Annotated in this window: 55 protein-coding genes (1 of these 55 running past the window's edge); 10 read left to right on the top strand and 45 right to left on the bottom strand. The window is 41.5% G+C overall.

Annotated features, from left to right (window positions below; all coding sequences use genetic code 11):
• The 3 genes from EP1_RS06495 to EP1_RS06485 all read right to left on the bottom strand — a co-directional run.
• Positions 1-1,238: the 5' portion of a glycyl radical protein gene (locus EP1_RS06495; protein ID WP_067625333.1), read on the bottom strand. Its footprint begins 1,204 nt before the window's first position; 1,238 of the gene's 2,442 nt are visible here — the first part of the coding sequence; its start codon is at positions 1,236-1,238; its stop codon lies beyond the left edge, outside the window.
• Between the two features lie 163 nt (positions 1,239-1,401).
• Entirely contained in the window at positions 1,402-1,725 is a 324-nt protein-coding gene (locus EP1_RS06490) for a hypothetical protein (protein WP_067625330.1), read from the bottom strand.
• Positions 1,726-1,862: 137 nt separating this feature from the next.
• On the bottom strand, positions 1,863-2,606 hold the full coding sequence (locus tag EP1_RS06485) for a DeoR/GlpR family DNA-binding transcription regulator (RefSeq protein WP_067625327.1): 744 nt from the start codon (positions 2,604-2,606) through the stop codon (positions 1,863-1,865).
• A gap of 172 nt (positions 2,607-2,778) precedes the next feature.
• On the opposite strand from EP1_RS06485, the gene EP1_RS06480 reads away from it, so the two are divergent.
• The gene (locus EP1_RS06480; protein WP_067625324.1) at positions 2,779-3,555 is read left to right on the top strand and encodes a glycyl-radical enzyme activating protein; all 777 of its coding nucleotides are present in this window, start codon (positions 2,779-2,781) and stop codon (positions 3,553-3,555) included.
• A 58-nt stretch (positions 3,556-3,613) separates the two neighbouring features.
• Here EP1_RS06480 and EP1_RS06475 read toward each other — a convergent pair whose 3' ends face one another.
• From EP1_RS06475 to EP1_RS06460, 4 genes are all read right to left on the bottom strand, one after another.
• Positions 3,614-4,402, bottom strand: coding sequence for a MurR/RpiR family transcriptional regulator (locus EP1_RS06475; RefSeq protein WP_067625319.1), 789 nt, complete (start codon positions 4,400-4,402; stop codon positions 3,614-3,616).
• Positions 4,403-4,516: 114 nt separating this feature from the next.
• Positions 4,517-5,854, bottom strand: a complete 1,338-nt coding sequence (locus EP1_RS06470; protein WP_083507506.1) for a 6-phospho-alpha-glucosidase — start codon at positions 5,852-5,854, stop codon at positions 4,517-4,519.
• A gap of 28 nt (positions 5,855-5,882) precedes the next feature.
• Positions 5,883-7,427: a PTS transporter subunit EIIC gene (locus tag EP1_RS06465; protein ID WP_067625315.1), complete on the bottom strand. Its 1,545-nt coding sequence runs from the start codon at positions 7,425-7,427 to the stop codon at positions 5,883-5,885.
• Between the two features lie 154 nt (positions 7,428-7,581).
• A complete protein-coding gene (locus EP1_RS06460) occupies positions 7,582-8,052 on the bottom strand; it encodes a PTS sugar transporter subunit IIA (protein WP_067625312.1) in 471 nt (156 codons plus the stop codon).
• A 526-nt stretch (positions 8,053-8,578) separates the two neighbouring features.
• Between EP1_RS06460 and thrS the strand changes: the two genes are divergently transcribed.
• A complete protein-coding gene (gene thrS, locus EP1_RS06455; RefSeq protein WP_067625309.1) occupies positions 8,579-10,486 on the top strand; it encodes a threonine--tRNA ligase in 1,908 nt (635 codons plus the stop codon).
• A gap of 146 nt (positions 10,487-10,632) precedes the next feature.
• On the opposite strand, the gene EP1_RS06450 is transcribed toward thrS, so the two are convergent.
• The 4 genes from EP1_RS06450 to metE form a co-directional block, all read right to left on the bottom strand.
• On the bottom strand, positions 10,633-10,995 hold the full coding sequence (locus EP1_RS06450; protein ID WP_067625452.1) for a MoaF-related domain-containing protein: 363 nt from the start codon (positions 10,993-10,995) through the stop codon (positions 10,633-10,635).
• 333 nt (positions 10,996-11,328) lie between these two features.
• The gene (locus EP1_RS06445) at positions 11,329-13,692 is read right to left on the bottom strand and encodes a phosphoketolase family protein (protein WP_067625306.1); all 2,364 of its coding nucleotides are present in this window, start codon (positions 13,690-13,692) and stop codon (positions 11,329-11,331) included.
• Between the two features lie 248 nt (positions 13,693-13,940).
• Entirely contained in the window at positions 13,941-14,798 is an 858-nt protein-coding gene (metF, locus tag EP1_RS06440; RefSeq protein ID WP_067625302.1) for a methylenetetrahydrofolate reductase [NAD(P)H], read from the bottom strand.
• A 3-nt stretch (positions 14,799-14,801) separates the two neighbouring features.
• Positions 14,802-17,045: a 5-methyltetrahydropteroyltriglutamate--homocysteine S-methyltransferase gene (metE, locus tag EP1_RS06435; protein ID WP_067625299.1), complete on the bottom strand. Its 2,244-nt coding sequence runs from the start codon at positions 17,043-17,045 to the stop codon at positions 14,802-14,804.
• Between the two features lie 135 nt (positions 17,046-17,180).
• Between metE and EP1_RS06430 the strand changes: the two genes are divergently transcribed.
• The gene (locus EP1_RS06430) at positions 17,181-18,107 is read left to right on the top strand and encodes a LysR family transcriptional regulator (RefSeq protein WP_067625296.1); all 927 of its coding nucleotides are present in this window, start codon (positions 17,181-17,183) and stop codon (positions 18,105-18,107) included.
• A gap of 100 nt (positions 18,108-18,207) precedes the next feature.
• Here the strand turns inward: EP1_RS06430 and EP1_RS06425 are convergent, their stop codons facing one another.
• The 22 genes from EP1_RS06425 to EP1_RS06320 form a co-directional block, all read right to left on the bottom strand.
• Positions 18,208-19,743, bottom strand: coding sequence for an MFS transporter (locus EP1_RS06425; RefSeq protein ID WP_067625292.1), 1,536 nt, complete (start codon positions 19,741-19,743; stop codon positions 18,208-18,210).
• A gap of 21 nt (positions 19,744-19,764) precedes the next feature.
• Positions 19,765-20,319, bottom strand: coding sequence for a PadR family transcriptional regulator (locus EP1_RS06420; protein ID WP_067625288.1), 555 nt, complete (start codon positions 20,317-20,319; stop codon positions 19,765-19,767).
• A 241-nt stretch (positions 20,320-20,560) separates the two neighbouring features.
• Positions 20,561-21,304 carry a nicotinamide riboside transporter PnuC gene (pnuC, locus tag EP1_RS06415; RefSeq protein ID WP_067625284.1) on the bottom strand — a complete coding sequence of 248 codons (744 nt, stop codon included), beginning with the start codon at positions 21,302-21,304 and terminating at the stop codon, positions 20,561-20,563.
• 55 nt (positions 21,305-21,359) lie between these two features.
• Positions 21,360-22,055 carry a deoxynucleoside kinase gene (locus EP1_RS06410; protein WP_067625281.1) on the bottom strand — a complete coding sequence of 232 codons (696 nt, stop codon included), beginning with the start codon at positions 22,053-22,055 and terminating at the stop codon, positions 21,360-21,362.
• Between the two features lie 334 nt (positions 22,056-22,389).
• Positions 22,390-23,505 carry an MFS transporter gene (locus tag EP1_RS06405; RefSeq protein WP_245630586.1) on the bottom strand — a complete coding sequence of 372 codons (1,116 nt, stop codon included), beginning with the start codon at positions 23,503-23,505 and terminating at the stop codon, positions 22,390-22,392.
• 94 nt (positions 23,506-23,599) lie between these two features.
• The gene (locus EP1_RS06400) at positions 23,600-24,772 is read right to left on the bottom strand and encodes a M20 metallopeptidase family protein (RefSeq protein WP_157065579.1); all 1,173 of its coding nucleotides are present in this window, start codon (positions 24,770-24,772) and stop codon (positions 23,600-23,602) included.
• 150 nt (positions 24,773-24,922) lie between these two features.
• A complete protein-coding gene (dhaM, locus tag EP1_RS06395; protein ID WP_067625266.1) occupies positions 24,923-25,291 on the bottom strand; it encodes a dihydroxyacetone kinase phosphoryl donor subunit DhaM in 369 nt (122 codons plus the stop codon).
• Complete coding sequence (gene dhaL / locus EP1_RS06390) at positions 25,284-25,862, bottom strand: dihydroxyacetone kinase subunit DhaL (protein ID WP_067625261.1); 579 nt, start codon at positions 25,860-25,862, stop codon at positions 25,284-25,286. Before dhaL ends, dhaM begins: the two co-directional genes overlap by 8 nt.
• 76 nt (positions 25,863-25,938) lie before the next feature.
• Positions 25,939-26,922, bottom strand: a complete 984-nt coding sequence (gene dhaK / locus EP1_RS06385; protein WP_067625257.1) for a dihydroxyacetone kinase subunit DhaK — start codon at positions 26,920-26,922, stop codon at positions 25,939-25,941.
• A gap of 107 nt (positions 26,923-27,029) precedes the next feature.
• Complete coding sequence (locus EP1_RS06380) at positions 27,030-27,752, bottom strand: MIP/aquaporin family protein (RefSeq protein ID WP_067625253.1); 723 nt, start codon at positions 27,750-27,752, stop codon at positions 27,030-27,032.
• A 118-nt stretch (positions 27,753-27,870) separates the two neighbouring features.
• Positions 27,871-29,376 (bottom strand): glycerol kinase GlpK, encoded by a 1,506-nt coding sequence (glpK, locus tag EP1_RS06375; protein WP_067625250.1) that lies wholly within the window; start codon positions 29,374-29,376, stop codon positions 27,871-27,873.
• A 26-nt stretch (positions 29,377-29,402) separates the two neighbouring features.
• Positions 29,403-31,205 (bottom strand): type 1 glycerol-3-phosphate oxidase, encoded by a 1,803-nt coding sequence (gene glpO / locus EP1_RS06370; RefSeq protein ID WP_083507505.1) that lies wholly within the window; start codon positions 31,203-31,205, stop codon positions 29,403-29,405.
• Positions 31,206-31,563: 358 nt separating this feature from the next.
• Positions 31,564-33,357 (bottom strand): heavy metal translocating P-type ATPase, encoded by a 1,794-nt coding sequence (locus EP1_RS06365; protein ID WP_067625246.1) that lies wholly within the window; start codon positions 33,355-33,357, stop codon positions 31,564-31,566.
• A gap of 318 nt (positions 33,358-33,675) precedes the next feature.
• Positions 33,676-34,077 carry a VOC family protein gene (locus EP1_RS06360; RefSeq protein WP_067625243.1) on the bottom strand — a complete coding sequence of 134 codons (402 nt, stop codon included), beginning with the start codon at positions 34,075-34,077 and terminating at the stop codon, positions 33,676-33,678.
• Positions 34,078-34,167: 90 nt separating this feature from the next.
• Positions 34,168-35,592, bottom strand: coding sequence for a glycoside hydrolase family 1 protein (locus tag EP1_RS06355; RefSeq protein ID WP_067625240.1), 1,425 nt, complete (start codon positions 35,590-35,592; stop codon positions 34,168-34,170).
• Between the two features lie 189 nt (positions 35,593-35,781).
• Entirely contained in the window at positions 35,782-36,534 is a 753-nt protein-coding gene (locus tag EP1_RS06350) for a MerR family transcriptional regulator (protein WP_083507504.1), read from the bottom strand.
• 11 nt (positions 36,535-36,545) lie between these two features.
• Positions 36,546-38,516, bottom strand: coding sequence for a HelD family protein (locus EP1_RS06345; protein ID WP_067625233.1), 1,971 nt, complete (start codon positions 38,514-38,516; stop codon positions 36,546-36,548).
• 190 nt (positions 38,517-38,706) lie between these two features.
• The gene (lacD, locus tag EP1_RS06340; RefSeq protein WP_067625229.1) at positions 38,707-39,681 is read right to left on the bottom strand and encodes a tagatose-bisphosphate aldolase; all 975 of its coding nucleotides are present in this window, start codon (positions 39,679-39,681) and stop codon (positions 38,707-38,709) included.
• A gap of 14 nt (positions 39,682-39,695) precedes the next feature.
• Positions 39,696-40,622: a tagatose-6-phosphate kinase gene (locus EP1_RS06335; RefSeq protein WP_067625225.1), complete on the bottom strand. Its 927-nt coding sequence runs from the start codon at positions 40,620-40,622 to the stop codon at positions 39,696-39,698.
• A gap of 12 nt (positions 40,623-40,634) precedes the next feature.
• A complete protein-coding gene (gene lacB, locus EP1_RS06330; protein WP_067625222.1) occupies positions 40,635-41,150 on the bottom strand; it encodes a galactose-6-phosphate isomerase subunit LacB in 516 nt (171 codons plus the stop codon).
• Positions 41,151-41,168: 18 nt separating this feature from the next.
• Positions 41,169-41,597 (bottom strand): galactose-6-phosphate isomerase subunit LacA, encoded by a 429-nt coding sequence (lacA, locus tag EP1_RS06325; protein WP_067625218.1) that lies wholly within the window; start codon positions 41,595-41,597, stop codon positions 41,169-41,171.
• A gap of 141 nt (positions 41,598-41,738) precedes the next feature.
• Entirely contained in the window at positions 41,739-42,512 is a 774-nt protein-coding gene (locus EP1_RS06320; RefSeq protein WP_067625215.1) for a DeoR/GlpR family DNA-binding transcription regulator, read from the bottom strand.
• A gap of 165 nt (positions 42,513-42,677) precedes the next feature.
• Here EP1_RS06320 and EP1_RS06315 point away from each other — a divergent pair, with 165 nt between their 5' ends.
• The 3 genes from EP1_RS06315 (at position 42,678) to EP1_RS06305 (ending at position 45,087) form a co-directional block, all read left to right on the top strand.
• Complete coding sequence (locus EP1_RS06315; RefSeq protein WP_067625212.1) at positions 42,678-43,169, top strand: PTS sugar transporter subunit IIA; 492 nt, start codon at positions 42,678-42,680, stop codon at positions 43,167-43,169.
• A gap of 40 nt (positions 43,170-43,209) precedes the next feature.
• Positions 43,210-43,512, top strand: coding sequence for a PTS sugar transporter subunit IIB (locus tag EP1_RS06310; RefSeq protein WP_067625209.1), 303 nt, complete (start codon positions 43,210-43,212; stop codon positions 43,510-43,512).
• Between the two features lie 117 nt (positions 43,513-43,629).
• A complete protein-coding gene (locus EP1_RS06305; protein WP_067625205.1) occupies positions 43,630-45,087 on the top strand; it encodes a PTS galactitol transporter subunit IIC in 1,458 nt (485 codons plus the stop codon).
• Between the two features lie 138 nt (positions 45,088-45,225).
• Here the strand turns inward: EP1_RS06305 and EP1_RS06300 are convergent, their stop codons facing one another.
• The 7 genes from EP1_RS06300 to EP1_RS06270 form a co-directional block, all read right to left on the bottom strand.
• Positions 45,226-45,978 (bottom strand): DeoR/GlpR family DNA-binding transcription regulator, encoded by a 753-nt coding sequence (locus tag EP1_RS06300; protein WP_067625201.1) that lies wholly within the window; start codon positions 45,976-45,978, stop codon positions 45,226-45,228.
• Between the two features lie 146 nt (positions 45,979-46,124).
• Entirely contained in the window at positions 46,125-46,835 is a 711-nt protein-coding gene (locus tag EP1_RS06295) for a GntR family transcriptional regulator (protein WP_067625198.1), read from the bottom strand.
• A 17-nt stretch (positions 46,836-46,852) separates the two neighbouring features.
• Positions 46,853-47,758, bottom strand: coding sequence for a class I mannose-6-phosphate isomerase (locus EP1_RS06290; protein WP_067625195.1), 906 nt, complete (start codon positions 47,756-47,758; stop codon positions 46,853-46,855).
• Positions 47,759-47,825: 67 nt separating this feature from the next.
• Positions 47,826-48,635, bottom strand: coding sequence for a PTS system mannose/fructose/sorbose family transporter subunit IID (locus EP1_RS06285; protein WP_067625192.1), 810 nt, complete (start codon positions 48,633-48,635; stop codon positions 47,826-47,828).
• A gap of 13 nt (positions 48,636-48,648) precedes the next feature.
• Positions 48,649-49,485, bottom strand: coding sequence for a PTS mannose/fructose/sorbose/N-acetylgalactosamine transporter subunit IIC (locus tag EP1_RS06280; RefSeq protein ID WP_067625189.1), 837 nt, complete (start codon positions 49,483-49,485; stop codon positions 48,649-48,651).
• Between the two features lie 54 nt (positions 49,486-49,539).
• Positions 49,540-50,037 carry a PTS sugar transporter subunit IIB gene (locus EP1_RS06275; protein WP_067625185.1) on the bottom strand — a complete coding sequence of 166 codons (498 nt, stop codon included), beginning with the start codon at positions 50,035-50,037 and terminating at the stop codon, positions 49,540-49,542.
• Between the two features lie 31 nt (positions 50,038-50,068).
• Positions 50,069-50,476 (bottom strand): PTS sugar transporter subunit IIA, encoded by a 408-nt coding sequence (locus EP1_RS06270; RefSeq protein ID WP_245630588.1) that lies wholly within the window; start codon positions 50,474-50,476, stop codon positions 50,069-50,071.
• Between the two features lie 169 nt (positions 50,477-50,645).
• Here EP1_RS06270 and deoC point away from each other — a divergent pair, with 169 nt between their 5' ends.
• Both deoC and EP1_RS06260 read left to right on the top strand, forming a co-directional pair.
• Entirely contained in the window at positions 50,646-51,347 is a 702-nt protein-coding gene (gene deoC, locus EP1_RS06265; protein ID WP_067625179.1) for a deoxyribose-phosphate aldolase, read from the top strand.
• An 8-nt stretch (positions 51,348-51,355) separates the two neighbouring features.
• Entirely contained in the window at positions 51,356-52,228 is an 873-nt protein-coding gene (locus tag EP1_RS06260; RefSeq protein ID WP_067625175.1) for an SDR family oxidoreductase, read from the top strand.
• Positions 52,229-52,333: 105 nt separating this feature from the next.
• Here the strand turns inward: EP1_RS06260 and EP1_RS06255 are convergent, their stop codons facing one another.
• Genes EP1_RS06255 through EP1_RS06235 form a run of 5 tightly spaced genes read right to left on the bottom strand, consistent with a single transcriptional unit; the run spans position 52,334 to position 55,633 of the window.
• Positions 52,334-53,086 carry a class II aldolase/adducin family protein gene (locus EP1_RS06255; protein ID WP_067625172.1) on the bottom strand — a complete coding sequence of 251 codons (753 nt, stop codon included), beginning with the start codon at positions 53,084-53,086 and terminating at the stop codon, positions 52,334-52,336.
• Positions 53,087-53,103: 17 nt separating this feature from the next.
• On the bottom strand, positions 53,104-53,370 hold the full coding sequence (locus EP1_RS06250) for a hypothetical protein (protein WP_067625169.1): 267 nt from the start codon (positions 53,368-53,370) through the stop codon (positions 53,104-53,106).
• 30 nt (positions 53,371-53,400) lie between these two features.
• Positions 53,401-54,792 (bottom strand): PTS galactitol transporter subunit IIC, encoded by a 1,392-nt coding sequence (locus EP1_RS06245; RefSeq protein ID WP_174519741.1) that lies wholly within the window; start codon positions 54,790-54,792, stop codon positions 53,401-53,403.
• Positions 54,793-54,830: 38 nt separating this feature from the next.
• Positions 54,831-55,130, bottom strand: coding sequence for a PTS sugar transporter subunit IIB (locus tag EP1_RS06240; protein ID WP_067625161.1), 300 nt, complete (start codon positions 55,128-55,130; stop codon positions 54,831-54,833).
• Positions 55,131-55,174: 44 nt separating this feature from the next.
• Positions 55,175-55,633, bottom strand: a complete 459-nt coding sequence (locus EP1_RS06235) for a PTS sugar transporter subunit IIA (RefSeq protein ID WP_067625157.1) — start codon at positions 55,631-55,633, stop codon at positions 55,175-55,177.
• A gap of 288 nt (positions 55,634-55,921) precedes the next feature.
• Here EP1_RS06235 and EP1_RS06230 point away from each other — a divergent pair, with 288 nt between their 5' ends.
• Together EP1_RS06230 and EP1_RS06225 are read left to right on the top strand one after the other, a co-directional pair.
• On the top strand, positions 55,922-56,683 hold the full coding sequence (locus EP1_RS06230; RefSeq protein ID WP_067625155.1) for a DeoR/GlpR family DNA-binding transcription regulator: 762 nt from the start codon (positions 55,922-55,924) through the stop codon (positions 56,681-56,683).
• The gene (locus tag EP1_RS06225) at positions 56,680-57,651 is read left to right on the top strand and encodes a 1-phosphofructokinase family hexose kinase (protein ID WP_067625153.1); all 972 of its coding nucleotides are present in this window, start codon (positions 56,680-56,682) and stop codon (positions 57,649-57,651) included. The genes EP1_RS06230 and EP1_RS06225 overlap by 4 nt, the downstream gene beginning before the upstream one ends.
• Positions 57,652-57,671: the final 20 nt, after the last annotated feature.

The raw sequence follows: 57,671 nt of genomic DNA, 5'->3' as shown, positions 1-57,671 counted from the left end.
AAACCGATCTTCATTACTTCAATACATTCGTTCATAAATTGACTATCTAGGCCTGAATGGTATCGAACCGTTAAATTCGGTTGCGGCAATTTCGTTTGGGCCACACTGCGTAAAACCAGATAAGAAAGTGGATTGACCGCATCTTTTTTATCTCGTGTCTGACCACCAATCGTTACATTTTGGTACAAGGGTGAACCCGCACTACTGAAAGTATGGGCTTGGCTGCGAACTTTGTTGATGGTCAATGTTTTGATCCAAAGATTCGTCAACAGCTCAACGGCTTGATCTTCCGTAATCGTACCTTTCGCTAGATCATTTTTTAAATAAGGATACATATATTGATCAAAACGACCATAAGACAATGAATGACCGTTTGACTCGATTTGCAAGATTAATTGAATGAACCAAACCGATTGAATCGCTTCTAAAAACGTTTCGGCGGGTTGATTCGGTACTTTCTCACAAACGCGACTAATTTCTAATAACTCTGCTTTTCTGGCTGGGGTTGCTGTTTCAGCCATTTCGCGAGCCAATTGAGCATAGCGTTCCGCAAAGGTTTGCACTGCATCCAAAACGATCAAAATCGCATTGTAGAAATGATATTTATCAATACTTTCCGGAAGCGTTAAATCCAAATTCGCTTTTTCTTTTAACGTCCGTTGGCGATAGCCGGCCAAGCCGACTTCTAGGACTTGACGATAATCCACCGCTAAATGCGCATCGCCGGAATTCATCTTGCCTTCCATTCCGAAAAAGCCTGTTTCCATAAAGACGGAAACTTCCTCCGGTAACAAGGCCCCGGCTTTTGCTCGTAAATTGTTATTCTCCCAAAATGGTGCAATCGAACGTAAATCTTCTTTGGTTTTTTCTGTAATATAGAAAACATCGCCATCGCGTTTTTCGAAGAGATCCAATTCATTCAACACAAATTCCATCGTATATTCTGGAAAAATCGGTGCATCTTTATTGGAAGCTGCTTGATTGCCGACGATCATCGTTTCCTCTTCAATATAGATCGACATTTTTGCTAAAATATTTTTTAACATTAATGCTCGTTTCATAACACTTGGTTGATTTTGATACTCCCGATAGGCTTCTGTCGCTAATAACGCCCGCTCCGCACAAATATAAGGTTTTTTGTTCAAGACTGATTCACGGTATTCGTTCATGCGATTAGTTAAATGACCAAAATAGGGTTGGTTGCCAGCATTTTCTCTTTCTTTGATTTGAATACTCATTATTATTCCTCCGATTTCGTTCGAAACTATTTACGTCTTCTTTCGAATTAATCGTAGCATGTTTAAGCAATTCCCGTCAATATAATTTCGAACTTTTATAAACTAAAAAAAAAGCGCACATTTGTGCACTTTCCATTCATTTATATCCTAATTTTTCGGTAGTTCAAAAAAAAGCTTTGATCATCTGTACAATTTTTTCTTCATTTCCTAAGAACAAATCACGATAAGAAATCGCTAGTCCATTTTTCTTAACGGCTTCACTAAGATAGATTGCATCTCGATCGTTAAAAATAATTAAATCAGCCGCGGGAACAGCCTTGCTGGTTATATCATAACTAATAAATTGCAACGAAATCGCCGGTCCCAATTCCCCTTGCAGCTTGGCCTGCCTTTCTTTAGTCAGTATTCCCACAGTGTTAACCGCATAACCAATCGGTCCGCCACCATCGGCAACATTTAGCGAGTAAATCCAAAGAACTTTCTTCATGAGGGCCTCCTTCAGCTGTTTACACCTAATCATTTATCATACGCTCAGTATAACACTTCCCTGTTTGAAACCCTCGCTAAAAATTCATTGATTTAGCCCTTGATTTTTATCCGTTTCATGTTCCTCATGCCAGTTTTTTAGATAGTCGTTACATTAATTTTTTGTTCAGTTAAAAAGTTCAATACTTCCTCAGAAATCCCTGCATCGGTGTAGACTTTACTAATCTCATCAAAAGCAAACTCCGAAACCACGCCATTTTGGCTAAATTTGCTAGAATCGGTCAAGACGATCGTTTGCTGGGCCGCGGTGGCTAGCGTACGAGTCGTATCACAACGGGTAATGTCACTGCCGGTAAAGCCCCGTCGTTGATCGAAACCATCGATCCCAACAAAAAGCTTATCGACATAAAACTCGCTAATCACTTGTTTGACTAGCGGCCCCACGTTGACTTGTGATTCCTTTTGATATTCGCCACCAATCAAGATCACCTTGACTGAATCGGCTTTTCTAACATACGATGCAATGAAACAAGAATTCGTAATAATCGTAATGTCGTTACGATTGAAAGCTAGTTCTTCCGCCAACAAAGCACACGTGGAACCCGATTCAATCATAATTACCTCACCATCAGTAACTAGTTTGCTGGCTTCTAATGCGATTTTTCGCTTCAAATCATAATTCTGTGCCAAGCGATAGTTGATATCATCCATATTATTTAACAAAGCAAAACCATGCTGACGATGCAGCAACCCTCTTGCTTCAAGCCGATCTAAATCTTTCCGAATCGTTACTTTTGAAACATTTAATAATTTCGAAAGTTCATTGACTTCGATTTTCTTCTTTTGACTCACGATTGAAATAATCTCTTCTTCTCTAGACATCCCGATCCACTCCTTGTTAAAGATAGATTACCATACAATGACGAAGGCAACAATCAATCACTAATTAAATTTACGTTCGTAACTAATTATATTTACGAAAGGTCTGTTTTTTGTTAAAATGAACCTGTAGAACGTGACGAAGCAAAAAAGGAAATCACTAAGGAGAATGATCATGAACAAGGAAGCTTGTATTTTTAATATTCAAAAATTTAGTCTTCATGATGGACCTGGTATTCGAACCGTTGTCTTTTTTAAAGGCTGTCCATTGAAATGCTTTTGGTGTTCAAATCCTGAATCTCAAGCGGGCAAACCGGAGCAAATGTGGGACAAGCAAAAAAAGGCCCACACCACTGTTGGCGAATACAAAACAATCGATGAAATCATTCGCGAAGTCATGAAAGATCAAGCCTTTTATGAAGAATCCGGCGGCGGCGTGACTTTATCCGGCGGCGAGGTCCTTTACCAAGCGGAATTTGCGACTGAACTGTTGCGTCAATTAAAGGACAAGGGGATTCATACGGCTAGTGAAACGACCGGCTTTGCTCGCAATGATGTCTTTCGCAAATTTATTGAGCAAGTTGATCTCTTGTATTTTGACGTCAAGCATCATGCTGAAACGGAACATAAGGCTGGAACCGGTGTTTCTTTGCAACCGATTCTAAACAATTTGAAAACAGCCTTGGAACTGCAACAACACTTGGTGGTACGGATCCCTGTCATCCCGAACTTTAATGATGGTCGTGAAAATGCCAAAGAATTCGCAAAATTATTTAACGAACTAGGCATTACAAATGTTGAATTGCTTCCTTTCCATCAATTTGGTGAGCAAAAATATACTTTTTTGGATCGGGAATATGAAATGAAAGATATTCCGCAACTACACACCGAAGAGTTGGATTACTTTAAAACGATTTTAGAAGAACAGCAAATTGCGTGTCATGTACATTAGAAAAAAGCTAAGTATGGGGTGGTCCCGTATACTTAGCTTTTTTTCTAATAGCAACTTGTTAATCTACTTCGGGCGCTCTTTCTTCTTTTTTACGACAATAATCGACATAACCAAAGGCAAAGGCTTCAATCAGTAGAAAAAACGACGACGCCGTTTGTAGCCACCAGTCAGCCGGATTAGGACTACGGCTACTTGATGCATAAAGGGCGTAATCTGCTCGTCCTGATAATAAATTATTTTGCATATTAGTAATCGATACGATGGTTGAGTGATGCGTAGCCAAAACATTCAACACATTAAAAAGATGTTGATTTTCTCCAGACAAGGATAAGACAAAAATCAGATCCTCTTCAGTGATATTTTCCATAATTCGCTTAAATTCATTCGACTGAGAGCTGGCTGGGATCATCTGAGCGGGTTTACCGATCAATAACAATAGACGCTGTAGCTCTGCCGCTTGATTTTGCTGAGTGACTCCCGTACTTAATAAATAGACATTCCTACTGTGATCCAAAGCTTGATAAACCGTTTCCCAGTGATTGTCTTTGAGATAGTTGATCGTTTGATCAGCATCGGAAAAAATCCGATTTTTAAACGCGGTTGCTTGACTGCTGTCTTGCGGATTGTTTTGCCATTTCAAAAAATTCCGTAACTCGCTAAACCCTGTAAAACCTAATTTTTGAGTAAAACGAATCACTGATGATTTTGAAGAATGACAGGCTTTCGCAAAGTCGTTTGCGCTCATCGAGGTCATTTCTTTTAGATGAGCATTGATATATTTGACCATTTCAATGTCGACTTCACTTAGTTCTTCATAGTGTTGATTGACAATATCAGAAAAAAACATCTGCCCCTCTCCTTCCTATTATTATTTTAACCTAACACGATTTTGTATCCAATCACAAAAAAAGTATGAATGATCGGCTTCAATCATCCATACTCTTTTGTGCTTAGCAGCAAATTAGTTTAACTCAGGCCACCAAGAGCCATTTGCTTCAATCATTTCATCTAAGATCTGCTTAGCCACTGCGGCAGAAGGAACTGTTTTAGATAACGTCATCGCCTGCCATAATTTTTGATAAGATTTTTCCTCAAAGGCATCGACAACTAATTTTTCGACCGCGACTTGCTGTTCGATCATCCCTTTTTGGAAATGCGGAATCTTACCCATACATAGCGGTTCATACCCCCGTTTGCTTACGATACAAGGGACTTCAACCATGGCATCGTCGTCTAAATTAGCGATTGCTCCTTCATTTTTGACAATCAATAGCATCCGTTCATACGTATTGTAAGCTAAGGCTCCCGCTAATTGAACGATGAATTCTGCGTGTTCTCCCGCTTCAATCGTAGTATCCTCGGCTGTTTGAGCCGCTGCGATTCTTTCACATTCAGCGAATACTTTCTTTTCACGATTTTCCATCACTTCATTTGCTCGGGTATGGTTTGGATCAGCATGAGCGACGACATAATCTGGATATAAATAATATTTTAAATAGGTATTTGGAACTGTTGTCGGATCAACGGCATAAACATCTTTAGCTTTTTGGAAAGTATCCATCCAACTGTTTTCTTCCAATAACGGATTGCCTTCACTTGCAGCCGCCGCATAGCCGTATTTAGCCACATGTTCTTTTAACTTAGGCATCAAGTCATTGCCTTGTTTGTCCGTTAATTCGGTCCACCAACCAAAATGGTTCAAACCGTAATAACGATCGACAATTTCACTCTCATTTTTCAATCCAACGATATCAGCAATCGATTTTTTGATGGCAACTGGCATATCACAAATGTTGATGATCTTCGCATTCGGACGCATCCGTCTAGTTGCTTCTGCTACAATTGCTGCCGGATTTGAATAGTTCAACATCCACGCATCAGGAGAATATTGCTCCATGTAATCAATTAACTCCACTACCCCTGGAATCGAACGCATCCCATACGCCATCCCACCAGGTCCGCAAGTTTCTTGGCCAACTACACCGTATTTCAACGGAATTTTTTCATCTTTTTCCCGCATGGACAATCCACCCACCCGGATGTGTGCCATTACGAAATCAATATCGCTAAACGCTTCCGCCGGATCGGTCGTTGCTGAGAATTCGATTTCTGGCGCCCGTTCTCTAACAATCACCTCACAAGCCTTCGCAACAACTGCTTGACGCTCGGCATCATTATCGTAAAATTTTAATTTTCGTAATGGGAATTTGTCCTGATTTTCAATGAGCATCATCACGATCCCTGCAGTATAAGTACTTCCTCCACCGGCAATGACTACAGACTGTTTTTTCAATTCCATCAATATCTTCCTTTCGTTTTTAAACTTACTATTCGATAATTCCTAATTTTTCACAAATATCTTCTTTGAATCCTTGAACACCCATGCCGATAATTACTTGGACATTGGTCCCGTTTAAAACAACCCCTTTTTGTTGGGATATTTTCTCTAACTGGGAAGCATCCACCAGACTTTCATCTTTAACCGTCACCCGCAACCGCGTAAAGCAGTTAGAAATACTTTCAATATTTTCTTTCCCACCTAAGCCTGCGACTACCAAATCAAAATCATTCTCCATCAATGAAGCTTCACCATTCACCGGTGCCAAAGCGATTTCTTCTGTCAGCTCGTCTTCACGCCCAGGTGTTTTAAGATTCAACTTCTTGATCAATAGGACAAAAACGAAATACCAGATAACAGACATCACGATTCCCACAATGATCACTAAATAAAAACGGGTGACTGATGGACTAAAGACTGAGTTAGATACCACGGTGTCAATCAATCCATAAAGCATATAGGTTCTAGCACCCACACCCCAAAGGATCGTTTCTGAGACTGCGGTTAATAAACTATGAACCAGCCATAACAACGGAGAGGCAAATAAGAAAGAAAAGTCAAGCGGTTCGGTGATCCCAGCAACGCTGGCAACAAACATCGATGGCAGGATCATCCCCTTCACTTCTTCTTTTCGCTCTTTCTTTGCACAATGGATCAATGCTAAAGAGACAGCAATTGAACCAAATATTTTTACAAAGCCAAAGGTTGCAAAGCGCAAGGATGGATCTAAACTAGTTATCGTTCCTGCATTCGCCATTTCAGCGTAAAAAATATTTGCAGCACCGTTATAGACTTGACCACCGATGGTTGCGGTTCCTCCCAGTGCAGTAAAGCAAAACGGCATCCATAATAGATGGTGTAAGCCAGTCGGAATCAAGAAACGATTACCAAACGAATAAATGAATACACCCAATAGGCCCGTTGTCAAAATGAAGCCTGATAGGGAAGAAATCCACCCATTCACCACCGGCCAAATGTAACTCATTCCAATCGCCGTAATTAAAATCACCGGGATTAAAATCATAAAGGAAAGACGCGAACCTCCATAAATACTGAGAAAATCGACAAATTCCTTATCAGAAAAACGATTGTGAATAAAGGCAACGAGACAACCGACTAACATTCCTAGAAAAACATTCATATCAACGACTTGAAATCCTAAGACAACCGCCTGTCCTGTTCCAAAAAGTCCCATTTCACCTGCTTTCGCCAATTGATCGGTTAAGGTTAACCAAGCATTGTTCGCAGCTAAGAAAAATAGAAAGGCAATCAAGGAGATGAGTGCAGCCTCTACCTTTTTCTTTTTCGCAAGCGATGCTGAGATTCCCACACAAAAGATCAAGGCTAAGTTGTTCAACATACTGTCCATCATTGTCTTAATCAAGCCACCGAAGGTTTGCAGTGCAGCAGGCATAAATTCTAATTGTAAAATAACAGAAAAAGCTAAAAACAAACCCATTACAGCCATGAATTTGACCGGCACAATCACCGCTCTAGAAAAGTCCTGCATCGTCTGTGAAAATTTACTTTTCATTTTCTATCTCCATTTCTTTTATTGAGTATACGTATCTCTTGAGTTCAGATTAACAATATTCGGAATCGGTTACAATACTTTCTAATTCCTTTGGACCTAGGTCCAACTGTAGGTTCTAAAAAAAATAATGAATTTCTTTACAATAACAAACTTTTTATTTAAGGAGCGATACAGCTGTCTTTCCGCCCGTCAATTCCTGTAAGTTTGGGAGCCATTCGATGGGCTGATCTTTAGCTTCGGTTACGATCATCATCACCGTTTGCTTCAGACCGTTTTGCTTAATTAGTTGCGGATCAAATTTTAGTAACGGCGTTCCCCGTTTTACTTTCGCCCCTTCCTCAACTAAAGGAACAAATCCCTGATTCTTCAGTAAAACAGTATCGATCCCTACATGAATCAATAACTCGCAGCCATTGCTTAGGCGCAACCCCAATGCATGCTTCATCGTGTCACTAGCGCTAATAACCTTCACATCTGCCGGTGCAACGATCGTATCAGCGGTTGGTTCAATCGCCATTCCTTGCCCCATCATTCCGCTAGAAAATACTTCATCCGCAACATCTTGCAACGCAACAAATACTCCATCAACTGGTGCATAAAGTTTTCTTTTCTTTTGCCAAAACATCTTTCGTCCTCCTTTTTTTCTCAATATAAAGGGCTTTCAAAGCCTTCGCAATGCCATTACTTATTTATGGACCTAAGTCCAGACGAAGGAACAAAATTTCTAAAAACTAGTCGCCACTTTCCGTTGACTCGCCTGGAATGATTTTTACTGACCGGTACCAACCTTGCGGATAATTCACAAAATTTTTTTACATCTTTTCTTGACTTTTTATTTTTATGGGAGTATTCTTGCCCCAATAAGTAAACAAGCAAAACGCAAAGCGAAGGACACGATCCTGCTAATCAACGACTTTCAGAGAATGAAGCCATCGGCTGTAAGCTTCTAGTCAAAGATGCAGGCATTACTCCCTTCAAGCAATCAGTCAAAAACTGATCGAATGATGCTCGTTAAGGCATCACAATGAGCCAAGAAATTAGTTGCACTTTCTTTCTTGGGAACATGGGTGGTAACACGTTAATCAAACACGTCCCTTCTTTAGGGGCGTGTTTTTTTATATATCAAATTAAATGAATGGAGTTGAATAAGTATGGCAAACAATCAAATCGAAATCATCCTTGCAGATGGCAGTAAACAAATGGTGGTGGCAGGAACCACCTTGTATGAATTGGCGAAAGAACATGAAAAAGATGCTGTTATTGGCGCAATTGACGGACAGTTGGTCGACTTATCAACTCCGATTAAGCAAGCCAGCCAGATTATTTTTTACAACCAAGCCTCTAACGAAGGACTCGCCGCTTTACGTAGAAGTTCAGGCTTGCTATTTATCCAAGCAATCAAACAACGTTACCCTGAGGTCTTACCGGCGGAAATCCAGTTGGATGACCAAGGCTTCTATGTGGATATGCGTTTAGCTCAATCTTTAAGTGTCCTAGAATTAAAGGATCTGGAGCAAGATATGCAAAAACTGCAAAAACAAGGTGGGCTAATTCAACCGCAACGGGTAAGTGTAGCTAAAGCAAAAGCGATTTTTAACGAAAATCCTTTTAAATTAGACCGCTTAGCCCAGTTCGCTGATGAAGAAGACATCTGTATTTACCGACTTGGTGAGGTCGCTGACTTTTCAAAAGCGCCGTTTGTGTTGGATATCCATCTGATCAAAGATTTCAAATTGTTAAAAGTCTCAGGGGCGTATTGGCAAGGAAATGCCAAAAATGAGATGCTGCAACGCGTCAATGGTGCGGTCTTTGCTTCTCAAGCGGAACTAGCGGATTATTTAGACTTTTTAGCGGAATCCGAAAAACGCAGTCATCAAAAATTAGGTAAAGAATTGAAACTCTTCATGTTTTCTGAAGAAGCTCCCGGAATGCCGTTCTATCTAGCAAATGGCCAAATTGTCCGCAACGAACTAGAAAAATTCTTGCGGGAGTTGCAGGCAAAATATGATTACACTGAAGTCAAAACGCCTTTAATCATGAACGAGCGGTTATGGAAACAATCCGGACATTGGGATCATTACAAAGAAAATATGTATTTCACAAAAGTGGATGATCAAGACTATGCGCTGAAACCGATGAACTGTCCGGGACATTGCTTGATTTTTAAAGACGAGGTCCGCTCTTACCGTGACCTACCGATCCGAATGGCGGAATTCGGTCAAGTCCATCGCCATGAATTCAGCGGTGCTTTGAATGGTCTGTTGCGGGTACGGACTTTCTGTCAAGACGATGCCCATATCTTTGTCCGTCCCGATCAAATTAAACAGGAAATTTCATTGGCTCTAAAAATTATCGATGAAGTTTATAAAGTCTTTGGCTTCGAGTATGCGGTCGAACTTTCTACTCGTCCAGCCGATTTTATGGGAGAAATCGCTATGTGGGACAAGGCTGAGGATTCATTAAAAGAAGTCTTAGCAGAATTGGATTATCCTTATACGATCAATGAAGGTGACGGAGCCTTTTATGGACCAAAAATCGATATTCACATCAAGGATGCCTTGAATCGCAGTCACCAATGCGCAACCGTGCAATTAGACTTCCAAATGCCGGAAAAATTCGACTTAAGTTTCATCGACAGCAACAACGAAAAAGTTCGTCCGGTGATGATCCATCGCGCTGTCTTTGGTTCACTGGATCGTTTCTTAGGTATCTTGATCGAACATTACGCAGGTGCTTTCCCTGTTTGGCTCGCACCAAAACAAGTCGAATTACTCTCGGTTTCGCAAAATAATGAAGCCTACGTCGAAGAGCTTTATCATGAATTCCAAGAAAATGGCATCCGCGTTGCCAAAGATCTTCGGAATGAAAAATTAGGTAAAAAGATTCGTGAAGCCGAATTAAGAAAAGCTCCCTATGTTTTAGTCATCGGGGATCAAGAAATGAATGGCTCACCATTTTCAATCAGAAAACACGGCTCACAAGAAATCACTAAAATGGACAAAGAAGCTTTCTTGGAACTGATTAAGCAACAAGCCACTGAGAAAGCCCGAATTTACTAAGCGTTTTTCTGATTCCTAATAAACTCCTAAAGTTGTTAAACAGGCTATGCCTTTTGACAACTTTAGGAGTTTTTGTTGTCTTCTCCCTTTGAACTATAAAGAAACACCTGTGGCAATCACAGGTGTCCAATAGAGCTATTAAAAAATTACACCGGCGTTGGATCAGGCTCGCCATTTTCTAAAATAAAATGAAACGGTCCTTCGTGAGTAAACGGTCGACGGCCCCCACGAAAATTCTCATCGGTAAAGGTCATAAAGCTTTTTACATATTGATTGGCAGTATCGATCGTATAAGAGACACACAGACCCGACTCCTCTACCCAGTCGACCGAATAAATTCCTCCTGGATAATCAGCCACATAAATCGTCTCCACGTCACTAGCACCAGCATCTTCTTCCCGTGTCGAAGTCCAGCGCAATTGATTATTTGTTAAAAAATCAATTCGAAATTCCAAACCAGAGTCAAACTTTATTGTCGCTATTTTTCCTTCTAATGGATTACTTTTCATCTTTGCACCTACTTTTTTAGATTTCTCTTCCATTTCTAGAATAACGCTTTCAAAAACAAATTGCACGCACTATTTGTGAAATAAAATGACAAATATTTTAATTGCGATTGGTTACTTTACTCGCTTATTCAGCAATTCCGCTTCAAAAAAGGGAGGCTGCATTTTTAGGTAAAAAGAACACACGATAGCCCTAGTAAAAAATGGTAGCTTCAGTCACTACTAGCTTGGAACTAAACAATCTGAAGAGCTACGAGGTATTTCTTTCAGATGAGGCATAAAAAAGCCTAGATCAGTGATCTAGGCTTTTGAAGTTACGGTATTTATTTCAAAGACTTATTTCAAAACTTCCCATTTCCAGTCTTCAACTTCTGGAATATCGGTTCCGTTTGAGCGGATGTAATCATGGTGATATTGCAGTGTTTCATCCATTTTTTGCGTGAAGTCCGCAGCTTTTTCAGCATAAACAGCCTTCGCAGCATCTTGCGCTAAGTGGAAGCGATCCAATTCACTGAAGACACGCATATCAAATGGTGTCGTGATATCGCCGTTTTCACGATAGCCATGAATCAAGACATTGTGGTTGTGACGATCAAAGAAGATGTCACGGACCATTCCTTCATAACCATGGAAGGCGAAAAGAATTGGTTTGTCAGTTGTAAAGATTGCATCAAATTCATCATCAGATAATCCACGCGGATCAACATCAGGGTGACGTAATTTCAAGATATCTACAACATTGACAAAGCGGATCTTCAACTCTGGGAATTGTTTGTTCAAGATCGATACCGCTGCTAAAGCTTCCAAGTTTGGTTCAGTTCCGGCTGCAGCTACCACAAGATCCGGTTCTTCCCCTTTATCCGTGCTGGCCCAATCAATCACTTTCAAGCCTTTTTCCACTAATTCTTCTGCTTCATCTGCTGAGTAGAATTGCGGACGTGGATGTTTACTTGAAACGATCAAGTTAATCACTTGTTTGTCTTGCATTGCTTTATCCATCACAGCCATCAAACTATTAGCATCTGCTGGCAAGTATTCCCGAATAAATTCTGGTTTTTTCTCAGCTAAATGTGTCAACACACCTGGATCTTGGTGGGTATAGCCATTATGGTCTTGTTGGAACACTGTTGAAGTTGCGATCAAATTCAATGCTGGGTATTTTTTGTGCCAAGCATGAGCACTTGCTTTACGCATCCATTTGAAATGTTGCGTCAACATAGAGTCAACCACCCGTAAGAATGATTCATAGCTGGCAAAGAAACCATGACGACCGGTTAAAACATAGCCTTCTAAGAAACCTTCTGCTTGGTGTTCAGATAATTGACCATCAATCACACGACCCGCTGAAGATTGCCATTCGTCCGTGCTATTTTTTGGTTCCATCCATTGACGATTCGTCACATCGAAGACTTTGTTCAAACGGTTGGATTTGGTTTCATCTGGACCAAAGATCCGGAAATTCGTTGGATTTTCAGTGATCATATCACGAGCTTGTTGACCGAAAATAATCATGTCTTGCGCCATCACCGCACCTGGTGTAGTGGTGTCAATCGCATATTGTTTCCAATCAGGCATCTTCATTGGTTGAGGATCGATCCCACCATTGGTGATTGGATTGGTTGACATCCGTTTGTCGCCTTTAGGTGAAATTTCTTTTAGCTCTTCAACAATTTTTCCATTTTCATCAAATAATTCTTCTGGACGGTATGATTTCAACCAATCCACCAGTTTATCTGCATGTTCCATATCTTCTGAACCTACTGGGATTGGCACTTGGTGCGCCCGGAAAGTTCCCGCTAATTGTTCGCCGTCCCATGTTTCTGGACCGGTCCAACCTTTTGGAGTCCGGAACAAGATGACTGGCCAGTGTGGCATTTCAGCATCTTCGGCTTTGCCTTGACGGGCTTTCGCTTGGATATCTTTGATTTCAGTAACCACTTTGTCCAATGTTTCAGCCATGATTGGGTGAACTTTTTCAGGATCAGTACCTTCAACAAAGTATGGTTTCCAACCTAAGCCTTCAAAATATTTTTGCAAATCTTCATCGCTCTTACGCGAAAGGATTGTTGGATTTGAAATTTTTCCGCCATTTAAATACACAATCGGTAAAACGGCTCCGTCGTTGACTGGATTAATGAAAACATTTGAGAACCACCCAGCAGATAAAGGACCCGTTTCAGCTTCCCCATCTCCTACGACTGTTGCAGCAATCACATCTGGATTGTCTAAAATAGCCCCAGTTGCATGAGACAAAGCATAACCTAATTCGCCACCTTCATGAATTGAACCCGGTGTTTCTGGTGCCGCATGAGATGCGATTCCGCCAGGGAATGAGAACATCTTGCATAATTTTTTCAACCCAGCTTCATTTTCGGTGATTTCTGGATAAATTTCGCTGTAGCTGCCATCAATATAAGAATTTGAGACCATCACTTGACCACCGTGACCCGGTCCTTCGATATAGAACATATTTAGATCATACTTATTGATAACCCGATTTAAGTGGGCATATAAAAAGTTTTGACCGGCAATCGTTCCCCAGTGACCGATAGGATGGGTTTTAACATCATCTTTTTCCAATGGTTTTCTCAATAAAGGATTATCTCTTAAATACATTTGTGCGACAGAGATATAGTTCGCCGCACGCCACCAAGCATCGACTTTTCCTAGGTATTCTTTAGAATCAAAATTGGTTGTCATTGATAAAACTCCTTTTAGTCGTTTTTACTTTTATTATTTGAGTACAATATACCTTTAATTTCGAAAAATGTAAAGCCTTTTCTTGAAATTAATAGTAGTTTTTACTTTTATCGATTTAACCTCTCCTTGTGAAAAGGATATCTTTGCTCTGCAGCAGGAACCTTCTCTCATCGGAAATAGCCAAAAACAGCAAAAAAATCGTAAACCAATAGGTCGAATTCCTAGCGGTTTACGATTCTAAGTGACATTTAGCCTACCTTAACTTGTCCATTTAAAACATTTTTCGTATGATGCCAAATATGCTTCGCTACTTCAGCGTTGTTCATCGTATAAAGATGGATGCCAGCAACATCTTGCGTTGCTAGATCAATGATTTGATCAATCGCATAAGCCAAGCCTGCTTCTTTTAAGGCGATTGGATCGTGCTCATATTTTTCCAAAATTGCGAGAAATTTCCGCGGGAGTTTGGTGTTAGTCGTCTTGACCAGCCGCAAAGCCTGCTTTCGATTGACCACCGGCATGATCCCCGCGAGAATCGGCACTTTAATGTCCGCTAAATAGCACGATTCTTGAAATTGATAAAACAAATCGTTATCAAAAAATAATTGAGTGATCAGCTGTTCACAACCTACAGTAACCTTTTGTTGCAAATGTTTGATATCTGTGACGCGATTCGCTGATTCTGGATGTATCTCGGGATAGCAGGCGCCACTGACATGAAACTGGGGCGCTATGTCTTTAATATAAGCAATCAAATCACTCGCATAAACAAAATCTTCCTTCGGCGTTTGTTCTGGTAAAATATCTCCCCGCAAAGCGAGAATCTGATGAATCCCGCTTTGATCTAGTTGCTGTAATAAGGCCGCCACCTGTTCCTTCTGCAAATAGGCCGCTGGCAAATGGGCGATCGTTGGGACTTGCAGCTGGTTATGAATATAGTCCGCCACTTTTAAGGTCGTCTCTTCGATCGTTTGCCGGTTGTTGCTACAGGTCACGCTGATAAAATCTGGCTTTAACTGTTGCAGCTCTTTCAGTGTCTTGAACAATTTACTGGTTCCAATTTGCGTATTTGGGGGAAAGACTTCAAAAGATAGAGTACTAGTCATCAGCTATAACTCCTTCCTGACTTGTTTCACCGCCTCGGTCATATGGCTCAAACTCTTGGTAGTTTCAGGAATTCCACGGGTTTTCAAGCCACAGTCAGGATTGATCCACACTTTTTCTAACGGTACTTTCGCCAAAATTTTCTCAATCGTTTGTTTGATTTCAGCGACTGCTGGAATTCGTGGTGAGTGAATATCATAAACACCTGGACCCACGGCGGTTTTAAAGTGCTGCCGTTTTAGTTCATCTAAAATTGCGAGATTCGAACGTGAGGCTTCAAAAGAAATCACATCTGCATCCATTTGATCGATCGCTGGGATAATATCGGTGAATTCGCTATAACACATATGAGTATGAATTTGGGTGGTCGGTTGGACCTTGCTGTGGACTAAACGAAAGGCCGGAATTGCCCAATCTAAATATTCAGTATACCAATCACTTTTTCTCAATGGTAATTTTTCCCGTAAAGCCGCTTCATCGATTTGAATTACGCGAATTCCATTTTTCTCCAAATCCAAAACTTCTTCTTGGATCGCCAAAGCAATCTGCAAAGTGGAGGCTTTGAGGCTGATATCTTCTCGTGGAAATGACCAGTTCAAAATCGTGACAGGACCTGTTAGCATCCCTTTAACAATTTTTTTGGTTTGCTGTTGAGCATAAGTAGACCATTTAACTGTGATCGCCTGTTCCCGAGCGATATCCCCCCATATGATCGGTGGTTTCACACAGCGCGTGCCATACGACTGAACCCAACCATTTTTACTAAAAAGATAGCCCGACAAATTTTGACCAAAGTATTCCACCATGTCATTTCGCTCAAATTCTCCATGGACCAAAACATCTAAACCGATCTCCGTCTGCCATTTCAACCAATCATCGATCTGCTGCGCAATAAAAGCATCGTACTGCGCTTCACTGATTTCGTGACGTTTGTATTTTGCTCGCGTCTGCTTGACTTCTCGCGTTTGCGGGAAAGAACCGATCGTGGTAGTTGGCAGTAACGGAAATTGGAAGGCGGCTCTTTGTAGACTTTCGCGCTCTTCAAAGACTGGCTCCCGCAAATAGTCTTTTGCCGTCAAAGCAGCGACTTTTGCTTGAATCGCTTGATTCTCATTAAAACGGGGTTGCGCAAACAGGGCTTGATTGGCCGCTAATTGTGCCTCGTCTCCTGCTAATATATTAGCCAAATCGACCAATTCTGCTAATTTTTCTTTAGCAAAAGCAAAATGTTGATTGATCTCTGGCGCAAAAATTTCATTTGCCGTAGTAAATGGAACATGTAACAATGAACAAGAAGTCGTCAGAACAAGTTTGGCGGGATTGATTTCCTGTAATAAATCGATCGTTGCTTGATAATGATTGCGCCAAATATTTTTACCGTTGACTACCCCCGCAAACAATTCTTTTTCTGCCGGAAAGCCCTGCTTCACTAATTCCAAAGTTTTACGACCCTCAACAAAGTCCAAACCAATTCCAGCAAAAGGCAGATCGATGACCGTCTCATAAGCATCACGAATATCACCGAAATACGTCTGCAGCAAGACTTTGATTTCTTTATTTGCTAATAATGCCTGATAAATCGTCTTGAATTCAGCTAATTCTTCTGGGGTTAAATCCTTCACTAATCCAGGTTCATCCAATTGAACCCATTTTACGCCTAAACTCTCGAAACGCTGTAAAATTTCTTGGTAAGCATTCGTTAGATCGGAGATGATTGTCCCTCGATCCGTTCCGGTTTCGAACTCGCTGAGCTGGATTAACGTAAATGGGCCTAAAATCACTGGACGTGTTTCGATTCCTAAAGCCTTTGCTTCATAATATTCATCGAAAATCTTCGTACCGGTGACAGAAATTTTCGTCGTTTGCTCAAATTTTGGCACGATATAATGGTAATTGGTATTGAACCACTTTTTCATTGGCCGCGCCTTGATGTCTCCTTTTTCTCCTTGGTAACCGCGGGCTAAAGCGAAATACTTCTCCCTTTCAGTCAAATTCAATTCGGCAACTTCTTGCGGTATGATATTCAGTAAACACGCCGTATCCAGTGTCGTATCATAAAAAGAGAAATCATTGCTGGGAATCTCCTCCACCCCGCTGGCTTTCACTAATTGCCAATGTTTTTTCCGCAGCTCCTTGGCAAAGTCTTCCAATTCTGTCGCTGTCCATTCGTTGCGGAAATATTTCTCAGTAGCAAACTTTAACTCTCGCTGTTCACCAATTCTAGGAAATCCAATAATCGTTGTTTTCATCTTTCTTCCCCCTTCAGTTATATTACGGTATACATTACCACGGAGATTTTTCCTTGAATAACTGAAAAAAGTAATAACCTGTTATAGCTTAAAACTATAACCTCGATTATACTTATTGAAAAAAGGGGGGATTAGATGCGTTTACAGCAATTAATTTATTTTGAAAAAATTATTGAAAAAGGCTCAATCAATGAAGCGGCAAAAGCGTTGTATTTAACTCAGCCGAGTTTATCTAACGCATTAAAAGAACTGGAAAGCGAAATGCACGTCCAATTAGTGATCCGCAACAAACAAGGGATTCTACCGACTGCGGAAGGACGAGAATTCTTGATCTATTGCCGGCAGATTTTAGATCAAGTCAATCTCTTAGAAGAAAAATTCAAAAATGAACCCCTCCGAAAACAAAATTTTTCCGTTTCGGCCCAACATTACGCCTTTGTCGTTCATGCCTTTGTGGAACTATTGCGAACAGTAAGTGCGGAGGAATATAATTTTACGTTGCGAGAGACTGAAACGGAGAATATCCTGGATGATCTCACTAGCTTCAAAAGTGAATTGGGCGTGCTTTATTTGAATTCCTTCAACCAGCAAGTTTTAAGAAAGCTTTTCAAAGAAAAAAATCTAGTTTTTACGCCCTTGTTTGAAGCCAAACCCCATGTTTTTGTCAGCCGTAGCAATCCCTTAGTCGCCAACAAATCCTTAACTCTGGCTGATCTGGAAGGCTACCCTTACTTATCTTACGAACAAGGGGAAAATAATTCGTTCTATTTCTCAGAAGAAATTCTCAGCACTTGGGAACGTAAAAAAAATATCAAAGTTAGCGATCGTGCCACGATCTTTAATCTAATGGTCGGATTGAACGGCTATACCATCAGCTCTGGGATAATCAGTAGCGAATTAAACGATGACAAAATCGTCGCGATTCCTTTAGAACACGATGATGTGATCACATTAGGCTGGATCAAACAACAACAGCTTGAGCTGAGTCCGCTAGCTCAGAACTATTTAGAATTACTGAAAGAACATATTCGGGGGTATGGATTTGAAATTATTCCTTCATAACAAAGTCAATCCGCACCTCTAATAACGATTGATCCCGACGTTCGCTAAAGCATAAAAAAACAGTACTTGTTGGAAAACAAGTACTGTTTCGCTATTATTTTTATTCAACGACTTCTTTGGTTTCACGCATAAAGAATGCCGCTCCGACTGCACCGACCAAGACAATCGTGCCGGCTACATAACAAATTTGGATCAATCCTTGATCAAAAGCGTTCACCACCATTTTTTGCAACTCATGGGCAAAGGGAGCTTTGCTTAAAGCCTCCGAAAAAGCAATTTGATGACCGGAAAAAGGCCCCGCATTGATTAAACCATTGGTTAATTTCGCCGGTAAATGGAGACTAGCTGCCTGTTGATTGACCACATCCGCATAGCGATTGGACTCAACCATCCCTAAGATCACGACCCCAAAGCTCGTTCCGAATTGCCGAAAGACATTCAAGAGACCAGAAGCCATTCCCATTTCATGAGGCGCTACGCCTTCTAACCCAGCCGAATTCAAGACCGGATTAACGATCCCATTCGCGATACCGATCATGACTAACGTTGGCCATAGCTGAGCATAACCCATTGTGGGCGATAATTGGCCGATCAAGAAGATGAAACCGACACCGCTGACTAATAAGCCGGCAACGATCATCCATTTTTTTGAGAATTTATTGCCTAAGATTCCTACAACGGGTCCTAAAATCAATGACCAAACGGATAACGCCAATTGACGAATCCCCGTATCAAAGGCCGACCAACCGATATAATTTTGCATCAAGACCGTCAAATACGTATTGAAGGCGTAAATCCCAGAGCCTAAAGCAAAGGCGACTAAAACTGAACCGATGAAGTTGATATTTTTGAACATTTTTAAATTCATCATCGGATTTTTGACTTTGGTTTCGACGAAAATAAATAACACCAATAAAATAATTGCTAAAAGCAGCCAGCCACCGACTGCCGGTTTTGTCCAAGCCCAGTTGACATGGGTCTCTTTTTGGATCAAGCCATAAATAGCACTGAATAAAGCCGCAGCTGATAACAGCATTCCCATAAAATCAATTTTTTGATCTTTTCCATAACTCGGCGTTTCATTTACAAAACGTATCGTCATTAACACTGCGATGATTCCAATCGGTAAATTGATAAAGAAAATCGATTCCCAACCAAATGCATCTACCAATAAACCACCGACTAACGGACCCGAAGCTGACGACAAGCCAATCACTGAACCTAAAATACCTAGTGCCAAGCCCCGCTGTTTCCCGTCGAAGTTGGAAGCGACTAAGGCCATCGATAGCGACATCATGCCGGCTCCCCCGATCGCTTGAACGCCACGACCAAGATCCAAAACTAATAAGGAAGGGGCAAAACCGTTCACGACTGAAGCGATCACGAACAAAATCAAACTGGCTAAAAAGACTTTTTTACGACCGTACATATCCCCCATCTTGGAAACAATCAATAACGTCACCGCAAATACTAGCGTATACGCATTTAGAACCCATTGCAATTGAGTAAAGGGGGCATCAAAGGCCTTTTGCATCGTTGGTAGTGCGACATTGACGACCGTCACATCTAAGAGTCCCATAAAAACGCCTAAAGACATGGCGACTAATGAGAACCATTTTTTTGAAGATTTTTCCATAATTTGTTATCACTCTCTCTATCAATCTTGTTGATCCTTCGCTGGTTTGCGATCAGCGATTTGTTTATTGATCCATGTTCGTTTGGTTTGGGCCATTTGGATATCCAGCTCGTAAGCTTCTGCCAATATTCGAAAGCGTTCCGCATTTTCCGGAAAACGTTCTTGGTGGGCGGCCATATCTTCCTGTGCCTGCTGATAAAAAGCTAGATCTTTTTCAATGAACAGCTTGAATTCATTCAAAATAGCCAATTGATCCGCCAATGTGACACTATCCAACGAACGAAGTTTAAAATGAATCATATCATTGCGCTTTGCGTCAGAGGGGATTTTTTCTTTCATCAATTCGATAAAACGAGCTACACCTTCTGAAGTGATGTGCCATAATTTTATTTTTCGTCCTTCTTCATAAAGCCTAGAAGTGACCAATCCATCTTTTTCCAGTCTTTCTAATGAAGGATACAGAACTCCACTCGAAACCTTACGCATCGGCTGCAAAGCGGATCCGACAATTTTTTGCAATTTATAGCCGGTTTTGTCCCCGGTAATCAAGGAACCTAACAGTAATAAATCGTACATTTTATCCTCCTTTCGACGAATTAGAATAAGTCTTTTAGACCTATCGACTTGCTTATTATAAGTCTTTTAGACACATTGTCAATTAAAAAATTTTTAGTTCTCATCCTGTTATTAATGAAGGACTTTTCTCTTTAATCCTAAAAAAGACCTTGCGCAGGTTCATTCTCACCCGACTTTCACCAGCGAGAACCAACTAACACAAAGTCTCAAAAATTTTAATAACTTAAGCCGAGCTGATGGATCAATGACTCAAATGATAATATTCTTCTTCCACTTGCTGCATTCTCGCCCGTGTTTTTTGATTGTACCAAGGAGAGACGGTGAAGGCGATGACATCGTTGATCAAATAGACCGAGCTGTTGACAAACATCGCCAAGCTGGCGGATCCATGGATGAAAGAGACATACCACAAAACCATTTGCGCCAACCCTGAAGCCAGCCACCAGAAATATTGATTGTTGTACCGTAAAAAACTAATGATCCCGGCGCTTAAACTGATTGAAAAAGCGATCGCATCGATCCACGGACGCGGATCATCGGTAAAGCGTTGCATCAAATAACCCGAAACAAAATAAACCAAGACAGTGCTGACAATCGCCACGATCCAGGTTTTCCCTTTAAACTGACGGATTTTTGAGGCCATGTTATGATTCCATTCTTTACTCAACAATACGGGAATATCCAAGGTAAGCATATATGCGATTTGCTCACCGATACTTAAATAATTTTTGGCTGAAAAGCCGACATAAATAAAGCAGATGGCCGAAATAATACCTAAAATCCCATTGACCGATTTCGCAGCGTTGATGGATAAAATGCACAGGACACCTAAAGTCGTTCCGCTAAAGGTGATCACTGTCAATAACGTGAGGGGCTGATTGACCAACGTCATAAGCTGACAGCCGAGACTAAAGAAAAATAAATAATAATTTTGTTGCGGCCAACCTTTTAATTGGTGCAATAAAAACTTGAAATAATTTAACATAATTGGCTCCTTCTATAAAACAGTCGTTCTTTTTTTATCTTGAAAAAAGGAAAGATTAAAAAATTCCTTTTTCAATCTTTCCAGCTGAATAGTAGTTCGCCGGTTTTAATGCCAACTGATTCAATTTAGCCGTCTCCAGCTTGATTTGCTGGATCACCGCCGCTGAGGCTTGGGGATCGGCCACAAAATCATATTGGTCGCCATCAATTTGGATCTTCGGACAAATATCAAAATTTTCATACCATTGTTGATAGCGCTGATTGACTTGGCGATAGTACTCATACAATTCTGGATTCGTGGCAATTTGTTCATACTCCCGGCCGCGTTTTTCGATCCGTTCCAACATTACGTCAAAGGAAACTTTGATATACACCAATAGATCTGGGCGCTTCTGGGGTACGACCTGCTCTAATTCCTTCAACATCGTGTTCAATAAATTATCATATTGCAGTACCTCAGCCTGACTGACGCGACCTAAATCTGCATTTAAATGAAACAGCAGACTATCCTCGTAAATCGTCCGGTCTAAGACATTGTCGGCTTGCTTCAATGCATCCTTCATGGCTAAAAAACGTTTATTTAAAAAGAATACTTGCAGCAAAAACGTATATTTTTCTGGATTCGAGTAAAACAACGGCAGCACTTCATTGTCATCTACATTTTCATAAAATGGTTTTGAGTTCATTTCTTGTGATAACATATCCGTCAAACTGCTCTTCCCTGCACCGATCGTGCCAGCGATTAATAACATCGTTTCATCCGTCCCTTCTTACAAAACTAAATTTTTTCTTTCAAATCCTTGATCATACTACTCCTAATTTTTTTTGAAGTAAAGTCTAGATTTTGTATCATTTTAGTGATATGCAGAATTAGACCACTATATATAGTGGTTGATGAAAAAGCGGTTTCCAAAATTTTAGAATTTGACCCATGCAAAAGGCCACATTCTGAAGTAAACTGTACAAAGTACCTTGATAAACGCATCCATGATTGTTCGCCCCAAAAAAACCGACCATCAAAATGAATGGTCGGCTTTCTTTGTATCCGAAATTTTTTAATGATCGATTCTTGCCAATACCTAACTTTTATTGTTCCAGTTCTCCGAGCTCTTGTTGTTCGTTTGTCTGAATAATCAGGGAAAAAGTTCCCGCCAAAACAAAGACTAGGGCAATAAAAGTAAAGGCGCCGTTATAAGTCCCACTCTTATTGACCAACCAGCCAATGATCATCGGGGCACCGAACCCGCCGGATACACCGACTGCATTGATAATGGCATACTTGGTAGAAACTTCTCGTTCATCAAACAATTTCACCGGTAAACTCATCAACGTCGCAAAAGCGATTCCCGCAGCCGCAACGGCTAGACCGAAAAAGAGCATACTCAAAACCAATGAATGACTCCGGGCCAATAGCAAAGCTCCCGCCCCGCCGAATATCGCAGCCACAAAAATCACCTGCTTTTCATGCTTTTTGAAATAATGTTCGATCATTGATCCGGCAAATATTGCACTGATCATCATCACGAAACCGATCAAGGCACTTAAAAGTGCCATCTTATTCATCGTCAAATGAAACTCATCCACCAAGTAAGAAGCCAGCCAACCGGTCATCCCATAAGCTGCCGCATTGATGAAAAAAGCCGCCAGCACCATGATCCAGACATTTCGATCTTTGAGCACTTCCGCAAAAGAAATATTGGCCTGATTCGCGCTAACGAGCGGTTGCCCGGCCGTTTTAGGAATGCCTCTAAGCATCAGCAAGCCAATAACCACAACGATTAGCCCATAAAAGAAATACGTCAGCTGCCAACCGACTAAAGTTAGTAGGGGCACGACTAATAAGGGACCCACGATGCCGGCAAAGCCGGAAGAAGCAATCATTGCAGACTGAACGGAAGCCCTTTTAGCAGGTGCGACTTCTTGCGTCACAAAGGCGCTAACTGCTGAGGGATAACCCGCATGGCCAAACGAGCCGGCCGCAAACCGGATCACCAATAAATACAGCAGTGAAAAACCAAAACCCAAGCAAATCATCAAGACACCGATCAATAAAACCGCAAAAGTCATGATCTTTCGACTGCCTAAACGATTTCCTAAGAAGCCGAAAGGAATTTGAAAAAGTGTATACCCTAGAAAAAAGGCACTCAAGATCAATCCTTTTTGGCCCGCATTGATGCCTAAATCCTGTGCGATGGGGATCACCGATAAACTAATGACATTCTTGTCAAGATAGACACACGTATATCCTAAAAATATTAGGAGCAACGAAGAATTAAGCTTGCCCTTCCCCATTTTCCTAAACACTTTCTAAATAAGCCAGTGCCGCTTCCACATAGACCGTTGCACCAAAAGCTAGAATAGACTCATCAAAAACAATTTTTGGATTGTGTAGCATCAATTCCGTTTCGGCAGCAGTGATAAACATCGTTGTCGTAGAGATTCGATGGCTGATCTCGCCAAAGTCTTCACTATTCATGATTGGCGCGACTAACGGTGATTGCTGCAAAAGATTGTCAGGAAAAACGGTTTCCAATCCGGTTTTAACTGCTTCCGTCACCGCTGGATCAACCACATTGCTACGGCAACCATTCGTAAAATCAACGGTTACTTTCGCACCAAAGGCTTGACCGATGGCTGCTGAAATCTCGACCATCCGTTTTTTGATTTGCTGACGAACCTCTTCTTTCACGGTCCGCAAAGTTCCTTTCATGTAAGCCGAATTCGGGATCGTATTGGATGAGCCAGGTGTCCCACCCACAAACTCACCGATCGTTAAAACAAAGCGTTCCGCTGAACTAATCTCGCGGGCAGACAGCGTTTGTAACGCTTCGTAAATCTTGGTGGCGACATTGATTGGGTCAATCGCAACTTCCGGCATCGAACCATGACTTCCGACCCCTTCAATCTTAATCTCAAACCAATCGGCACTAGCCATAAACGTACCACTCGGCGCTACAATAATTTTTTTCAGCGGCAAATCCTCAAATGGAAAAACGTGGAGCATTGCCCCAGCATCAACTTTAGGATCTTCTAAGATGCCGCCTGCTAAACAATCCTTTGCCCCTTGCAAGATTTCTTCCCCCGGTTGGAAAAGCAATTTTACGACACCGGTTAACTCTGCTTCGCGTTCTTTCAAAAGCTTCGCGGCCCCTAATAGCATGGTCGTGTGCATATCGTGACCGCAAGCATGTACGGCGCCATTTTCTGAACGAAACGGTAAGTCATTATCCTCCGTTAATGGCAAAGCATCCATATCACCTCGTAATAAAAAGACGCGTGGCCCTTGACCAACCGTACAGCTGATCCCCATGCTGCCGCATTCTCTTGGCTCGTAACCGTACTCGATTAATTTTTCCCAAACGAATTCTTTCGTTGCCGGCAAATCCATTCCGACTTCTGGGTATTGGTGCAAGTGACGACGAATCGCCACTAGTTCTGCTTGTAAAGTTTCTTCTTTAATCATTTCCATCTTCATTCCCCCTAAAAAAATCATACCATATTGGGAAAATAGAATGTGTTTTTCTTTTAATTGAAAAAAAACAAAAAAATAATTTCTAAATAATCGGATTATTTAAAAAAAGAGGTATCTGCGTTAACAGACCCTCTTTCCTAGAAATAGTTACTTGATTTTTAATTCTGCTAATTGTTTTTCGATTTCACTTTCTTCCGCGCCCGCTGCTAATAACGCACACGCAGTATAGGCACTCTCTACAAAGGCCGTGTCGAAAAGTTTGACCTTTTTCTCAGTCATTTCGATCGCCATTTCCAAATTCATTTTGGCACTGCCCAAATCATAAAAAGCCAACAACTCCGTCGCAGGATTTTCTTCAATCGCTTGTGAAATCCGTTCCATCGATGTTCCGATTCCACCATCTTCCAACCCACCAGCCGTCGTTACCGGTATATCTTTGGCGACTTCACCGATCAAACGTTTCAAGCCTGCTGGAATTTCTTGCGTATGGGAAACTAAAACTACTCCTCTACTCATTAAAAACACCTGCCTCAAGCATGGATTCGAAGAGATACGCCGATGACATTGCGCCAGGATCGATATGACCGATGGAGCGTTCACCAACATAGGATGCCCGACCTTTTGTCGCTTTGATGTCTTTGGTTTTTTCGACAAATTCTGTTAATTTTGCTGAATCCAACGTACCGTTATTTAAACTATCTACGGCAGGTACCCACAAATCCAGCATAGTTTTTTCGCCAACCTCCGAATTTCCCCGCTTTTTGATTCCGGCAATCGCTGCCGTCAGCAAGATTTTAGGATCGGCACTTTCTTTACTGGCCTTCATCATCTCCATCATCGCCGTTCCATAAAGGGGCCCCGAAGCCCCGCCCACTTTGCTGATCAAAGCCATCGCCGTTGCTTTGAAAATAGCAGGCAAGTCACCGGAAAGATCGGCGGCCATGACCGCATCCATTCCCCGAGCCATATTATTTCCATGGTCGCCATCTCCAATTGGCGTATCCAGTTCACTTAAATAGTCTTTTTTACTTTGGATCTTTTCATTGAATAATTCTAAGGTCTTCCGTAAATTCTCTGGTGTAAACATCCGCTTCGCCTCTTTCATCAAAAAATCACCCGTACTTTGTTACGTTGATTGATTTTGCTATTTTTTTACTAAAAAATTACCAAGCAATCGTGTGGACTGGTTCATTTAGCAAACGTTTGCGTTCGGCATCCAATTTGATCATCGTGATCGATGCCCCCGCCATTTCTAAGGAAGTCATATAATTACCGACTTTAGTGAACGCCAACTCAATCTGGTCTTCAGCTAGAATCTGCTTGGCATCATTGAACAGAATGAATAATTCCATCAATGGTGTACCGCCCATCCCGTTGACGAACAGACCATATTGATCACCCGCTTGCCAGTCGAACTCCGCTTTCAGTTTCCCGATAATCTCTTGAGCGATTTCATGGGAAGGTTTGATTTTTTCCCGACGATAGCCGGGCTCGCCGTGAATTCCGACACCAAACTCCATTTCATCTTCTGCTAAAACAAACCCTGGCTTTCCAACTTCGGGAACTGTTGCGCCAGATAAGGCAATCCCCACAGTCTTGATGTCTTGGACTAATTCTTTCCCATAACTAGCCAACTCAGAAACGCTTTTGCCTTCACGAGCCATGGCACCTAAAATTTTATGCACGAGAATCGTCCCGGCAACCCCGCGACGGCCTTGCGTATACGTGCTGTCTTCGACCGCGATATCATCATCAACTAACACCGAAGCGACTTCAATCTCATCCATTTCAGCCAGCTCTTTTGCCATATCAAAATTCATGACATCGCCGGAATAATTTTTAACGATCAGCAATGTGCCTTTCCCTTTATCGGTCGCCTTAATTGCTTCATGAATTTGGTCGGGGGTAGGTGAAGTAAAGACTTGTCCGCAAACCGCTGCACTCAGCATCCCATCGCCGACAAAACCAGCATGAGCAGGTTCGTGACCACTGCCACCGCCGCTGACTAAGGCAACTTGTTCATAATCATCCGTGCGGGCCACGACTAACGTTTCTGCAACTTGTTTCACATAATCGGGATAGGCTGCAACTAAGCCGCTGACCATTTCTTCCACGACATTTTTAGGTTCATTAATAATTTTTTTCAACTAGACTTCCTCCTTTTATTACGCTAATTTGAATCGAAGGTAATTTTTAACTAATCGGCAGAAAAACAGACGAGGGCAATAGAACATTCTATTCCCCCGCAACCAGTTTAAATTGGTAGAATCATAAACAATAGAGTCGCCAAAATCCCGCCAATAATAGGGCCTACAACCGGTACCCAAGCATATCCCCAGTCAGAATCACCCTTGTTAGGAATTGGTAAAAAGGCATGCGCGATCCGCGGACCAAGGTCTCGCGCAGGATTGATGGCGTAGCCAGTGGTCCCGCCAAGTGACAGTCCGATCACTAAAATCAAAAGTCCGACTGCGATTGGATTCAAGCCTTGACCGAATTTATTCATTCCGAAAGTCAACAAGGCAAATACCAACATAAAGGTCCCGATAATTTCACTGACTAAGTTGGCACCTAGACTGCGAATCGCTGGGCCAGTGGCGAAGACGCCTAAAATTGTCGCGGAATCTTTTGTTTCTTTCCAATGAGGATAATATTGAATATAAACCAAGATCGCTCCGATGATCGCTCCGATCATTTGACCAAGGATATAGGGAACTACTAAATCCCAACCAATATTTCCCGCCAGCGCCATACTGATGGTGACTGCCGGATTCAGATGGGCAAAAGACATATAACCGGATGCATAAGCTCCGATGGTAACAGCCGCTCCCCAGCCCATCGTGATAGCGATCCAACCAGCGCCTTCCGCCTTACTTTTCCGTAAGCTAACACCTGCAACAACTCCATCACCTAATAAAACCAAAATCATCGTACCAATAATTTCTCCAATAACTTGTGTCGCCGTACTTGTGTCCATTGATATTTCCCCCCTATTTTTTTAGCTCTGATAAAATGCTGTTTATCTTTACTTGTGGGGACACTCCACGGGACTTGCGGAACCTCCCCACAACAAGTAGTTAGTGAAACGTAAAGCTTTATTCCTTCGGTTGATGTTTGTATTGCATTGTCGCTTGAACGGCTTCTTGCCAACCGGCATAAAGATCATCCGTTACTGCTTGTTTCATCTCCGGTTCGAAACGTTGACCATCGGCAGCGAATTTTTTGATTTCATCAATATCTTTCCAATAGCCCACCGCTAAACCGGCTAGATAAGCGACACCTAAAGCCGTTGTTTCCAAATAAGGCGCCCGCTCAACCGGCGTTTGTAAAATATCGGCTTGGAATTGCATCAATAAATCATTTTTCGAAGCACCACCATCTACCCGCAGCATCTTGATCTCGGTGCCAGCATCTTTACTCATCGTCTTTACGACATCCGCCGTTTGATAGGCTAAAGATTCCAGCGTTGCTCGGATAAAATGTTCTTTCGTTGTTCCGCGAGTCAGACCAAAAATCGCTCCCCGTGCCTGTTGATCCCAATATGGCGCTCCGAGTCCAGTGAAGGCTGGAACGACATAGACATTTTCGCTACTATCCACGCGTTTTGCATAGTCTTCAGATTCTGGAGCCGTGTTTACCATGCGCAAACCATCCCGCAGCCATTGAATCGCAGAGCCGGCCACAAAGATACTTCCTTCTAAAGCATAGGTAACTTTCCCGTCAATCCCATAACCAATCGTCGTCAATAAACCGGTTTCAGAAAGGATCGGTTTTTCGCCAGTGTTCATCACGATGAAGGCTCCGGTACCATAGGTATTTTTGACCATACCTTTATCAAAAGCCAACTGACCGACAAGTGCAGCCTGCTGGTCTCCGGCCATTCCACCGATTGGTACTTGATTGCCATAAAAATGGTAATCTTCCGTATAACCGTAAACTTCTGAATTTGATTTGACTTCTGGCAACATTTCTTTTGGAATATCCAAGAGATCTAAAATTTCTTGGTCCCACTCCAAATCGTAAATATTGTACATCATCGTCCGGCTGGCATTCGTGTAGTCAGACACATGGACCTTGCCACCTGTCAATTTCCAAACAAGCCAAGTATCGATCGTCCCAAATAATAATTCCCCATTTTTAGCGCGTTCGCGAGAACCTTCTACCTGATCTAAGATCCATTTCACTTTAGTCGCTGAAAAATAAGAATCAATCAATAAGCCAGTCTTTTTCTGAATCATCTCAGAATGACCTTGTTCTTTTAATTCATCGGCAATCTCGCTAGTTTGTTTTGATTGCCAGACGATCGCATGATAGATTGGATGGCCGGTTTCCTTTTCCCAAATGACCGTTGTTTCCCGTTGGTTGGTAATCCCGATTCCTTCAATTTGATTCGGCTTCAAGCCGCCTTCAATCAAGGCCCCGGCAATCACTGATTGGACTGAATTCCAAATTTCATTCGCGTCATGTTCGACCCAGCCTGGTTTTGGAAAGTGTTGGGTAAATTCTTTTTGCGAAGAACTGACTTCCTTACCTGCCTTGTCGAAAACGATTGCTCTACTTGACGTGGTTCCTTGATCGATTGACATGATATAAGACTCCATGTTTCCACTCCTTTATATTATAAATTTTAGTGCTTTTTTAAATCCGTTAATTGGGTTTCGTTGATCTGCTGCTCTAATTCTGCTTGGTATTTTGCTTTGGTGGCTGCATCCCAAGCGAAATAATTGGCCATTGCTTCAACCACCGCCTCTTTGATCTCCATTAAACGGTGACTGATAAACAACATATAATTGGTCCGTCGTAGTAAATAATCGACGGGCGTCAGCGTCATTTCTGATTCCAAGGCATACCGCAAGGACATCGATTCTGCTACTGTCAGACCTGCAAACGCCCCTTGATCCTGCAAAGCAAAAATTTTTTCTGCATTAGAACCGTAAAGATCGGCGATCAAACGTGCTTCTGCTGGCGTTAACCCTTGTGCTTCGCCTTTTTTGGCAAATTGGGCTAATTCTTCATCGACATTTTTAGGATCAAGCTCCCCGCCAGAAACGGGGTAGTGGGCTGAATCGATCAGCTGATACTTACGATCCAATAAATCAATGATCCGCTCCATCGCTCCTGTAGCCATCAAGCGATAATCCGTCAGCTTCCCGCCTGATAAAACCAATAAACCATCTGAAGCAATCCTCAAATCACTGCCGCGGGAAACGGCTGAAGGATTGTCCTTGGGCTCTTCTTTGGCGGCTTCGGTAATTGTCTTTTCAACTTCAGGGCGCGATTGATTGCCCTTAGCGTAATCCGTGGCGGCCTGGATGATTTTTTCAAAATTCTCATCGCTGATTTTTTCTTTTTGCGTGCCATTGTAATCACCGCCAGCATTCCCAATCAATGGTCGCAGTCCGGCCCAAGCCGCTTCGATATCATCGATCGTTAAGTGCACCTCAGGATAGCGTCGGTTCACGATTTTCAATAAATAATCGACATCTTCTTGTTCCACGGTCGGACGATCATAATCCCCTTGATAATCGGTATCCGTTGTTCCAAAGTAGGTCTTATCTTCTCGCGGAATCACAAAAATCATGCGACCATCATTTTCACCTGTATCAAAATACGTTGGTTGTGGCACCTTTAATTTTTCACCAGCAACAACTAAATGTACGCCTTTTGTCGGCCGCAGATTGGGTTTATGATTGATTTTTCCATCCAATTGATTTACAAAATCTGACCATGGTCCAGCCGCATTAAGCACCAATTTACTACGAATGGTGATCGCTTCTTCCGTCAATAAATCCTGCGCTTTTACACCCGCTACTTGACCTTTGGCATCATGGCTGATTTCGGTTACTTTCATGCGACTAACTGCCACCGCACCATCTTCCACCGCTCGCTTGATATTTTCAATCACTAAGCGGGCATCATTATTGCGATAATCCAGATAAACGCCACCACCCAATAAATGATCGGACGCCAACTGCGGTTCCCGCTCTAAGATTTCTTCTTTACTCAACAGATAATTCGCATACTTGCCGCCGGTAATCCCCGCTAAATGATCGTATAGATCCATCGCAACTTTGACGGAAAACAGATTGAAGGTTGATCCGGGTTCATCAAAAATCGGCAAAATCATTGGATCCGCTTTCGGAATATGGGGGGCAATTCCTTGAATGATCGCTCGTTCCCCTACTGTCTCCGCGACTACCTCAACATCAAAAGTCTTGAGATAGCGAAGACCCCCGTGGACTAGTTTAGTCGAACGGGAGGACGTTCCTTCAGCAAAATCTTGCATTTCAAGTAAAGCCACAGAAAGTCCAGAGGCCGCCGCTTGCAGCGCTACGCCGGCTCCCGTGATCCCGCCCCCGATAATCACTAGGTCAAACTCTTCCTGCGCCAATTTTTGAACCATTTTGGCTCGCTCTCGAAAAGAAAACACCTGTAAACACCTCACTCTTTTTTATCTTAATCCTAAACATTTAAGCCATTGTTACTATATCGACCAATCATCTGAAAAGCAGACTGATTCATAGCCAGCAACTCATTTGTCAGAGTCTACCATTCATATTTTTTTCTGTTAAAAATATATTCTCTCTGACCTCATAAAAATAGTGTAGCACAATAAAAAACGCTTTCAAAAGAATTAGATTATAATTTAATGCACAATCTATCATTCTAATGGGTCATTTTGCTGAACTGAGTTCAAATCAGGCTCTTTTCTAAAAAAAATCCGTAAAAGAACTGACTAACGTTCGCCCTTAAGCCAAACAAGTCGTTCATTTTTACGGATAATTTTTTTAGCGTTCTTTTCTGGCGCGTAATGCCGATAAAATCGAGACGGTATCGACGACCTCCTGCAAGGCGGCTCCTAATAGCGCTGGGATTACACCGGTACTAGCGATTAACATCAAGATCACGCAAATCACGATTCCCAGCAAAACAGATTGGCGGGCGATCTGCATCGTATCTTGTGATAAACGCACAGCCGTCGCAACACGGCTCAGATCATCTTTCAAGATTACCGCGTCCGCACTTTCACTAGCCGCCGTGGAGCCATGCGCCCCCATTGCGATCCCAATATCCGCAACGGCTAAGGCTGGGGCATCATTAACCCCATCACCAACCATGATCGCAGGTCTTTCCGACTTGGTTAATGTGTTAATGACCTTGATTTTTTCAGCCGGTAAACAGTCTGCATGGACTTCTGAGATGGCAACTGTATCAGCAATCTGCTGTGCAATGGCGCGCTGATCACCAGTTAGCATGATCGTTTTCTTCAGCCCTAGCTGATTCAATTCTTTGATCGTCGCGAAAGCTTCAGGACGTACGATATCTTTAAAAGTAATAAAGCCAATATACTGATCAGCTAATGAGACATAGACTGCCGTAGCAGATTCATTGAGATCGGTAGGCGCACCGACAAACGCCGCTTTTCCAACCCGAATTTCTTTGCCATTCACTTGGGCTTTAATCCCTTGGCCGGTGATTTCTTCTAATTCTTGCGTCGGCAGTAAGTTAAGCTGCTTTTCCTGAGCATAAGTCATTAGTGAGCGAGCTAAAATATGACTGGATTCTTGCTCGCCGCTCGCCGCATAGATAATCAATTCTTCCGGCGAAACCTCACCCACAGTTTGGATCGTTTCAACCGAAAGACGCCCTTCCGTCAATGTGCCGGTTTTATCAAAGGCAATGCTTTTAGCTCGAGCCAATTTTTCAATCGTCGTTCCAGTTTTTACTACGATTCCGTTTCTGCTGGAGCGACTCATCCCAGCAACTAACGCCACTGGTGCGGCTAAAATCAAGGGGCAGGGTGAAGCTACCACCAAGACTTCAGCAAAACGAACCGGATCTTTTGAGACAAACCAAGCAACCCCGCCGATTAAATAGGCAATCAGGGTAAAAGGGACTGCGTAACGATCCGCCAAACGGACAAAATGAGCCGGTTTTGCTTCCGATTCTTTGACTAATTTTACCAGTGTTTGATATTGACTGTCCTGCGCTGCTTTAGTGACTTTATAGCGCAAGGTATTGTCACCATTGACCGACCCCGACATCAATTCCGCATTGGGCCCCTTTTCCACTGGACGGGATTCACCGGTCAGCGAAGCTTCATCCACAAAAGAGTCGCCCTCCGTGACCCGACCGTCAACGGGCACGATTTCTCCTGGTTTGACTAAAACTAGATCGCCTACTTGAACTTCTTCCAACGCCAGATCAGTCAGTTCAGCCCCATCAATCCGATGAGCAATTCGCGGCGAATTATCTAGCAGTGAACGCAATTCCCGACTCGCTTGATGATTGGCGTAGTCCTCCAAGCTATCCCCACCTGTCAACATAATCAAGACCACTAAGCTCGCCCAATAATCACCCACTAGTAACGTCGCAATGATTGCGGTGATCGCTAAAATATCGATGCCATACTTGCCGGAACGCAGTGTTTGAATCATCCCGCTCAACATTGAAATTGTCGTAATCCCACCCACGATTGCAATAAGCCAAAAAGCCCATTGATTTTGTTTAAATCCGAATTCCAAAATTAATGCCGCTATCCCCACCAACGCGGTCAATAAAAATTTCTTTACATTACTCATCCTGTGCGCCTCCATCTTTCTTCATAATCAGGTTAGCACTAGGATAATCTAAATGAAAACAGAAACGCTCAAATGAGAAAGATAATCATTAACAACTTGATAAAAGCGATTTATATATTAGAATGATTGTAATTAAAAATAGATTTCTACGTTTGCGACAGACGAGCACTGACGGATCAGTCGATTAAAAAATTTTACTTCACTAAGTCTATGACGAGCTGAACTTTTGAAAAGCCCAGCTCCTACCAAATACGACCAAGCCCATCCTTTCAAAAATAGACATAAAAACAGCCGCTTTTTTCAAGCGGCTGTTCCTCTTTAATCGATTTTCATCCATACGGGTTCAAACTGATTGCCATCAGGATCAACAATTTCTAAACTAAACATTTGCTCTTCCGGGATTCCCATCTCAACAGTATGGTAATCGCCGCCATTGGCTTTTGCGACCTCTGCCAATTTCCTGACCGCTGCTGGACTCTCCACTGAAAAAGCCGTCAGTGTACCACTTTGGGTTTGGGTATCTGCGATTTTCTTGCCTTTTAGAAAGAGGTTATAAAAATCATGGTCTAACAACATAATCCAAAAATTATCATCCCACATCATCGAACTAGTTTGCCGATTGGAAAACTCCTTATTTTGCTTAAATCCCAACTTTTCATAAAATTCTGTGGAGGCCTGAACATCTTTCACGGGGTAATTGACAAATACCATTGTTGCCATCTCACTCACTCCAATCAAATTTTCTTCTATTATGCCGGATAAGCGCTTAGCAAACAAAGAAAACGCTTGCGATAAAATGATTTTATTCGCTTACTTGCTCTCCAGTTCCGCTCCATTGCTGGCTATCACGTTTTTATACCAAGTAAAACTGTCTTTCTTACTGCGATTAAAGGTGCCCTTTCCTTCATCATCTTTATCCACGTAAATGAAGCCGTAGCGTTTCGACATTTCCCCCGTGCCGCCAGAAACTAGATCAATACAGCCCCACGGTGTGTAGCCAATTAAATCGACCCCATCCTCAAGTGCTTTGTTCATTTCCTCAATATGGCGGCGAATGTAATCGATTCGGTATTCGTCATGAATCGAGCCATCCGCTTCGACTTTATCGACCGCTCCTAAACCATTTTCCACGATCATCAACGGTATTTCATAACGATCATAAAGTTCGTTCAACGTGAAACGCAGGCCAATCGGGTCAATCTGCCACCCCCATTCGCTGGTTTCTAAATAATTATTTTTCACACCGCCAAATAAGTTGCCGCCGACCCGATCAGCGCTTGCTTCAATATTCGCAGTCACACAGCTGGTCATATAGTAAGAGAAGGTGTAATAATCAACGGTTCCGGCTTTTAGGATCTCCTCATCACCCGCTTCAAATTTCACTTCAATATTATGCTTAGCAAAATAACTCTTCATATAGAAGGGATATTTCCCTTTGACTTGGACATCTCCGCAGAACCAGTTTAACTTCTTCATCAATTCTTGATTGGCTAAAACATCTTCTGGTTTACAAGTCAATGGATACATCGTCATGTAAGCCAACATACAGCCGATTTTAAAATCAGGATTGATCTCATGACCGATTTTTACTGCTTTCGCACTAGCCACAAACATATGATGCAGTGCTTGGAAACGCCGAGCTTCATCATCTTCTTCAGCCAAGATCCCCAGCAAATTGCGGCCGCCTAATGGCAAAGTACCAAAATTGATTTCGTTGAAGGTCAGCCAGTATTTAACTTTATCTTTGTAACGTTCAAATAATGTCGTTGCATAGTTGACGAAAAAATCGATCGTCCGGCGATCAGCAAAGCCGTCATAATTTTCAGCCAAAGCATAAGGCAATTCAAAATGACTGATCGTGACTAATGGTTCAATGCCATATTTTTTGCATTCATCAAAAACTTTGTCGTAAAAAGCTAAGCCCGCTTCATTCGGTTCTGTCTCATCCCCTTTTGGAAAAATCCGTGACCAAGCAATACTTAGGCGGAAAACTTTAAAGCCCATCTCCGCAAACAGCGCAATGTCCTCTTTGTAACGATGATAAAAATCAATCCCATCATGACTCGGGTAATATTCATCCGCTTCAATTTCCGTTGTCATTACTCGATATTGCTTCTTGCCGCCCGAACGCATGTGATCCTGGATACTTGCACCTTTTCCGTCAACGTCCCAAGCACCCTCGCATTGATTCGCAGCAGTCGCACCGCCCCATAAAAAATCTTTTGGAAATGTCATTAGTCGTTCCTCTTTTCTATTTTTTGGCGTGATTTCGCTTGCAAAAACGTCAAAAACCCGTCAACAAATAAAGCGTTCTTCACGCTCAATTTATCAACAGGTTTAGCTTGCGAGTTGCAATCACTATCCATTTGATTGTATTTCTAGAAAAAGTATAGCATTATAAACTCCATAAATGCAAACGCTTTTTTAAGATTCATTATTAAAAAAATTTCGCCGGATTTCTGTAACTTGTTGTTTTAGCTCCAACGCATTCTTTTTAGCTATTTCCAACGAGTTAATCAGATTATCACAGGCGGTAAGGACCCCGTCATCTGGCTTTGGTGGATTTAGTAAGGACTTGATATCTTGTTTTTCATTGTCGATTGCATTCAACATCCGCAGAATTGCCGCTAGAGAATACTTGGCTGAGCGCAATGTTCGAATAATTTTCAACCGTTTAATGTCTGCTTCATCATAGATGCGATAGTTATTTTTTCTCCGTTTGATCGTCAACAGACCGTTGCGTTCCCAATTGCGCAAAGCTTCAGAGGTCACACCTAAAGATTCGGCGGCCTCGGTTCTGGTTAGATAGATATCGGCGGATTCCTTTTTACCGGCGAGAAGTTCTTCCACGACTTTAATCACTTCATGGGCAGCAAAAATTTCCTGATCAACTAAATTGAGATACTGACTAAGCAGTGCCTGGGCTTCTTCAAAATTATAACGTGCCACAGCCTTGACCATCTCTACCATGGTGATGCGCAAACCGGATTGTAGCACTTCAATCTGAAAAGCGGTCCGAGCGATTTTGATCGTCTCAATATGATAGTCGGTAAAAATTCGATAACCGTTTTCCCCTCTATCAGGAATCGGGATCAACTCCCACTCCTCATAACGGCGGATTGTATTGGGATGCAGCCCAACGATTTTTGCTACTTCAGAAGTACGATAGGTTTTCATCAAATTTCCTTTCAGTCACGAACAAGAATAATCAGCTCATGTAACGCTCTGGAGCAGCTAGTATAAAGCAGCGTGCTCTTTTGCAACAGCTGATCAGAGCAAAAATCCGGCAAGATCACCTGATCAAATTCCAAACCTTTAGCAAATTGGGGCGTAGTCAGGATTATGCCTTCCACAATTTTCTTCGTGTCCTTTTCAAAGCGAGTGAAGGACTCATTGGGAAGTTCGGCTTCAATCCGTGCGACTTCTTGGCAATTCTGACAAATTATACCACAAGATTTGTAAGAACTATTTCTAAAATCAGCCAGTTTTTGCTGGAGAACATCTTTTTGATAATCGATCAGCTCGACTTCTTTGCCGTGCCGCTGGATGGGTTGAATTTTCTTTTCTTCAATGAACCGTTGAGCAAATACCATGATTTCAAAGCTAGAACGATAACTCGTGTGAAATTCTAACAAGCGCGATTTCGGCAATACCCTCTGAAGTTCCATTAGAAAATCCGGGTCACTAGTAATCAGCGACTGATAAATATCGCCACAAAGCGTTTTTTGACAAGGAAACAAGTGCTCGATCACCCAAAGCTGTAACAACGAGTAATCTTGCATTTCATCGATGACTAAGTGCTGGATCTTTTTATTGGGCTTGATTCCTTCGATCATCAAGCGGAAAAATATATACGGAAAAAGATCAGAATAATAGATAACGTTTTTTTCAGTTGCATATGCCAATTTATTGGCTGAAAGAAACTGATAATAATCTGCTAAACTGCCCGTTGTGTTGAGTTTTTGCTTGAAATGTTGCTCCAGTTGTTTCGAGAATTTTTCACGCCGCACATCGATCACTCGTTTACTGAGGAGCTTGGCAACAGTTTGAATGATCTCAAAGAGGCTTTGCTCTGGCTGTTGATCAACCAATCGTTTGATCTCTGCTGGCGTGATCACTTGATCCGCGATCACGATTTCTGCTGAAGAAAAACTAGCCTTTAACTGTTCATAATGATTCTTGATTAAAGCAAGAAAGGCTTTTGATTGTTTATACCGGTAATTCTCGGCTTGCACTGACGTCGGATGCTCCAGTGCTGCTTTCAGCTCGTCGTGGCGATCGGTCACCTGATATTTTTCAGCGATAAAAAGACTCCCTAACTTTGTGATGTCAATCTGCGGCAATTCCTCTTCTCCTAATTCCGGTAAAACAGTTGCGATATAATCCGCAAACACTTGATTCGGCGAAACAATCAAAATATCCGCAGCCGAAAGCTCCTCTTTTTTCTGGTAAAGTAAATAAGCCATCCGATGGAGCGCGATGGAGGTCTTGCCCGAGCCCGCCACACCTTGAATAATTAGATTTTTAGTTTTAGTGTCCCTGATCGCCGCGTTTTGTTCTTTTTGAATCGTATGAATAATGGTCTTCATTTCATGGGAAGTACTCTTTCCTAACTCCCGCATTAACAGCTCATCATTGATCGCATCGTTGGTGTCCACGACGAAGTTGATCCGGCTGTTTTTGATTTCAAATTGGCGTTTCAATCGTAATTTCCCATAAAATTTCCGGTGCTGTGATTCATAATAGGCCTCGCCGAGCGAAAAATCATAATAAAGTGAAGAAATAGGTGCCCGCCAGTCATAGATCAGTTGTTCGCCAGATTGATTTGCAAAGCCGTATCGTCCGATATAAAAGTCTTCTACCTCTTCCTCTTCAGCAAATTGAAAAGCAATCTTGCTAAAATAAGGAGTATTTTTTTGATAATAAAGCTTTTTCAAGACATTTGCTTCCATCACACTCCGTTTGTCCAGTAGTGTGAGATTTTGCTGATGATTGTAGACTTCATATTTGTCCAACTCATTCTGATAGTCGACCGTATAGCGTTTCAATTCTTTGTAATTTTCCTCATTAGAATTCAAGGTTGCCTCGACTTCTGTGATTTTCCTTTTGAGTTCTGCCGTTATGTCTGATAAATAGTTCTCTTCAGCAGTTGTTTTCATACAATCATCCCCTTTCGTATCTTTCATCTTAGCAAAGGTCAGCAGGGTTGGTGTAATAGTGGAGGGTTGGAAATAAAAAAATCGGCAACCAACATACAGATAACTTGCGAATCAACGACGCCAAACAAAAAAAGTGTCGCAAAAAAATCTGCGACACTTTTTTGATTACGTTATTCTGTATGATTGATACTTAATATTGAACGGGTGTGGCAGTTTCTTGTAAGACGGCATTTAACTCTTCAATATTTTTCCGTCCTTGTGTATTCATCCATTCGATCGCCGCATCTTTGCCATCAACGATATAACTTTCTACACCGTTTGCCCAAGTGGCCCGGCCACAAAGTACACCGTTGAAGGTTGACCCTGAATTTTTTGCAAAGCGCAAGGTTTCTTGGAACAACTCGGCTTTTACACCAGCACTCAAAAAGATAAATGGTAAATTCGTTGCTTCAGCTTGTTCCTTAAAGAAGTTGGCCGCTTCGGCTTGTGTATGAACGACTTCGCCAGTGGCATAGCCTTCGACATAATTCATGTTGACGGGGACTTCGACTTTCAAGACATCCACGCCATAACGAGGATTAGAAAATTCTTTCATCATTTCGTTGACTTTATGTGGTTTCTTGATCGCATACTCTTTCGAAGTTGCATCTGCGATCTTGGCATCGTAAGAAACCAATTCTAAGAAAAACGGCAGATTTTCTGCTTGACATTCTGAACCGATCCGTTCGATGAAGGCCTGTTTTTGGTTGTTGATTTCTGTAGCTTCATCGACATCATAGTAAAGTAAAAATTTGCACGCATCGGCGCCCGCTTCTTTCAAGCGTTTGACTGACCAAACGGACAAAAGATCTGGCAAACGACCAGGAGTTGACGCATCATAACCCGTTTTTTCATACGCCAGCAATAAGCCCGCGTTTTCGGCTCTAACTTTGGCTGCCGGTAGGCCATATTCTGGGTCTAACAAAATAGCTGAAGCATATTTCGTTAATTGTGAAGAGACGATTTCTTTAAATTCAACGATTTCCGCTTCTTCCGCTTCACTCCCTTTGAATTTTGTGATCATTTTTTTCAAAGCACCCCGTTGATCGATCGCTAAGGCGCCAATAATCCCCTCGTCATTACATAATTGCTTGATATATTGTTTCTTTTCTTGACTTGTTTTCATTCTGTTCGCTCCTCTTATACTTCTTTGACTTTGATTTGATCGAATAATCGTTGATAATTCGCTAATTGAACTTGACCAGTCGTCGCTTCTTGGGCATTCAGCATTCCTAAGACATTGCCCTGTTTCAGGACCGCTTCATCGGATAAGCCAGCTGCGATGGCGGCAGTTAGCCCAGCCACGGTCGCATCGCCAGAACCGACTGGATTTACGACATCGATTTTCGGAATCGTCACCCGATAAAATTTATCAAGATGTTTCGCAAAAGCGCCCGCACTACCCATTGAAACAACGATCCATTCAATATCCGCAAACATCGGAGCGGATAGCGCCGTTTTTAGTTCTTCCACATCCGGCGAAACGGTCTGTCCCAATAATTGAGCTAATTCTTCGGTATTGGGCTTGATCAGCTTAGGTTTCACCGTCCCTTTCAGCACTGCCGCTAAAGCCGCCCCAGAACAATCTAAAATGACGGGTTTTGCTGGGCAAGCCTGCAACAGCTGGCTATAAAAATCAACGGGTAATCCTTCCGGCAAACTACCAGAAAAAGAAATAATATCGACTTGAGCCGCCAATTTCGTAAAATGCTCCAGAAAAGCTTCCGCCTCTTGTTTCGTGATGATTGGACCACTTTCTAAAATCTCGGTTTGTTGCCCTTCATGCAACACCGCGATACAATTGCGGGTTTCACCGCTGATGGGCAAAAAATCATGAGCGATGTTGTTTTGATCTAGATCCTTTTTGATCTCTTCGCCTAAAAAGCCGCCAATCAAACCGCTAGCAATCACATCCGCATCGAATTGTTTTAAGATCCGCGTGACGTTCAAGCCTTTACCACCAGCTGTTTTACGCACCGCTTTGACCCGGTTCACAGTATCTAGTTTGAATTGATCCAGTGGATAGGAAATATCGATCGAAGGATTCATCGTAATCGTTAAAATCATTGGTTACCCCTCTTAATCGTGGTATTCGCCGCGATCCCATTTTTCGATAAATTCATCAAAGAAATGCGGATCAGACTGGTCAGCGCTGGCTTTTTCAACATGATCGATCTTCGCAATCAATTTCTGGTTCTCTTCTGTTTCTTGATATTCCGCCTTAATGAAAGCCTCTAAAATATCACAGATCAAAAATTCGCCAGTGATCCGAGCCCCAAAACCGATCACGTTGGCATTCAATTGTTCTTTCGCGTAGATTGCCGTGGTCATATCCCGCACTAACGCGCTTCGCACACCGGGGACTTTATTGACCGCATTATTGATCCCAACACCGGTTCCGCACAAACAAACCCCTAGATCTGCTTCCCCACTAGTGACCGCTTCACCCACTTTTTTCCCATAAATTGGGTAATGGGTCCGGGTAAAATCATAAGTCCCCATGTCCAAGACCTCATAGCCTTTGGATTTCAAGAAATCTGACACTGCCATTTTTGTATCTGTGACGATATGGTCACAACCGATTGCGATTTTCATTTCATTCTTCCTCTCTAATTAAGCCATTTTATTTAACATATCGACCCGCACTTGATGACGTCCGCCATCGTAATCTGCGTGTAAGAATTCTTTCACGATATTTAATGCCAACTCATCACCGACGATTTTTGCTCCAAGCGTGATCATGCGAGAGTTATTGTGTTCCCGCGTCATATAAGCACTCCGCTCATCAGAAACTTCAGCGGCCACCATCCCTTTGATTTTAGTCGCCGTCATAAAACTACCCGCGCCATAACCATCGAAAGCAACACCCAAGCTGCCCACATTTTCGTTTAAATCATTGGCGATCGCTACCGTCGATTCCACAAAATCTTTGGCCGGCACTTCACTTTTATCTACGACTGTATAGCCGTGAGCGATTAAGTCCGCCTTGACCAAATCTTTCAATCGCATTCCATCACCATCTGAACCAATTACTACACGCATGTTTGTTTCCTCCTATATTCATAGATATATTTATTTTTTCTTTGCAGAAAAAAATGATCCCTAGCTTTATGCACCTATTGCAGATTAAGACCTATTCCATTTACTTTAGCGAATCCGCTATTTTGCTAGTCGCTTGAGCAATTACTGGATGATCTCGGTGTATTGCTGATACTGTTGCTTCAATTCACTTGAGAGCGTCGCGTCCGTAAATAAGCGGTCAATCTTATTCAAATCATAGAAATTGTAAAAATCGCTATGATCGAATTTATTAGCATCCGATACCAAACATTTTTTGGCGGCGTTATCCAGCACGATTTTTTGCAAGGTGCCTTCTTCAATGCTGAAATTAGAAACTTCTGGTCCTTTTAAACCATTTGCCCCGACAAAGGCCTTTTGGATACCGATTTTTTGAATTGCTTCATTGGCAATCGAGCCAACAAAGGCACCAGTCTTTTCCCGATAAAGGCCGCCAATCAAATAGAGTTCAAATTTTTTGGTTTCACTTAATAAGTTAAAAACCGGCAGGCTGTTGGTCACGATTCTTAAGGAAGATTGGGATATATATTGCGTCATGAGCTCGATCGTCGTCCCCGATCCCAGAAAGATCGTATCATCGCCTGAATCGATATAAGCGGCGGCGTTTTTCGCAATGTAGTGCTTTTCTTTTGTATGCAGCTGCTTCTTTTCTAAGTGAGATAACTCATTTGACTCATAAGAAGTTGAGGCTGTAGTGTACTCGAGCTTTTGCGCCCCACCATGAACACGCAAAAGTTTTTTCTGATTGGCAAGTTCTTCTAAATCCCGACGGATCGTCATATCAGAAACGGCTAATGCTTCTTGGATAAACTTAACCGTAATCGTACCGTAGCGATCGCACATCGCTAGAATCGAGCGTTGTCGTTCTGTCTTCAGCATATTCTGTTCCTCCATAGCCCCATAATAAAACACTAACGAACATTTTTCAACACCTTTTGTTTATTTATTTTTGTTTATTCGGTTGACAACGTTCTAGTAAGCGCTTATACTCAACGTGTAAACAGATAAACAAACATATTCAAACTTAGAAAGGAGCTGTTTTGTTTGAAGAAATTCTTTTTCAACGATACGGTATATGTTTCTGACAAGCAGTCGCAGACGGAAGTTTTTGAAGAGGTCTTTCACGACCTTTTAAAGAAGGAATTAGTAACTGAGGATTTTTTGATCAATCTTTTAGAACGGGAACGAAATTATCCGACCGGTTTAGATCTTTCACCTGTGTCAGAAACGCTCCCGGATATCGCTATCCCCCATACGGAGAGCGCGTTTGTCAAAACGACCCGGATCATTCCGATCAAATTGAAACACGACATTCTTTTCCATAATATGATCTCACCCAGCGAGCAAATCGCCGCTTCCTTTCTTTTCATGATCTTGAATGAAAACGGGGAAGCGCAAGCGGGAATGCTGGCAGATATCATGGACTTTATCAATTCAGTGGATAAAGAAGCCTTATGTTCGTTTTTCAAACTAGAAGACACAGAAGCCATCTATCAGTTTTTAGAGAAACACTTTAATATGGAAGTTTCTGCATAATTGCAGGATAAAAATAAACTTATTTAAGGAGAGAATTACAATGATCAAAATTTTAGCAGCATGTGGAGCAGGGGTTAATTCAAGCCATCAAATCAAAAGCGCTTTGGAAACTGAATTAAATAATCGCGGGTATCAAGTAGCTTGTGACGCCGTCATGATTAAAGATATTAACGAAGAAATGCTTTCTCACTATGATATTTTCGCTCAAATCGCCAATACCGACTTAGGCTTTAACGTGAATATTCCGATTGTTGACGCTGGCGCAATTCTTTATCGGATTCCCGCAATGGCTGAGCCCGTTTATCAAAGTATGGAAAGCGCGATTCAATCATTAAACAAGTAAAAAAAGGCTTAACGAATTTGCTTCATTACAGCTACTTCGTTAAGCCTGCTCTTAAAACTAATTATCACGAACACACTTGCTGAAAAACTACTTCGAGCAACCAGAAAGGACAAGCATATGAGTACAATTATTGATATCGCCAATAGTCTCTTTACCCCGTTGATTAATTTAGGGGCAGCCCCATTAATGACGATCGTCTTAACGGTCATTGCCTTATTCTTTAAAGTAAAACCATCACGTGCACTAGAAGGCGGGATCAAATTAGGGATCGCCTTAACCGGGATCGGAGCTATTATTGGTATTTTAACAACCGCCTTTTCAGGCGCGATGACTGCTTTTGTCGAACGAACTGGGATTTCTTTGAATATTACCGATGTCGGTTGGGCACCTTTAGCCACTATTACTTGGGGCTCACCTTACACCCTTTACTTCCTGCTAGTCATGGTAATCGTCAATATCATTATGTTGGCCATGAAAAAAACCAATACGTTGGATGTGGATATTTTTGATATTTGGCACTTAGCAATCGTTGGTTTATTCGCCATTTTCTGTGGTGCAAACTTATTCATCGCAACGGCTTTAGTAATCTTTATCGGTATCTTGAAAATTTGGAATTCTGATTTGATGAAACCAACTTTCAATGATTTACTAAACGCTCCTGACAGCAACCCAATGACTACGACTCACATGAATTACATGATGAATCCGATCATTATGGTTTTTGACAAGATTTTTGATAAAGTTTTCCCATGGTTGGATAAATATGATTTTGATGCTGCAAAATTAAACAGCAAGATCGGCTTCTGGGGATCAAAATTTGCGATCGGGATTTATTTGGGGATTTTTGTTGGCTTATTAGCTGGACAAACACCCACACAAATTTTCTCACTGGCCTTTACCGCCGCAGTCTGTTTAGAATTGTTCTCTTTGATTGGTGCATGGTTTATCGCTGCTGTAGAACCGTTATCACAAGGAATCACCGACTTTGCCAACAAACGTTTGAAAGGACGGACTATCAACATCGGTTTAGACTGGCCTTTCCTAGCTGGTCGTGCTGAAATCTGGGCGGCCGCTAACGTCTTAGCCCCTATCATGTTATTAGAAGCAATCATCTTACCAGGCAACAAATTATTGCCTCTTGGCGGAATCATCGCGATGGGTGTCACACCTGCTTTATTAGTCGTCACTCGCGGGAAATTGATCCGTATGATCGTGATTGGTGCGATCGAATTGCCATTGTTCCTATGGTCAGGTACCTTGATCGCCCCATTCGTTACGGAAACAGCCAAAGCAGTTGGTGCCTTTCCTGCCGGCTTGAGCGGATCTGCCATGATCTCTCATACCACGATGGAAGGTCCAATCGAAAAATTCTTAGGTTACTTAGTCGGTAACGCCTCTCAAGGCCAAATCGAATTCATCATCTACGCCGCACTAGCCTTAGTTGCCTACCTATTGATCTTTATCTGGTATGCACGCCAAATGAAAAAACGTAACGCCGCTTACGCTGCTGAAAAAGAAGAAAAAGCAGCCCCTACACCAGCCGGCAACGTCGCTTACGCCGCTGAAGCAAAATAAAAAAATTAAGGGCGTATGACAAAAAGTTTGTCATACGCCCTTTTTCCGAATAAATGGTGTTCTAAAAGTAGTTACTTCGGAAATAGGAAATAAGCCGAAGCTGCTTAAAGCTGACCACTTGGGTAACACTTTCTTTTTTCAGACTAGATATTTCTCTTCTTTTTCAATTTTTTCATAATGTTTTTGTTCGTCGGCATCGGTGATGACTGCTGTGACATCCTGCAAGTTATAATAGACCGAAAAATCTTTTTTACCTACCTTTGAATGATCAATCAGCAAAAAGCGTTCAACTGAATTGTTCAAGGCGATTTGCTGTGTCTGTCCTTCTTCAAAAGTCGAGGTCATGATTTTTTGTTCATTCAAGGCATTGCAGCTGAAAAAAGCCTTATGAAAATTCATATCGTTCAGTGACTTATTAGTGATTTCACCAACAAAACACTGGGTCGTTTCCCGCAATTCACCGCCTAATAAATAAATTTTGCGGTCGCTCTTGTTTTTATTCAACTCTTCAAAGACCGGCAAACAATTAGTAACGATGCGCAAGTTGGCGGCTTTGATGATTTTAGACAGCAACTCAATCGTCGTCCCGGGTCCAAGAAACAACGTATCACCATCATTGATCAGCTCATTGGCTTTTTCAGCGATGTGCTGTTTTTCTTCCTGTAACATAATTTGTTTTTCACTATGAGAAAGCTCCACCGGACGATAAAAATCCTTCAACCGGGCACCACCATGCACCCGTTCCAATAAGCCTTGTTTTTCCAACTCATCTAGATCACGACGGACCGTCATATCCGATACAGATAATTTTTCCATAATGTCACTGACTCTGACCGTGCCAGTTACTTCTAATAAGGACATAATCGCTTGAAATCGATCTGTTTTTAACATTGTCTCGCCTCTTTTCTTACTTAGAGTATCAAATTTTAATCAAATCGACTAGCGTGACTTAACGATCTCACAAAAAAAGCCAGGCTCTAAGCCAACGCCAAAGGTCCATTTAGGTCGGACCTTTGGCGTCACTGAAGCCACTGGACTTATTGTGCTAATTCAAATACAAAGTAATTGATATCGCCACGGTATTTCGAGATCGAATATTCCACAGGCAGGCGATCATCAGAAAATCCTTGAGTATGGAAGTAAAACAATGGATCACCTTCCTCAACGTCCAATAAATCGCTGATTGTTTCATCCGCCTTGATCACTTCCAATTTTCGCGTGACGGTCCGGATCGGATGTCCCATGCTCTCAAAAACTTGATACATTTTTTCTTGGGTAAAATCGACCGTTTGAAAGTTAGGAAACCATTCCGCGGGAACATAGCTCGTTACCAACACGACGGGTTTTTCTTCAGCATAACGCAACCGGGTGATCTTAAAAACCAACTCACCCGGTTCCAATCCGAGGTTCTCGGCAACTTCCTCATTGGCTGTCGTCTCCTGGAAATTCAAAACCTTGGTTTTAGGAAGAATTCCTTTCCGACTCATCTCCGAGTCAAAACTTTCGATCACATGTGTGAATTCTTGCCGGATCTTCGGCTTTTTGACGATCGTTCCGCGTTTCTTACGTTTTTCCAAATAGCCTTCATCCACCAACGACTGAACGGCTTGCCGAACAGTTGGACGGCTGACTGCATATTGCTCAGCCAACTCCATCTCTGTCGGGATCAGTTGATTTTCTGCATACTCGCCGTTCTGGATTTTTCCCAATAAATCTGCGCGAATTTTTTTGTGCAATGGAACATTCATGTTGCTCTACTCCTTGATCATTTATCTGTCCAATAACGCTGTGGTGTCGCCAGAACCGCTTCAACTGTTGCTGGCAACTCAACGTGCTCATCCTTTAATAAAAGCACACTTTGCCCCCCACTGCAAGTTTCTCCATTTAATACCATCTCACCGGCTAAAATAGTCAATACGCTGGCCACCTCAGAGCGATTTTTGACGATTTGTTTGCCTTTTAAATGCTGAATCGTAAACTCGCGTTGTTGGACTGTTTTTCCCAACTCGAAGCTCTTCTTTTCAACTTGCTGTTCTGGTTTTAGCGTTTCGATGGCCTTTTCAAGATGCAGTTCCCGCTTTTGACCCTCTTTGTCTTTCCGATCATAGTCATAAAAACGATAGGTTAGATCGGTCGATTGTTGGATCTCATAAACTAGTGAACCTTTCGTCAACGCATGGATCGTCCCAGAAGGAATATAGATCAAATCGTTTTGCGCAACCGGATATTCCTTCAGGATCTGCGAATATTGATTATCTTTAGCCGCCTCCAAAAGTGCTGCCTTCTCGGGAATCTGCTGTTCCGCGTAGATCCAACCATTTTCTGGTGGTGAGACAAAATACCAAGCCTCACTTTTTCCATAGGGCATTTTTTCCCTTTTCTGGGCATAGTCATCCGTTGGATGGACTTGGATACTCAGATTTTCATCACAAGCCGTAAAAGAAATAATCAGCGGATAAACTTCGCCGGGCGCCAAGCCAAATTTTGCTGGATCGGCCGCAACTAATTGACTGAATGTTTGATCTTCACCAACGATTCGGCAATCGATCTCAGCAATACCGCTGGCTGAATAAACCGATCCAATCTTTTCAATCTGAGAATCACCTGAGTAGGCGTGTAGCCGTGGTGTCCCCCAAATCCGTTCCCGTGATTCTGGTTTTAAAATGTACATAATCTTCCTCCTAGTTTAACATGCTTATCTAAATAAGGCGCGTTTCAATTGAAACACGCCTTCCTTCTTAAAATACTCCAATCACTACACCAATCGCTGAAATGATAGTCAATACAAGAATGACTTTAGTGGCGGTCATTTGCTTGGAAGTAAGCAGATACCAAGCTAGTAATACCATTGCTAACGGCAAAATGTTAGGAAAGATCCCATCTAAGACAGTTTGTAGTTTTTGAACTTCATCTCCCATAGGAATTTTGATTTTAGTCGTCAAAGCAATATTCGAAGCTGCCAGGCCGCCAACAACCATGATTCCTAAGATATTAAAGGCATCAGTAATCCGTTTGGCATTTTCTCCAATGATCACATCAATCGCATTGACTCCCAAGCGGTAGCCATTCATAAAACATAAGTAAGAAATCAAGGGACCGATGATACCATAACTAATGATGTAGAAAATCGGACCTAGCGCATTTCCTCCTGCGGCTAATCCCATAGCAATGGACAAGAGGATCGGGACGATGATTCCTTGAATAATTGAATCGCCAATTCCCGCTAGCGGTCCCATCAAGGTCGTTTTAATGTTGATTGGCATTTCTTCTGGTACATCTCCGCCTAAAGCAATCTCTTCTTCTAAGGAAGCGACGATCCCGTTAATTAGTTGCCCTGTTTGCGGCTCAGTATTGTAAAACATTGAATGCCGTAACAGTAGTCTACGTTTGGCTTCGGGATCATTTTTATAGTATTTTTCAGCAAAAGGCAAATAAGAATACGCCCATGCATGAGCCTGCAATTTTTCATAGCTCATGGAAGACAGGTGGGTAAAGCCCCAACGTTTCCATATCTGCCGTAATTCTTTCTTTGTCAATCGATTTTCCATTTAGATTCCCCCCTTAAAACAAATCATCATCTTCATATGCTGCGTTGCCATCTTCCATCGCTGATTCCGTTATCGGTGTTTCTTTGCTAGCTTTTCCAGTGCTTAAATAGACGATATAAGCTACCATTGCTGCCAAAAAGACTAATGCGATCATATTTAACTTGGCAAAGGCCATCAAGACGAATCCGGCAAAGAAAAAGACCAAATGAACTTTCTCTTTGATGACAATTCCCATCAACATTGCAATTCCTAAAGCCGGCAAGACTCCACCAAGTACAGAGATCGTATCCGTTACGACCTGCGGCACATTATTCAGCAGCCAGTCGACCAAGCCACGACCAAAGAAAATCGCCGCAAATATCGGTATCGCCCGCAACAGGAATGTAGTAATTTGTGGATAAACCACATGATTTAAAACAATTCCGCGATCATCAATTTCCTCAGCGGCCTTTTGTGCCCGCGTGTTCCAAAATGAGTATAAGGCCATTCTTGTGTTGTAAAAAATAAGTCCAAACGTTTGACCAATTAAAATTGCTAGTGTTACCGCTACAGCTGGTTCACTAGTGGTCGCTAAAGCCAAACCAATTCCGCCATAAGCAGCATAGGTAATCTCGCTATTTGTAGCCCCACCAGTTGATAGATTGGCGATAAAAACCGCCTGAACTGCCAACCCGCACATAACTCCCGACTTGATATCACCAAACGCAATTCCGGTCAAAAAACCTGCAACTAAGGGGCGCCCCACCACATAGAAGCCACCGCTCATCCCAAATAGCCAGGGACTTTCAATTGCACCCAAGTAACAAAAAATCCCTGTCAGCAATGCCGGAAAAAACAAACTACCTTCCATATCCATTCCTCCTAAAATTTCGTCTTTTTATTCAATCAACAAAATAAAAACTTACTATTTTGATAATGATTCATACTTTTCTTTCATGGTTTTCCATGGTTTGATATCATCATCCGGCAAAAGCTGAAAACCAATCTCAATCCCCTGTTGATTCATATATTCAAACGCCGCATAATCCTTTTCATCAATTGCAACGGTACGGCCAAGTACGACCGCTCCTTCGCGAGTGTTCATCGGTCCTACGTTCAATTTTCTACCAAAATCGACTCCTAAACGGACCAATTCCGCAAACGTTTGCGGCGAATTACTGATCAAAAAGAAATCCTTGGAAGAATTTTTACCCTTTGGTACACTCTCCACCGCTTGTTCAGTTGTATAAACTCCCAGTTTCAAATTTCCTGCCGCAGCCTTCAACACCTTCTTTCTTAACTCATCTTGAGCGATGTCATCTCCAACGACTAAAATCCCTTGTACTGGACGTGCTTTCGTCCATCTGGTAGTCGTTTGTCCATGAATTACTCGGTCGTCAATCCGTGCTAGTGTAATCGTCATTTGTAATTCCTCCTAAGTAAATATCATTTAATTAAAAATCCAGATCATTTTCTTGGTCTTCTTCGTTGGCAGCACCCTCGATCCCTTGCTGTCCTGCTTCAATTGCCATCTCGTATAACTTACCCAAGCTGCTGTTCGACAAATTCATCCCTACCTCAATCACCATTGGTAAATTCATACCGGCTACAACGCGGACATGCTCTTCGTTAGAAAGATAATATTTGTAGGCTTCGTTATAAGGTGTCCCCCCTTTAATATCTGTTAGAATCAAGAGTTCCTCTGACTCAAGCGCAGCCAGTTGTTTTTCAAACTGTGAAGAAAATTCCTGAATTCCCGCTTCAGTCAAGCTAATAGCAAGCAAATCAGGATTTTCCCCTGCAATCATCTGATAGCTACTCAAAATTCCGTAACAAAAATCACCGTGACTTGTCATGATCACTTTCAAAAATACCGCTCCTCCCTTTTATGTAATTACAAATCATTTTATGTCATAATAATAGTTCCTTTAGAAAGCGTTGTCAACCAAATAATTATATAAATTTTGCGTTGACATCTTCCGATAATTACTCTATGATAAATTATGTAATTACATATTAGGAGGAATTAACATGACGACTTACACAATCGATCAACTTGCCCGTTTTATTGATCACACAAACTTGAAGCCTTATGCAACAAAAGCGGATATTCGCCTTTTATGCATGGAAGCCAAAGACTATCATTTTAAAATGGTGGCAATCAATCAAGTCCAATCAGAATTATGCAGCGAAGTTTTAGCCGGTACAGATATCAATGTCGGTGCGGCCATCAGCTTCCCACTAGGTCAAACATCGATTGAAGCAAAAATCGCCGAGACGCAGGATGCGATCAAAAACGGCGCTACTGAAATCGACTATGTTGTGAATATCACGGAAGTTAAGGAGCAAAATTGGGATTATCTAACGGATGAAATGAAAAAAATTGTGGCGATTTGTCGCGCCGACAAAGTCGTTTCAAAAGTTATTTTTGAAAATGCTTATTTAACAGATCAAGAAAAAATTACTTTGTGCGGGATTGCTAAAATAGTTAAACCAGATTTCATCAAAACTTCGACCGGTTTCGCTCCCACTGGTGCTACATTTGAGGATGTCAAATTAATGAAAGCTCATGTTGGTCCAGAAGTGAAAGTGAAAGCGGCTGGCGGGATTCGTGACGCTGAAACTTTCAAACAAATGATCGCCTGTGGAGCTGAACGCATCGGAACTAGCTCCGGCATTGCAATCATTGAGGCGTTGAAAAAAGAAGCCGTCGACGGAACAATCACCATCTAGGGGGAACTATGAAAAAAATCGCTATTACCGGCGCCAATGGCTATCTAGCCTCCCTCATTCAAACCATCAATCATGAGGAGTTTGATTTTATCCCAGTCACTCGTAAGGATATTGACCTCGCTCAACCAGAAGCCGTCACGCAGTTTTTCGAAGAACTAGAATTTGATATGGTCTTTCATGCCGGAGCACGTACACAAACTGCAGACTGCGAGGAAAATCCAAGGAATACTCATAAAGTCAACACTGAAAGTGCCATCAATATCGCTAAAATTTGCCAACAAAAAAAGGCCCGCTTTATTTTTTTGAGTACCGAACAAGTCTTTAATAATCGTTTAGATCGTGACCCTTATACCGAAGAAACGCCCGTCGCTAGTACCTCACTCTATGGTCAGCAAAAAATCGAAGTTGAAAATTTTTTGCTAGAAAATCAACTGGATGCGGTCATCCTCCGATTGTCATGGATGATGGGTCTTTCTTATCCGGGCATCAAAAGCAGTCCGAACATTATCAAACAGGTGATGAATGCCCTGTTTTATCAGCGACCAACCAAATTCACTGTCAATGAAGTCCGGGGAATGACTTATGCTAAAAAATTAGCCGAGCAGTTCGATAAAATCAGTGGATTACCCGCAGGAATCTATCACTTCTCCAGCCAAAACAAAAGCTCAACTTACGAGGCGGCAAAATATATCGCTACAACACTTGGTTTTGATGAGAAAAGTATTGATCAGTACATTCGTCCTGATCACGAGCGCTACGCTGAACGCTTTCGTAAGTTGACATTAGCAACCGATAAAATCGCCGAACAAGGCATCTCTATCTCGACATTTGAAAACGATGTTGCTGAATGCTTGCGAGACTTTGATTGGCATAGCCTATGAAAAAAGAAGTGTGACAAGAATCTTGTCACACTTCTTTTCTGAATAAATGATATTTCGGAAAGAACTTCTTCAATAAGCCATTTTTATTGTGGCAACTTATTTTTATTAATCACCACCAGCAAAAATTTCTTCACGACTGTAAATTGGATGATGATTTTTTAAATCGTCGATTGTTCCGACTTGCTTACCTTTTGAATAATAACCATCCAATAGCCCTAACGATTGAAAAATCGTTTGCTTATAGGCAATTTCAGCATTCCATTCAGTTGTATCAAGGATTTGAAGTGCTTTATGGATCGCTTCAATTCCCGTTTGACCAGGTGTACTGATCAAGACGCCGTGACTGTTTAACAACAGCATGTTAGGAATATCTAATTGCTCTTTTTCCATATAGCTCGAAACTAAATCTGCCAGCTCTGGTGAACAGTTTGGTTCAAAATCAAGTACTGGAACATAACCGATTTTCTGAGTCGCTTCGGTTAAGTTTGGCATGTCCAAACCAGCCGTTGCCCAAAACATTGAGTTTGGGGCATGAGCGTGCAATACCGCACGAATTTCAGGATTGGTATCATAGACCGCTTCATGTAAATTAATTTCCCGAGTCAAGCTCCCCACACCGTCGATCACTTTACGCGTGTGCGGCTCTACTACTAAAATCTGGGCAGGTGAAACTTCGCCTAGATAGGCTTCTGACATCATCGTTGGGGTCATAATAATGTATTCTTTTCCCTTTTCATCGATGGTTTTGAATGAAAAATTTCCACCAGCAACATTGGTATTCTTTCTATTAAAAATTAGTTTTACAATCCGCGCTAAATCTTCACGTTCTCTTTCAAAAATCATTCGTCCGTCTGACATAATCGAGACCACCTTTTCTATTTTTTGAATATCTTTTTACTAGTAATCGCGGTCTGCGCCGCTTCTCGTACTTGCATCGCTGCTTGATATTTTTGTTTGCGGCGCTCATCGTATTCTTTGAAAAGAACAGGATTGCCGTATTTATAAACGAAGATAGCCAAGACGATCGCAATTAGATTGAAAATCAGTTGTTGTGTCGTGAAGGCTAGAATAAAACTAACGATCGCCAGAAATAGAATAAACAACCACTTGGTCTTTTCTTTATTTTCCTTTTTATTCCCCATTTGTTTTTTTCTCTCCTTCACTCTACTTACTTAGCTCGCAACTTTTACTCCGCTAACTTTTTTTGTCGTTGTTTCTTCATATCTTTGACTAGGAACTTTTGCTTTGTTCATATATTTGTATAACCAAACAAACATTGCTACAAAGATGACTGCCCCTACGATGGCTAGAATATTCCCTTTAAAAGCTTCCGCAAACAAGATTCGGAATTCTGGTCCTTCAATTGATGACCAAGTGATTTGTTGACCTTTTTTAATACCTTCGACCGCACCAGTTTGATCAGCTAACCCTGTTAAAATGGGCGTCAAGTATGTCGCTGCATAAAGATAGATAGGCATTGAGATTACACCCATGATCAACATTCTAGCTAAATTCCCGCCTGTCAATAACAAGCCACCCACTGCGATTGAGTAGTTGATGATTCCAGCCAATGGTAATACGGCATTGCCTGGTAAAATAATCGCATAACCGATAAATACTGGTACTAATAAAATCGCTGTCACCCAGATTTCAGAACGACCGGCTAATACCGGCCAATCTAACCCGATATATACTTCACGATCTTTAAAGCGTTTTTTCATCATTTCAGACATCGCATCAGCCAAAGGAGAAAGCGACTGCATAAACATTTTTGAAATCATTGGGAATAACGCCATCGCCGTGGCGATTTGGATAGCTAAATTCAATGAGCCAGAAACACCGTATGCCGCAGCAAGCCCTAAACCCAATCCAATGATGAAACCCATCACGGAATTTTCAGAAAAGACACCGATTTTTTTCTTCAAAGCCTTAGTATCCGCCCGTCTATTAAGGAAAGGAATTTTATCCATGATTACATTAATCGGTAACAATAATACAGCAGAGATATTCATTAAATGCGTAACCGTTACCAATGGAATACCCGTTAAATCTTCGATATGTCGTTGGAACATATCACCCATTTTCAACTCTAAAATGACTTGTACAATAGCTGTAACAAACCCTGCGATTAAACTTCCGCTAATAAAATAAACTAAATACGCAGTTAAAGCCTTGCCCCAAACATTCCACATATCAACATTCAAGGTTTTCGTCCAATTCAAGATCAACATGATGAAGTTCACACCAAGAACGACTGCGAAAAAGACAAATGCATAAGACCAAGACCAAGTGATACTAGCAGCACCCGTCCAACCTAAGTCTAGAGCAGGTAAATTAAGGCCGGTATTTTTAGCTAATGCTTCTGATGCCGGGCTTACCGCATTGGACATAAAACCGATGACCATCGACATCCCAGTAAAGGCAATCCCTAAGGTAATCGCTGACATGAAAGCTTTTTTGAACTTCATTCCAGCAATAAGACCTAAGATCAAAATAATCAATGGAACAAAAATAGCTGAACCCAATCCTAAAATATAATTGATAATGTCTTGAAATATTTGCACGTTTTCCACTTCTTTCTTTACTTATTTTACTGTCTTTTTTAATCGACTAAGGCTTTGATATCATCGTAAATTTGATCAGCACCCATTCCTGTTAAAAATGGAATGCCCGGGAAAACCTTTACATTTAACTCTTCAGCTTTTTCCAGCACCTCATCATCAGGTTGAGCAACATAAACATAGATTCCAGTAGACGGTAGTTCATTTTGAATCGATTTGTAATCAACTGCTTCTACTGGAAAATCAATCCCATCGTCCTCAAACATTCCTGCAATTTTACTAGCAATCGTTTGGCTTGTAGCTACTCCACTTCCGCATGCAACAATTAGTCTATTTTTCATCTTAATTTCCTCCAACTTTTCTAATATAGTTAATTTTTTATTTTCTAAATGTTATCGGTAAATAATTGATAAATTTTCTTTTTATCCTTTTCTTCTATATAAGTAGAAACAAAGTCCTCTTTCATAAACAACTCCATAAAAGCTTGTAGTAACCCAACTTGCTCTTTAGGGTCTTTAATTCCTAGAAAGAATAAGTTTTTTACACCCATTTCTTGACTGTCCCCCATTTGTTTTACCTTCACTTCGTTCTTTAAACGTGCAATATAAACAAATGGTTTTTCTACATACTCTGGATCAGAATGAGGTAGCGCAATATTTAAGTACTGAGTGATTAAACCTGTTGGAAATTTTTGCTCTCTAGTAGTTATACCTCCCAGATATCCTTCATTCACAAAACCAAGTTTTTTTAAATGCGTTGCAACTTTTTGGAAGACTTCTTCTTCATTTTCTCCTTCCACATCAAGACTGATTAATTGATTATCAAACATTTCTTTGTAATCCACGAACGCTTCGCTCCTTCCTCAAATTTTTTGAGATATTTTGTTAATCTTTGTTAACATTTGTTTTACAATGTCAATATACAACCGTATACACCTTTTGTCAACGCTTTCTTTTTGTTTATTTTTAAATATAATGAATTTTTCATTTACGAGCTCCCCCCTATATTAACAAACTTTAACACAAACGAACATTTCTTCCTTGCTTTTTGTTAATCAAAATGTTATTAATAGGTTATAGCAATTTGATCAACTAGAAATAATTGTAAGAGCTTACTGATGTGAGGTGATTTTATGTTAAAGAAAGAACGACAAGAAAAAATTTTAGATTTAGTAAATCAGAATGACTATTTATCCATTTCAGAAATATCTTCTACTTTAGATGTTTCTGATATGACGATCCGCCGAGACATTAACGAATTAGCGGAAAAATTTTTATTAGTAAAAATTTACGGGGGTGCCCAAAAACTTGAAAAAATCGAACAAGAACTTTCTACTCAAGAAAAAATTGATACTAATGTAACTAAAAAAAAATACATTGGAAAAGTAATGAATAGCATCATTTCTGACAACGATACGATCTATATCGGAGCTGGGACAACTATGCTTCATGCTTTGCCGGAAATAAATAAAGCAAACTTATTTGTGATCACAAACAGTTTGTTGGCCTTTAATTATCTGATATATAACACGGATTATCGGGTGCTGTTGACCGGAGGTGAATTTTCACGAACGACTGAAGAGTTTTATGGTGAAATTGCGGAAAAAAGCTTTGATAACTTAAATATTGATATTGCTTTTGCGGCAACTAATGGGGTTTTTGATAATAACGTGACTACTGCAAATTCAATTGAAGGGTCAATTCAACGTGTTGCCTTTAAGCATTCGCGCAAAAAATGCGTCGTAGCAGATAGTTCTAAATTTAATCGTTCCGATGTTTATACCTTCTATTCTCTATCAGATGTAGATTATTTGGTTACCGACGATCAACTCTCTGATACTGCTTGTGAATACTACAGCTCATTTACTAAGATTATTAAGGAGGAAGTGGAATGATTTTAACAATTACTTTGAACCCTTCGATGGATTACAACTACCTTGTGTCGTCTTTAACTTTGGACGAAGTTAATCGAGTTGAAAATCCTCATACATCGATTGGTGGAAAAGGCATCAACGCCGGCCGAGTGATTGCTAAATCCGGTGAAAAAGTAGTTTTGACTGGTATTTTAGGCGGCCCTGTCGGTAAGATGATTTTAGATACTTTGATTGCTGAAAAATGCTATCAATTAGAATTTCTCACAGTCGAAGGAAATTCTCGCAATGCCATCACTATCATGCATGATGAAAATACTCATACCGAACTAGTGGAAAAAGGACTCTACCTTTCTTCAAAAAATGAACAACTTTTCTTTGAACATGTTGCGACTCTTATAAAAAGATACCCAATCGATGTCATTTGTATCTCTGGCTCAGTGAATTCAGATAATCAATTCTTCCACGCTGAACTTCTAGCATTTATTCGCGCCCTCGTGGGGGAAGAATTCCCAATATTGATGGATATTTCCGGAAAACAATTAGAAAACGTTTTATCACAAACTTCTATTCGTCCAAGCTTCATTAAACCGAATACTCACGAATTAGAAGAACTGATTGGGCAAAAGATCCACTCAACAGAAGAATTAATTACTGCTTTAGAACAGCCACTTTTTGATAATATTGAGACTATCATGATTTCACAAGGTGGTGATGGTGCTCTAGTGAAACGTGGAGAGGCTTTCTACGATATTCAAATTCCTGAAATCGAGATCGTCAATACTACTGGTTGTGGTGATTCAACGGTTGGCGGAATGGCGTTTGCTATCAGCCAAGGATTTTCTGTCGCCGATGCAATCAAATACGCAATGGCTTGTGGTATGTCAAATTCCTTATTTGAAACGAATGGTACAATCGATAAAACTCAAGTAACTAGATTCATGCAACAGATCCAAATTCAAGCGTTAAAAAAATTTAGTGTAAATAATTGATACTCTGTGTGAAAAAAGAA

This window comes from Enterococcus pseudoavium NBRC 100491, assembly GCF_001544295.1.
Lineage (GTDB): Bacteria > Bacillota > Bacilli > Lactobacillales > Enterococcaceae > Enterococcus_A > Enterococcus_A pseudoavium.
The sequence above is the reverse complement of the archived record's forward strand: the minus strand, read 5'-3'. Positions and strand labels throughout refer to the sequence as shown.

What these genes read in the sequence shown, in the direction of transcription:
- EP1_RS06380 (WP_067625253.1), bottom strand. Translation starts at nt 27,752, where the DNA reads ATGGACACAAGTACGGCGACACAAGTTATTGGAGAAATTATTGGTACG.
- metF (WP_067625302.1), bottom strand. Translation starts at nt 14,798, where the DNA reads ATGACTAGTACTCTATCTTTTGAAGTCTTTCCCCCAAATACGCAAATT.
- EP1_RS06240 (WP_067625161.1), bottom strand. Translation starts at nt 55,130, where the DNA reads ATGAAAAATAGACTAATTGTTGCATGCGGAAGTGGAGTAGCTACAAGC.
- EP1_RS06280 (WP_067625189.1), bottom strand. Translation starts at nt 49,485, where the DNA reads ATGGAAGGTAGTTTGTTTTTTCCGGCATTGCTGACAGGGATTTTTTGT.
- EP1_RS06445 (WP_067625306.1), bottom strand. Translation starts at nt 13,692, where the DNA reads ATGACAACCAATTTTGATTCTAAAGAATACCTAGGAAAAGTCGATGCT.
- EP1_RS06310 (WP_067625209.1), top strand. Translation starts at nt 43,210, where the DNA reads ATGATCAAAATTTTAGCAGCATGTGGAGCAGGGGTTAATTCAAGCCAT.
- EP1_RS06430 (WP_067625296.1), top strand. Translation starts at nt 17,181, where the DNA reads ATGCGTTTACAGCAATTAATTTATTTTGAAAAAATTATTGAAAAAGGC.
- EP1_RS06320 (WP_067625215.1), bottom strand. Translation starts at nt 42,512, where the DNA reads ATGCTGAAGACAGAACGACAACGCTCGATTCTAGCGATGTGCGATCGC.
- EP1_RS06305 (WP_067625205.1), top strand. Translation starts at nt 43,630, where the DNA reads ATGAGTACAATTATTGATATCGCCAATAGTCTCTTTACCCCGTTGATT.
- EP1_RS06225 (WP_067625153.1), top strand. Translation starts at nt 56,680, where the DNA reads ATGATTTTAACAATTACTTTGAACCCTTCGATGGATTACAACTACCTT.
- EP1_RS06335 (WP_067625225.1), bottom strand. Translation starts at nt 40,622, where the DNA reads ATGATTTTAACGATTACGATGAATCCTTCGATCGATATTTCCTATCCA.
- EP1_RS06480 (WP_067625324.1), top strand. Translation starts at nt 2,779, where the DNA reads ATGAACAAGGAAGCTTGTATTTTTAATATTCAAAAATTTAGTCTTCAT.
- EP1_RS06400 (WP_157065579.1), bottom strand. Translation starts at nt 24,772, where the DNA reads ATGGAAATGATTAAAGAAGAAACTTTACAAGCAGAACTAGTGGCGATT.
- EP1_RS06345 (WP_067625233.1), bottom strand. Translation starts at nt 38,516, where the DNA reads ATGAAAACAACTGCTGAAGAGAACTATTTATCAGACATAACGGCAGAA.
- EP1_RS06425 (WP_067625292.1), bottom strand. Translation starts at nt 19,743, where the DNA reads ATGGAAAAATCTTCAAAAAAATGGTTCTCATTAGTCGCCATGTCTTTA.
- EP1_RS06410 (WP_067625281.1), bottom strand. Translation starts at nt 22,055, where the DNA reads ATGTTATTAATCGCTGGCACGATCGGTGCAGGGAAGAGCAGTTTGACG.
- dhaM (WP_067625266.1), bottom strand. Translation starts at nt 25,291, where the DNA reads ATGAGTAGAGGAGTAGTTTTAGTTTCCCATACGCAAGAAATTCCAGCA.
- EP1_RS06490 (WP_067625330.1), bottom strand. Translation starts at nt 1,725, where the DNA reads ATGAAGAAAGTTCTTTGGATTTACTCGCTAAATGTTGCCGATGGTGGC.
- metE (WP_067625299.1), bottom strand. Translation starts at nt 17,045, where the DNA reads ATGAAAACAACGATTATTGGATTTCCTAGAATTGGTGAACAGCGAGAG.
- EP1_RS06250 (WP_067625169.1), bottom strand. Translation starts at nt 53,370, where the DNA reads ATGGGGAATAAAAAGGAAAATAAAGAAAAGACCAAGTGGTTGTTTATT.
- EP1_RS06460 (WP_067625312.1), bottom strand. Translation starts at nt 8,052, where the DNA reads ATGTTTTGGCAAAAGAAAAGAAAACTTTATGCACCAGTTGATGGAGTA.
- glpK (WP_067625250.1), bottom strand. Translation starts at nt 29,376, where the DNA reads ATGGAGTCTTATATCATGTCAATCGATCAAGGAACCACGTCAAGTAGA.
- EP1_RS06255 (WP_067625172.1), bottom strand. Translation starts at nt 53,086, where the DNA reads ATGTCAGACGGACGAATGATTTTTGAAAGAGAACGTGAAGATTTAGCG.
- EP1_RS06420 (WP_067625288.1), bottom strand. Translation starts at nt 20,319, where the DNA reads ATGTACGATTTATTACTGTTAGGTTCCTTGATTACCGGGGACAAAACC.
- EP1_RS06295 (WP_067625198.1), bottom strand. Translation starts at nt 46,835, where the DNA reads ATGAATGTTCCATTGCACAAAAAAATTCGCGCAGATTTATTGGGAAAA.
- EP1_RS06450 (WP_067625452.1), bottom strand. Translation starts at nt 10,995, where the DNA reads ATGAAAAGTAATCCATTAGAAGGAAAAATAGCGACAATAAAGTTTGAC.
- EP1_RS06470 (WP_083507506.1), bottom strand. Translation starts at nt 5,854, where the DNA reads ATGGAATTGAAAAAACAGTCTGTAGTCATTGCCGGTGGAGGAAGTACT.
- thrS (WP_067625309.1), top strand. Translation starts at nt 8,579, where the DNA reads ATGGCAAACAATCAAATCGAAATCATCCTTGCAGATGGCAGTAAACAA.
- EP1_RS06285 (WP_067625192.1), bottom strand. Translation starts at nt 48,635, where the DNA reads ATGGAAAATCGATTGACAAAGAAAGAATTACGGCAGATATGGAAACGT.
- EP1_RS06230 (WP_067625155.1), top strand. Translation starts at nt 55,922, where the DNA reads ATGTTAAAGAAAGAACGACAAGAAAAAATTTTAGATTTAGTAAATCAG.
- EP1_RS06260 (WP_067625175.1), top strand. Translation starts at nt 51,356, where the DNA reads ATGAAAAAAATCGCTATTACCGGCGCCAATGGCTATCTAGCCTCCCTC.
- lacA (WP_067625218.1), bottom strand. Translation starts at nt 41,597, where the DNA reads ATGCGTGTAGTAATTGGTTCAGATGGTGATGGAATGCGATTGAAAGAT.
- EP1_RS06350 (WP_083507504.1), bottom strand. Translation starts at nt 36,534, where the DNA reads ATGAAAACCTATCGTACTTCTGAAGTAGCAAAAATCGTTGGGCTGCAT.
- EP1_RS06360 (WP_067625243.1), bottom strand. Translation starts at nt 34,077, where the DNA reads ATGGCAACAATGGTATTTGTCAATTACCCCGTGAAAGATGTTCAGGCC.
- deoC (WP_067625179.1), top strand. Translation starts at nt 50,646, where the DNA reads ATGACGACTTACACAATCGATCAACTTGCCCGTTTTATTGATCACACA.
- EP1_RS06485 (WP_067625327.1), bottom strand. Translation starts at nt 2,606, where the DNA reads ATGTCTAGAGAAGAAGAGATTATTTCAATCGTGAGTCAAAAGAAGAAA.
- dhaL (WP_067625261.1), bottom strand. Translation starts at nt 25,862, where the DNA reads ATGTTTACACCAGAGAATTTACGGAAGACCTTAGAATTATTCAATGAA.
- lacD (WP_067625229.1), bottom strand. Translation starts at nt 39,681, where the DNA reads ATGAAAACAAGTCAAGAAAAGAAACAATATATCAAGCAATTATGTAAT.
- lacB (WP_067625222.1), bottom strand. Translation starts at nt 41,150, where the DNA reads ATGAAAATCGCAATCGGTTGTGACCATATCGTCACAGATACAAAAATG.
- pnuC (WP_067625284.1), bottom strand. Translation starts at nt 21,304, where the DNA reads ATGTTAAATTATTTCAAGTTTTTATTGCACCAATTAAAAGGTTGGCCG.
- EP1_RS06275 (WP_067625185.1), bottom strand. Translation starts at nt 50,037, where the DNA reads ATGACGATTACACTAGCACGGATTGACGACCGAGTAATTCATGGACAA.
- EP1_RS06475 (WP_067625319.1), bottom strand. Translation starts at nt 4,402, where the DNA reads ATGTTTTTTTCTGATATTGTCAATCAACACTATGAAGAACTAAGTGAA.
- EP1_RS06365 (WP_067625246.1), bottom strand. Translation starts at nt 33,357, where the DNA reads ATGAGTAATGTAAAGAAATTTTTATTGACCGCGTTGGTGGGGATAGCG.
- EP1_RS06355 (WP_067625240.1), bottom strand. Translation starts at nt 35,592, where the DNA reads ATGACATTTCCAAAAGATTTTTTATGGGGCGGTGCGACTGCTGCGAAT.
- EP1_RS06300 (WP_067625201.1), bottom strand. Translation starts at nt 45,978, where the DNA reads ATGTTAAAAACAGATCGATTTCAAGCGATTATGTCCTTATTAGAAGTA.
- EP1_RS06290 (WP_067625195.1), bottom strand. Translation starts at nt 47,758, where the DNA reads ATGTACATTTTAAAACCAGAATCACGGGAACGGATTTGGGGGACACCA.
- EP1_RS06465 (WP_067625315.1), bottom strand. Translation starts at nt 7,427, where the DNA reads ATGAAAAGTAAATTTTCACAGACGATGCAGGACTTTTCTAGAGCGGTG.